Genomic DNA, 57,073 nt, shown 5'->3' with positions numbered 1-57,073 from the left:
CGATTTTTATGGAGATCATTGGAATGGCGGATTTCACGGGGACCGCGGGCGCCGATTTCTTTCCCGGTACGGCCGATGCCGACACGGTCAGCGGCCTGGGCGGCAACGATACGCTCAGCGGCGCCGGCGGCAATGACACGGTCAGCGGAGACGACGGGGACGACCAGCTGAGCGGAGACGCCGGGGACGATATCCTCAATGGCGGGGCGGACCAGGACACGCTTATCGGTGGGGACGGCAACGACACCCTCAACGGCGATGGCGGCGACGATATCCTCGCCGGCGGCACCGGGGCCGACGCGTTCAACGGCGATGCGGGCAGCGATTTCGTCGACTATTTCAGCTCGCCAGCTGCCGTGACCATTGATCTCGGATCGGGCGGTGCCGGGGTCGGCGGCGATGCCGAGGGCGACACCTATTCGGGTATCGAGAAGCTGAACGGCAGCAATTTCGGCGACCACCTCACGGGCGATGCCGGCAACAACCAGCTCTGGGGCTGGGACGGCGATGACGTCCTGTCGGCCGCCGGGGGCGACGACCTCGTCAATGCCGGCTCGGGCGCGGATCGGCTCGCGGGTGATGACGGCAACGACCAGCTGAACGGGGGGCTCGGCGATGACCGGCTCGACGGCGGCGCCGGGGCCGACCAGCTGGGCGGGCAGGATGGCATCGATACGGTCGACTACACGGCCTCGTCTGCGGGGGTCGCCCTCGACCTTGCTGCCGGCACCGGCAGCGGCGGCGACGCCCAGGGCGACACGCTGGCCGCCATCGAGAACGTGACCGGCTCCGCCCTCGCCGACCGCCTTTCGGGCGACGCCGGCACCAATGTGCTGGATGGCGGCGCAGGCGACGACACGCTTCACGGCGGCGCGGGCGGGGACCAGCTGACCGGCGGCGACGGCTCGGATTTCGCCAATTACCAGGGCTCGGTGACCGGGGTGAACATCAACCTGCTGCTGGGCACGGCCTCGGGTGGCGACGCGACCGGCGACGTGCTGACCAGCATCGAGAACCTGTACGGCTCCAGCTTCGACGACCAGCTGAGCGGCGACAACAGCCGCAACATCTTCGGCGGCGAGCTTGGCAACGACACGCTCCTGGGCTTTGGCGGAGATGACAGCCTCTCCGGCGAGGCAGGGGACGACACCCTCAATGGCGGCGACGGCAACGACCGGCTTGTCGGCGACGACGGCACCGACGTCATCCATGGCAACGCTGACAGCGACTCGATCGATGCCGGCACCGGGAACGACTTCGTCTTCGGCGATGACGGCAACGACACGATCGTCGGCGGCGCCGGCGACGACCAACTCGATGGCGGCGCGGGCAACGACCTGATCGAAGGCGGCGCGGGAGCCGACGCGATCACCGGCGGCGACGGCATCGACACCGCTTCCTACGCCGGTTCCTCCCAGGGCGTGACCATCAACCTGCAGGCCGGCACCGCCTTCGGCGGCGACGCCGAGGGCGACATCCTGGCCGGGGTGGAGCAGGTCTACGGATCGGCCTTCGCCGACAGCCTGACCGGCGATGCCGGCGCCAACACCCTCTGGGGCGGCGCCGGCAACGACACGCTCCAGGGCGGCAACGGCGCCGATGTGCTCAAGGGCGGGGCAGGCGACGACCGGTTCGTCTACACCAGCGTCGGCGAGAGCACCGTGGCCCCGTCCGGCAAGGACGTGATTGCGGATTTCGCGGCCGGCGATCACATCGACCTGTCGGCGATCGACGCGGACGGCAATGCCGAGAACGGCGACACCGCCTTCACCTTCGGCACCGGCGGTTTCACCGGGGCCGGGGCGGAGATCCGGGTGGTGGACTTCGGCGACGGCCGCCAGGGCGTCTATCTCGACGTCAATGGCGACAGGCAGCCGGACTCGATCATCACCGTCTACTCCGACCACGCCCTGACGGCGGCGGATTTCATGCTCTGAGGCCGTGGCCCGCGGCGGTCCCGCCGCCGCGGGCGCCTAGTGCGGCACCTGGCAGCCGTGCAGGAAGATCTCCACCACCTCGGCGATGCGGTGGTCGTTCTCCGCCGCCGTCGGCAGCGGGGCGACGCCGAGCGTGGCGGCACGCAGCGGCTCGGCGATCGCCATCGACACCAGCATCTGGGCCGTGGCCAGGTTGTCCTCGAAGCGCAGCACGCCGTGCCGGCGCTGCGTCTCCAGCCAGGCGGCCAGCGCCTGGGCGTTGCGCACCGGGCCGGCCTGGTAGAAGGCGTGCGCCATCCCCGGGAAGCGCAGTGACTCGGCATAGATCAGCCGGTTCAGCGCCACCGTCTCCTCCGACAGCACCAGCCGCGTCAGCTCCTGCAGGAACTGGCGCAGCGCCTGCTTCGCCGCCGCCGGGTCCGGGCCGGCATCACGGCCGATCGGTGAGCGCAACGCCTCCGACCGCGCGTCGATCACCGCCTCCAGCAGATGCTCCTTGGTGTCGACGAAGCGGTAGATCGTCTTCTTCGACACGCCGGCCGCCTGGGCCACCGCCTCCATGCTGGTGGCGCCGAAGCCCTGCGCCAGGAAGCTGCGGGTCGCCGCCTCCAGGATCAGCCGCCTGGTCTCATCGTCGCTGCGCAGCGGCGGCCGCCCCCGCGGCCGTTTCGGCGTTTCCTGCATGTCTGGCCCCTCGGTCGCGCAGTTGCGCATTTCCCCTCCATCTCCCATCTTTGGGTGGAAACCGTCAAGTTTCCTAAATCGCCACGACGATCCTGCCGCTCCTGGAGACGGCCGGTGCCCCGGGCGGTTTCGGCTTTGGAGGGCAATTGTCATGACCCATCAGGTTCAGCCGGCCCAGCTCCGCACGGCTCCGGCGCCGGAGGCCAGCGAGGCCCCGGCCGCGCCGGCACCGGCGCCGCGCCGCCGCCTCGGCAAGAAGCTTCTGCTGCTGCCGCTGGGCGCCGTCGTCCTGGCCGGCGCCGTGTGGTTCGGCTGGAACTGGTGGACCGTGGGCCGGTTCCAGGAATCGACCGACGACGCCTATGTGAAGGCCGATTCGACCACCATCGCACCGAAGGTCTCGGGCTATATCGGCGAGGTGCTGGTGCAGGACAACCAGGCGGTGACGGCCGGCCAGCCGCTGGCCCGGATCGACGACCGCGACTACGCCGTGGCACTGGACCAGGCCAAGGCCAATGTCCTGTCCGCCCAGGCCGACATCGCCGACGCCGATGCTGCGATCCAGCAGCAGGCCGCGGCGATCGAGCAGGCGCGCGCCACCGTCGGGGTCGACCAGGCGGCGCTGACCTATGCCCAGCAGCAGTTCGACCGCTACACCGCCCTGGCGCGCACCGGCAACGGCAGCGTGCAGAACGCGCAGCAGATGACCGCCAACGTCCAGTCGGCGACGGCGACGCTGCAGCGCGACCAGGCGGCGGTGACCGCGGCCGAGAAGCAGCTCGACGTGCTGCAGGCCCAGAAGGAGAAGGCGAAGGCCGCGCTGGCGGCCGACCAGGCGGCGCAGCGCCAGGCCGAGCTCAACCTCGGCTACACCACCATCACGGCGCCGATGGCCGGCACGGTCGGCAACCGCACCCTGCGGGTGGGCCAGTATGTCCAGGCCGGCACCCAGCTGATGGCCGTGGTGCCGCTGGCCGAGACCTACATCGTCGCCAACTTCAAGGAGACGCAGCTGACCGACGTGCATCCGGGCCAGCCGGTCGACATCGCGGTCGACATGTTCCCGGACGCCGACATCCACGGCCATGTCGACAGCCTGTCGCCGGCCAGCGGCCAGGAATTCGCCCTGCTGCCGCCGGACAACGCCACCGGCAACTTCACCAAGATCGTCCAGCGCATCCCGGTGAAGATCGTGCTGCAGCGCGACGATCCGCTGGCGGGCGAGCTGCGCCCCGGCATGTCGGTGATCGCGACGATCGACACCAAGCAGGATGCCACGAAGCAGGATGCGGCCGCGCATTGAGCGCGGCGGGCCCGGAGGGCCACAGCGATGTCTTCCGCCACCACCACCGCCGGCGCCCCGCCAGCCGAGCGCGCCAGCCTGACCACCTGGATTTCGGTGTTCTCCGGCCTGCTCGGCGCCTTCATGGCGGTGCTGAACATCCAGATCACCAACGCCTCGCTGCCGCAGATCGAAGGCGGCATCGGCACCGGCGTCGACAACGGCGCCTGGATCTCGACCTCCTACCTGATCGGCGAGATCATCGTCATCCCGCTGACCGCCTATCTCAGCCAGGTCTTCTCCTTCCGCCGCTTCCTGCTGGTCAACACCACGCTGTTCCTGGTGTTCTCGGTGGCCTGCGCCTTCGCCGCCAATCTCGGCGAGATGATCCTCTTGCGCGGCATCCAGGGCTTCACCGGCGGCGTGCTGATCCCGATGGCCTTCACCCTGGTGATGACCCGGCTGCCGCTGTCGCAGCGCCCGATGGGCATGGCGCTGTTCGCCATCACCGCCACCTTCGCGCCGGCGATCGGCCCGACCATCGGCGGCTGGCTGACCGACAATTACGGCTGGGAATACATCTTCTACATCAACCTGGTGCCGGGCGCCTTCATGCTGGCTGGGCTGGCCGCGACGCTGGAGCGCGAGCCGATGAAGCTGCACCTGCTGAAGGAGGGCGACTGGTTCGGCATCGCCGCCATGGCGATCGGCCTGGCCTCGCTGCAGACGGTGCTGGAGGAGGGCAACAAGGACGACTGGTTCGGGTCGCCCTTCATCGTCCGGCTGGCTGTGATCGCCGCGGTCTTCCTGACGCTGTTCATCTGGATCGAGCTCAAGGTGGCAAAGCCGGCCGTGGACCTGCGGCTGCTGCTGCGCCGCAACTTCGGCTTCGGCACGCTGGCCAATGTCTTCCTCGGCTTCGCCCTCTATGGCAGCGCCTATCTGCTGCCGCAGTACCTGGCGCAGGTGCAGGGCTATGATTCGCAGCAGATCGGCGAGGTGATGGCCTGGACCGGCCTGCCGCAGCTGCTGATCATCCCAATGGTGCCGATGCTGATGGGGCGGATGGATGCCCGCTGGCTGGTGGCCGGCGGCCTGCTGGTCTTCGCCGCCAGCTGCTTCATGAACATCAACATGTCGCTGGTCTATGGCAGCGATCAGCTGCTGGTGCCGAACATCGTCCGGGCCATGGGGCAGGCGGTGGTGATGGCGCCGCTGTCGGCGATCGCCATGGCCGGCATCGCCCGCCACGAATCCGCCGCCGCCTCGGGCCTGTTCAACATGCTGCGAAACCTCGGCGGCGCCTTCGGCACCGCGCTGCTCGGCACCATCGTGACCAAGCGCGAGCAGTACCACTCGAACATCATCGGCCAGTCGGTCTCGATGTTCCAGGAGGCGACGCGGACCCGCATCGACCAGCTGACCCAGTATTTCCTGTCGAGTGGCGTGTCCGACCCGGCGACGGCCAAGCACCAGGCGATCATCGCCATCGGCAAGACCGTGCGGGCGCAGTCACTGGTGATGGGTTTCAGCGACACCTTCGCCGTGCTGGGCGTGATCCTGCTGGCCTCCGCCGCCTGCGTCTTCATCATGAAGAAGGGTGCCGCTGGCGGCGGGGGCGGGGCGCACTGAGATCGCTTGATAGCGCTACTGGCGTGGCCGTCTGACGGCGGTTTCTGCGCTTCCGGTGCTCACGGGCCAACGCCCGCTGCGCTCCGGTTCTCGAAACCACCGCCAGCCGACTCACGCCAGCGCACTCTCAAGCGATCTCAGATCCCGCTCTTCGGCTTGAGCGGAGATCAGTTCACCATCCTGCGGTACAGGTGCCAGGTGGCGTGGCCGAGCACGGGCATCACCACGATCAGTCCGACGAAGAGCGGGATCGAGCCCAGCACCAGCCCGGCGACGACGATCAGGCCCCAGGCCGCCATCGGCACCGGGTTGGCGGCCACGGCGCGGACCGAGGTCCAGATCGCCGTGTCGGCGCCGACGTCGCGGTCCAGCAGCAGCGGGAAGGACACCACGCCGATCGCCATCGCCGCCACGGCGAAGACCAGGCCGACGCCGCAGCCGACCACGATCAGGGTCCAGCCGGCGGCGGTGCCGAACACCTGGCTGAGGAAGCTGCCGAGCGACGCCGGCGCGTCCGGGCCGAGGGTGTTGTTGTAGATGACGTTCGCCAGGAACATCCACAGCACGAAGATCGCCGCCAGGATGGCGCCGACCGTCAGGATGACGCCGAAGCGGGGCGTGCGCAGCACGCCGAAGGCGGCGCCCCAGCTGGAGGGCTGGCCCATCTCCCGCCGCCGGCTCATCTCATAGAGGCCAATCGCGGCGAAGGGCCCGATCAGGGCGAAGCCCGAGGCCAGCGGGAACAGGAGCGGGATCATGTCCTGCCCGACCATGGCCCGCGCCAGCACCAGCCCGACCACCGGATAGATCAGGCAGAGATACAGCACGTCGGTGCGATAGTGGCCGAAATCCTCGAAGCCCTTGGCCAGGGCCTCGCGCAGGTCGTGCAGGCCGATGCGGTGCACCGCCGGCGCCAGCGTGTTCGGATTTTCCTCGGCGTGGAACACGCTCTGGCCGCCGGTGCGCAGGGCGTGGCCGCCGAATCTGAGCTGGTCCGCTCCCCATTCCAGGGGGTTTCGGATGGTCATGTCCGTTCCTCCCGAACTTCTGTTCGAGGGGGCCCGCGTCGACCGTGGCAGTGCGGCCGGAATGGCCGCCGGTCACGCCGCCGCGACCCGCCATGGACCAAAGTATAACCCGGCTGCGGCATTCCGTCCCCTGTCTTTCTTGCAACGGAAGCGGCAGCCGCAGCGCCCCGAATCGCTCGGGCCTTGAAGGGGCGGGCGGAAAGCCGGAGTATCGGCGCATCGGCAACGCCCGATACAGCCAGCATGCAGCCAGCCAGGAGGAAGCGTGATGATGCGTTCGACCCTGATCGGTACACTCGCGGTGATGGCGCTGACAACCGCGGCCCGGGCCGACGGCGACCCGGCAGCCGGGGAGAAGGTGTTCCAGGTGTGCAAGGCCTGCCATCAGATCGGCGAGACGGCCAAGAACGCCGTGGGGCCGGAGCTGAACGGCCTGTTCGGCCGCCATTCCGGCTCGGCGCCGGGCTACAACTATTCGGACGCCAACAAGAATTCGGGCATCACCTGGGACGAGACGGTGTTCCGTGAATACATCAAGGCGCCGCGGGCCAAGATCCCGGGCACGAAGATGACCTTCATCGGCCTGAAGGACGACCAGAAGATCGACGACCTGATCGCCTTCCTCAAGCAGTTCGACGCCGACGGCAAGAAGAAGTGAGGCGCCGGGCCCGGTTGACCGAGGTCGTTGACAATCGAGCGGGCTGACCCGCATCATCAATTTACAGGCCAAGGCCGGACAAGTCTGTTGCTGCACGGGTCGCCCTCGCGTCGACCATGACGCGGGGACGGCCGGGCCAGACGGAGAAGCCGGCCGGCCTCGACGAGTGCGAAGGCCGCTGTCCATGACGATGTGGCCCAATTTTGGGGGAGACTGCCGCGCCGGGCCGACGGTCCGCGGCGCAGAAGGCTCCCGCGCTGTGCCGCCACATCCGCTTCCCGGCCCCGGACGACCGCTTCCCGGCCTTCGCGTCGATGTCATCGCGCAAGACGGGGGTGACCGCAGATGAAGACCGCGCTCGTCCTGGTGCTGATCGCCGTCGGCTCGGTGGTGTTCCACCTGTTGAGCCCGTGGTGGTGGACCCCGATCGCCTCGAACTGGCACTACATCGACGGCACGATCGAGATCACCTTCTGGATCACCGGCGTGGTGTTCACGGCGATCGTGCTGTTCACCGCCTATTGCGTCTGGCGCTTCCGCCACCGCGAGGGCAACACCGCCGACTACAAGCCGGAGAACAAGCGGCTGGAGGGCTGGCTGACCATCATCACCGGGGTGGGGGTGGCGGCGATGCTGGCGCCCGGCCTGGTCGTCTGGGCCCAGTTCGTCACCGTGCCGAAGGAGGCCACCGAGGTCGAGGTGCTGGGCCAGCAATGGCAATGGGCCTACCGGCTGCCGGGCAAGGACGGCAGGCTCGGGGCCGCCTCGACCCAGGCGGTGACGGCGGACAACCCGTTCGGCATCCACGCCGACGATCCGGCCGGCCTGGACGATGTGCTGATCCAGGGCGGCGAACTGCACCTGCCGATCGACAAGCCGGTGAAGATGCTGCTGCGCTCGGTCGACGTGCTGCACGATTTCTACGTGCCGCAGTTCCGGGCGAAGATGGACATGATCCCGGGCTCGGTCACCTATTACTGGTTCACGCCGACCCGCACCGGCACCTTCGAGGTGCTGTGTGCCGAGCTGTGCGGCACCGGCCATCCCTATATGCGCGGCACCGTCGTGGTCGACGCCCAAGCCGATTACGACGCCTGGCTGCAGCAGCAATCGACCTTCGGCAAGGTCTCGGCGCTGCCGGTGCCGGCCGCGCACGAGGTGGCCGCCGCGAACTGAGTCCGGCCCCGCGAAGGGGAGGGGCCGCGAGGAGGGATATCAGCCGGCCGGGACGATCCCCGTCGATCCCGGCCGCGGAGGAAGCAGGAGGACAGGCCCATGGTCGACGTCATCCGCGAACCCCTCGACCCGGTGCCGCCGGCCGAGGTGCCCGATGTCGAGCTGTACCATCCGAAAAGCTGGCTCACGACCTGGGTGTTCTCGCAGGACGCCAAGGTCATCGCCGTGCAGTATGCCGGCACCGCGCTGGCGATCGGCTTCGTGGCGCTGGTCCTGTCCTGGATGATGCGGCTGCAACTGGCCTTCCCGGACGATTTCTCCTTCATCGACGCCAACGGCTACTACCAGTTCATCACCATGCACGGGATGATCATGGTGATCTACCTGCTGACGGCGCTGTTCCTGGGCGGCTTCGGCAACTACCTGATCCCGCTGATGCTGGGCGCGCGGGACATGGTGTTCCCCTATGTCAACATGCTCAGCTACTGGATCTACCTGCTGGCGGTGCTGGTGCTGGTGGCGGGATTCTTCGCCCCCGGCGGGCCGACGGGGGCCGGCTGGACGCTGTATCCGCCGCAGGCGATCCTGTCCGGCACGCCCGGCGGGCGCGACTGGGGCATCCTGCTGATGCTCGGCTCGCTGATCCTGTTCATCATCGGCTTCACCATGGGCGGGCTGAACTACGTCGTCACCGTGCTGCAGGCGCGGGCACGGGGGATGACGCTGATGCGGATGCCGCTGACGGTGTGGGGCATCTTCACCGCCACGGTCATGGCGCTGCTGGCCTTCCCGGCGCTGTTCGTCGCCTGCGTGATGATGCTGCTCGACCGCCTGCTGGGCACCAGCTTCTTCATGCCGGCTTTGGTCGAGATGGGCGAGCAGCTGAAATACGCCAGCGGCAGCCCGATCCTGTTCCAGCACCTGTTCTGGTTCTTCGGCCACCCGGAAGTCTACATCGTCGCCCTGCCGGCCTTCGGCATCGTCTCCGACCTGATCAGCACCCACGCCCGCAAGAACATCTTCGGCTATCGCATGATGGTGTGGGCGATCGTCGGCATCGGCGCGCTGAGCTTCATCGTCTGGGCGCACCACATGTATGTCAGCGGCATGAATCCGTATTTCGGGTTCTTCTTCGCCACCACGACGCTGATCATCGCCATCCCGACGGCGATCAAGGTCTACAACTGGGTGCTGACGCTGTGGCGCGGCGACATCCACCTGACGCCGCCGATGCTGTTCGCCATCGCCTTCATCGTCACCTTCGTCAATGGCGGGCTGACCGGGCTGTTCCTGGGCAATGTCGTGGTCGACGTGCCGCTGTCCGACACCATGTTCGTGGTCGCCCATTTCCACATGGTGATGGGGGTGGCGCCGATCTTCGTGGTGTTCGGCGCGATCTACCACTGGTACCCGAAGATCACCGGCCGGATGCTCGGCGACACGATGGGCAAGATCCATTTCTGGGTCAGCTTCGTCGGCGCCTACGCGATCTTCTTCCCGATGCATTATCTCGGGCTGATCGGCGTGCCGCGGCGCTATTTCGAGCTCGGCGAGACCGCCTTCGTGCCGCCCTCGGCCCATGACCTCAACATCTTCATCACCGCCGCGGCGCTGACCGTCGGCGCGGCCCAGCTGCTGTTCCTGTTCAACCTGATCTGGAGCCTGCGGCACGGCCGCGACGCCGGCGGCAATCCGTGGCGGGCGACGACGCTGGAATGGCAGACGCCGACCACCCCGCCGCCACACGGCAATTGGGGGCGCGAGCTGCCGGTGGTCTATCGCTGGGCCTATGACTACAACGTGCCGGGCGCGGCGCAGGATTTCCTGCCGCAGAACATGCCCGGCGCCGTGCACCACGGCTGAGGGCGCCGGCGATGGTCATCGTCACCGTCTTCATGCTGGTGCTCGGCGGGCTGGCCCTGTGGTGGCTGGCCCGGCAGGGGCTGATGGAGAAGCCGTGGCTGCAGGAGAGCACGGTCGGCAACGTGCCGCCGACCGGCGCCTCGCGGCGGCCGACCGCGATGATCGGGCTGGGCGTGTTCCTGACCGTCGCCGGCGCGCTGTTCGCCCTGCTGGTCAGCGCCTATTCGATGCGCATGGCGATGCCGGACTGGCGGGCGCTGCCGGTGCCGACGCTGCTGTGGATCAACACCGCGGCCCTGGCCGCGGCCAGCGTCGGACTGCAATGCGCCCAGGCGGCGGCGCAGCGCGGCGACCCGGCCGACACCCGCACCGGCCTGCTGGCCGGCGGCGCCGCGTCTCTGGTGTTCGTCGTCGGGCAGCTCCTGGCCTGGCAGCAGCTGCATCTCTTGGGCTATTTCCTGGCCACCAACCCGGCCAATTCCTTCTTCTACCTGGTCACCGCGGTGCATGGCGCGCATGTGCTGGGCGGCCTGGTGGCCCTGGGCCGCACCGGCGCCCGGGCCTGGCGCGGCGACCCGTCCGATGTCGAATCGGGGCGGCTGCGCCTGAGCGTCCAGCTATGCGCGCTGTACTGGCATTTCCTGCTGCTGGTCTGGCTGATCCTGCTCGCCCTGCTGACCGGCTGGGCGGACCGCTTCGCCGAGATCTGCAGCCGGATGCTGAGCTAGGGGAGGCAAGCCGATGGCCGAAACCCATATCGCCGGATCCGTCGCCCGCGCCGAGGGCTGGCGCGGCATCTCGGAAGACTGGTCGTCCGACCAGCGCGCCTTCAAGAGCGCGTCCTGGGGCAAGGCGATGATGTGGATCTTCCTGCTCAGCGACACCTTCGTGTTCGGCTGCTTCCTCCTGTCCTACATGACGGTGCGGATGTCGACGACCCAGCCCTGGCCGAACCCGAGCGAGGTGTTCGGCCTGACCGTCGGCGGGGAGTCTGTCCCGCTGCTCCTGATCGCGATCATGACTTTCGTGCTGATCAGCAGCAGCGGCACCATGGCGATGGCGGTGAATTGCGGCTATCGCCGCGACCGGGTGAAGACGGCGGTGCTGATGCTGGTGACCGCGGCCCTCGGCGCCACCTTCGTCGGCATGCAGGCCTTCGAATGGACCAAGCTGATCCATGAGGGTGTGCGGCCCTGGGGCAACCCCTGGGGGGCGCCGCAATTCGGGTCGGCCTTCTTCATGATCACCGGCTTCCACGGCACCCACGTCACGATCGGGGTGATCTTCCTGATCATCATGGCCCGCAAGGTGCTGCGCGGCGATTTCGAGACCGGTCGGCGCGGCTTCTTCACCAGCCGTCGGGGCAACTACGAGATCGTCGAGATCACCGGCCTGTACTGGCATTTCGTCGATCTGGTCTGGGTGTTCATCTTCGCGCTGTTCTATCTGTGGTGAGGGACGGGGCCATGGCACACGCCACCGCACATATCGACGAAGGGCACGGGTCGTCGCAGCCCGTCGTCCATGCCCAGGGGCAGCAGCACCCGATCAGGCTGTACCTGGTGGTCTGGGGCTGGCTGTTCGTGCTCAGCGCCTGCTCCTACCTGGTCGACTACTTCGCCCTGCAGGGGCTGCTGCGCTGGGGGCTGATTCTGCTGTTCATGATGCTGAAGGCGGGGCTGATCGTCGCCGTGTTCATGCATATGAAGTGGGAGCGGCTGGCCCTGGTCTACGCCATCATCCTGCCGCCCGCGGCGCTGCTGGTCTTCGTCGCCATCATGGTGGCGGAGTCCGACTACACCCTGCTGACCCGGGTGCTGTTCCTGGGCGGGCAGTAGGGCGGGGGCTGCACCAAACACACTCCTTCGATCGGTGAGACCGGTCGTGGCTTTGCGAGAAAATTGCCTCTCCCGCTTGCGGGAGAGGTCGGAGACGCGAAGCGGCTCCGGGTGAGGGGATAGCGGCCTCGCCGTAAGCACAGCTTTGCCACGGGCAAGCGCATGGCCCGCCCGGTCCTGCAGGGGTGATCCCGGCGTTGCGGCCGAGCCGCCCTCACCCGGTCTCGCTACGCGAGCCCGACCTCTCCCGCAAGCGGGAGAGGCAATCGGACAGCACCCGACAGATGATTGAAGCCGATAGGGTTCAAATCACCCCCTGATCACCCCGTCGGCGATCTCGCGGATCAGCTCCGGCAGCACCTCGAAGGCATACGGCCGATAGATGCGCTCCAGCGGCGTGTGATAGTCGCGGCCCCAGGGACCGGCATTGACGATCGGGATCTGCGCCAGGGCCGGGCCGTCGGGCCAGGGCAGGCCGGCGCCCCAGGCCGGGGTGTCGGCGGCGATGGCGGCGACCGAGCCCTCGTCGCCGGTGCCGAGGAAGCTCATGTCGGAGATGCCGGGGAACCAGGGCTCGATCCCGATCGTGGTGCCGTGGCGCGCCGCCACCTTGGCCGCGGCCGCGCGCGTCGCCCGCTCCAGCCGCTGGCCCGCCTCGTCCGCGCCGAGCGACACCGGCAGGTAGGGCATCGAGGCCAGGCCCAGCACCACCGCCGGGCCGCTGCGGCCGCTCAGGCGCCACAGCGCCTCGGTGATCCGCCGGCACTGCTCGGGCAGGTCGAGGCCGGCCTCTGCTGCCTCGGCCGCCACCGCGGCCAGGGCTGCCTCGGCTTCGGGCGAGCGCGCCAGCACCTCGCGCCGCAGTTCGGCGAAGCGCAGCACCGGCACGTCCGGCACATCGGCCCCGCCGCGCTGCCGCAGCTGCGCCGCGACGCCGGCCACCGCGTCCTCGAGCAGGCGCGCCACCGGGCCCATCACATCCTCCGGCCCGCGCCGGTAGCGCGCGGTGTTCCAGAACATCCAGACGGTGCCGGGGGTGGTGACGTCGTAGCCGGCCTTGCCGTCCTTCATGCCCAGCAGCGTCGCCGGGGTGCCGGAGGCGTTGCCCAGGCTCTCGGTCAGCTCCGGCGCCCATTCCAGCGCGGCGGCGATGGCGCCGGCCAGGGCAGCGGCGCCGACCCCGCGGATGGTATCGGCGACATGGGTGGCGCGGCCGACCACCAGGGCGCTCGGCAGCAGCTTGCCGACGCTGCCCAGCGCCACCGACCGGCCGAAGCGGCCATCGCCGGTGTCGCCCAGGCAGTCGAGGTTGATCGCGGCGTCGAGGGTCAGGCCCAGCCGCTCGGCCAAGCCGGGCAGGGCGCGGCCGGCGCTGCGGGCGCCGGCGGAGTTCACCTCCTCATCCGGCACGGCGAGGAACAGCAGGTTGCCCTCGCGCTCCGGCTCCGCGGCCGTCGCCTCCAGCACCGCCAGGCCGGCGGCGAGGCCGCCCTTCATGTCGAGCAGGCCGCGCCCGGGCAGGAAGTCCGGCCCCGACAGGTCGGCCAGGGCCAGCTGCTCCGCCTCGCTGCGGGCGTCGCGCCGCAGCCGGGCCAGCAGCGCCTCCTTCAGCGGCTCCGGATCGGTCGCCAGCGGCTGCAGGTCGCCGTAATCGGCTGTGGTCACCGTGTCGAAATGGCCGGTCAGCACCACGGTGCGGCGGCCGCGGCCGCGCAGCAGGGCGGCGACGCTGGCGCGGCCCAGCCGATCGCCCGCCGGGATGGTCCAGACATCGTCCGGCCGGTCGCGGAAGGCCGGGCTGGCGCGCAGCAGGCCGCACAGCGTGTCGGCATAGGCCACCTCGTCCGGCGTGCCGGTGACGCTGGGGATGCGGGTGAGGACGATCGCCCAGTGCTCGGCGCGGGCGGCGAGGTCGGTCATGGTCGGGGCGGCCCGTCTCAGCTCTTGCCGGCGAAGGCGTTGAAGGTGATCAGGGTCATCGTGTCCCTGATATGCGGCAGGGCGTGGATGCGGCTGTTGACGAAGCGGCCGACATCCATGTCCTCCGGCAGGTAGCATTTGATCATCAGGTCGAACTGGCCGGAGATCGAGTAGATCTCCGACACCTCCTCGATCTCGTCCACCGCATGCTCGGCCGTGTCGTAGGCGCGGCCCAGCTCGCATTTCACCATGATGAAGATCGGACGCATCCGACGGCCTCCGTGACTCGGGTTCGCGCCGATCCTAGCCCGGCGGGCGCGGCAGGTCATGCGGGGGATGGTTGTCGGGCCTGGGGAAGCGATTGTCCTTGCAATGCAATCGTGACATAGTTTCGGTAAATATCGTGCATCTCGTGCTCATGTAGGACTGGACTGGTTTTACATGGCTTTCCCAGAAAATTGATGGATGCCCGATTAGGATGATAACAATTTGCCTCTATTGGGTCAGAAAAGCCCGCGCAAGATGCGATTCCGATTGTTCGAGTTTTGCATAATAGGTTATGGCTTTCTTCGAAATTGGCCAGCCGGTATAAGGGGAGCGCTGTCGTGGCGACTGTCAGTTATTCCTGGGACAATGTTGTTTCCACCTTCACCCTAAATGATTTCGAAGGCGGCAATCAGCAGGATGTCGCCATCACCGCCACTGCCGGCGGGCTCGGCTATATGGGAACCTGGAGCTACGGGGCCGACTATGTCGAGGGCCGTTATGTCGGCGCCGACGGCACGCCGACCGGCGGTTCGATCCTGGTCAACAAGACGACGGCAGGCGACCAGTATGATTCCAGCGCCGCCACATTGAGCAACGGCAACACGGTCGTCAGCTTCACCGACCAGAGCACCGGCGCCGACGCGGTCCGGTTCCGCATCATCGGCGACGGCATCGTGTACCGGGACTTCGCGTTGCCGGTCACCGACCAGCCCCAGCGCGAATCCGACGTGACCGCACTCGGCTCCGGCGGCTTCGCGGTCGCCTTCACCCGCGACTGGGGCGGCGGCAACACCGACGTCCAGATCCAGCGTTACACTGCGGACGGAACCCTGAATGGCGGGGGGATCCAGGTCGACACCTCGGCCACGCTGGCCACCGATCACGCATCGGTCGCCGGGCTCGCCTCCGGCGGCATGGTCGTGGCCTGGGAGCAATCGGCCGCCGCCGGCGGCGACCACTCGGTGTGGTTCCAGCTCTATGATTCCGCGGGCGCCGCGGTGGGCGGCCATCATTCGATCGACAGCACGGGCACGATCAACCAGGACATCCAGGTCGCCGCCCTGCAGGATGGCGGCTTCGTCGTCGCCTATACCGACAATGGCTGGGGGATCGACGGCACCGAGATCACGACGCGGGTCTACAACGCGGACGGGACGGCGCGCAGCGGCCTGATCCGGGTCAATTCCGGCACCGCGGGCGACCAAAGTCACGCGGCGATCACCGTCCTGTCCAACGGCTACTTCGTGGTCGGGTGGAGTGACGCGGATCACTTCTACTATCAGGCCTATGATTCGAACGGCACCGCCCTTGGCACCAATCACGACGCCAGCACCTTCATCGTTGAAGGTGAGATCGCCGGCATGGCCGATGGCCTCCTGGCCGTCGTCAGCGAGAGCACATTCGGCGACTCCAGCGGCACCGCGGTCCGCAGCTGGGTGGACGCGTTGGTCCGGACGACGGTCGGAACATCGGCGAACGAGACCCTGGACGGCGATTCCCTGCGCGACGTCATGAACGGTGCCGGCGGCAACGACGTGCTTCGCGGCGGCGGCGGGGCGGATGCGTTGGATGGCGGTGCCGGCATCGACTCCGCCAGCTACTACACCGGCTCGGTGGGGGTCACGGTCGATCTTGCAGCTGGGACCGGCAGCGGTGGCGATGCGGCCGGCGACACCCTGAGCAACATCGAGAATGTCAGCGGCAGCCAGGGCAACGATGTCCTCGCCGGCAATGCCGGCGCCAACGTGCTGCAGGGCTGGAGCGGCAGCGATGTGCTTCGGGGCGGCGCCGGAGCCGACACGCTCGATGGCGGCGCCGGGGCCGATACCGCCAGCTACTACGTCAGCTCGATCGGGGTCACGGTCGATCTCGCCGCCGGCACCGGCAGCGGCGGCGATGCCGCGGGCGACCGGCTCATCAGCATCGAGAACATCAGCGGCAGCCAGGGCAGTGACGTGCTTTCCGGCAATGCCGGCGCCAATGTGCTGCAGGGCTGGAGCGGCGACGACGTGCTGCGCGGTGGCGCCGGAGCCGACAGTCTCGACGGCGGCGCCGGCGTTGATACCGTGAGCTACTACACCAGCTCGACTGGGGTTGCCGTCAACCTGGTGAGCGGCGCCGGCAGCGGCGGCGATGCCCAGGGCGACACGCTGGTCTCCATCGAGAATGTGTCCGGCAGTCAAGGAAATGACAGCCTGGTCGGGAACAGCGGGGCCAATGTCCTGCAAGGCTGGAACGGCAACGATGTCCTCACTGGAGGCGGCGGCAAGGACACGCTCACCGGCGGGGCCGGCGCCGACCGTTTCGTCTACGGCTCGATACTGCAGAGCCCTGTCGGGGCGGGGGCGGATCGGATCACCGATTTCAGCCACGCCCAGGGCGACAGGATCGACCTCTCCGCCATTGACGCCAACACCGGAGTGGCCGGCGACCAGGGCTTCAGCTTCATCGGCACCGCGCTGTTCACCGGGAGCGCCGGTCAGCTGCGTTATGCGACAAGCGGTGGGGTCACCACCATCGCCGGGGATGTCGACGGCGATAAGGTCTCGGACTTCCACATCCAGCTGACCGGCACCATCGCGCTCGTCGCCGCCGATTTCGTGCTCTGAGGCCCGTTCAGCCGCCCGGCGTCGGGCCGCGCACGGTGCGGCGCCAGACCAGCGGCGCGGGGATGGTCAGCCGCAGTGGCGCGGCGCCCTCCGCCGCGTCCAGCGCGGCCATCACCGCGTCGCCCGTGGCCTCGACCGACTGGTCGAAGGTGGTCAGGTCATAGGCCGACCAGCCGGCCTGCTCGGTGTTGTCGAAGCCGATGACGCAGAGGTCCTCGGGCACGCGCAGCCCCAGGTCGTGGCGCGCGGCGTCGAGGAAGCCGAAGGCGACCAGGTCGTTGATGCAGAAGGCAGCGTCCGGCCGGTCCGGCCGCAGCAGCAGGTCATGCGCCGCGGCCCGGCCGGAGGCATAGACGGTGCGGCCGCCGCGCCAGACCGCCGGCTCGATCCCCTCCGCCCGGGCGGCGGCCAGGAAGCCGGCCTCGCGCGCCAGCAGGGCCGGCGTACCCTGGGCCGAGGTCACCAGGCATGGCCGCCGGCAGCTGGCGTGGCGGAACGCGGCCACCGCCACCTGGCCGGGCAGGGCGCCGTCGATGGCGATGTTGTCCGGGCCCTCGATCCGGTCGTCGCGGTTGATCAGCACCACCCGCTGCCCGGCGGCGATGCACAGCCGGGTGATCTCCTCCGACGGGGTGCCGGACAGCACGATGGTGGCGTCGGCGCGATAGTTCAGGATCTGCCGCAGCGCCGCCTGGGCGTCGGCGTCGCCGCGGCCGCTGGTGCCGATCAGCATGGCGACGCGGCCGCTGTGCTGCAGACGCTCGGTCAGCTCGCCGACCATCCGCGACCGCAGCGGCGTCTCCAGGTCCGAGGCGACGATGCAGACGATGTTGCTGGAGCGCCGGGTCAGCCCCCGGGCCAGGTGGTTGACGTGATAGCCCAGCGCCTGCGCCGCCTCCAGCACCCGCTGCCGGGTCTCGGGCGAGACGCTGGCGCCGGGGGTGAAGGTGCGCGAGACGGCGGAGCGGGAGACACCGGCCCGGTCGGCCACCTGCTGGGCGCTGGCGAAGCTGCGGCGACGCGTCACGAAGGATCCTGGATGGGGCGCCCGTCCGGGCGCGACAGAAGGCTGATTTTATGCACGGCCGTGCAGATGACAAGCACTAGGGCTGGGCCGGCAATGCTACCTGGGGCCTAGACGTGGTTGACAGTCCAGCCGTTTCGTGTCGAGCTTGCACAGCCGTGCAAATAGTCCGGCACGGGGCGCGGACGGTGGCAACCTGGTCGCGTCCTGAACAGCCCGGGACCACGGTGTGACGGAAGGAACATCCTGCTGCCGCGATTGCGGCGCAGGATCCCGCAAGGGCCGTTGGAGGCGGTTCCCGGAGGGAAGCGGAAGGGATCGATACGATGGGGCATCATCAGACCACGCTTGGCGGGGACCGGCTTCAGGCCCTGGCGGAAGAGCTGCGGGAGCGCCGGTCGCGCATGCAGTTCAGCCCGCGCACGGCCAAGCTGCTCGACAGCGGCGTGCCGAAGATGGCGCAGAAGCTGGTCGAGGAAGCGGCCGAGGTGGCGATCGACGCCGTCCAGGGCGAGCGGCAGGCCGTGATCGAGGAGGCCGCCGACCTGATGTTCAACCTGACCGTGCTGCTGACCGAGCTCGAGATCCGCCCCTGCGAGGTGTGGGAGGAGATGGACCGCCGCCAGAAGCTGTACGGCCTCGCCGAGAAGCTGCCGAAGGACAAGTGAGCCGGATCGGGCCTCGGGGTTCCCGCCGCCCCTTTCGCCAGCAACACAAAAGGGCTGCCCGGAGACCGGGCAGCCCTTCTGAGACGAGGACCATCAATTAGAGCGTGAAGTCGCTCGCGGTCAGGTGGATCGCGCCGAGGAGGCGGATCTGCGCGTCGGCCGTGCCGTCGCCATTGGCGTCGACGTAAACGGCGGTCTGGGTCACGCTCACCAGGATGCGAACCTCGCCGGCATGATGGGTGAAGTCACCCGTGCCGATGAAGGTGCCGCTGCCATGCGTGATGCCCGACAGGTCGATCTTGTCGCCCTGGCTCTGCGAGAAGTCGTTGATCCGGTCCGGCACCTTGGCGGTGGAATCCGCGACGGAAGCGAAGACGAAGGTGTCCGCGCCGAGCCCGCCGTTCAGGATGTCGGCGCCGCCTCCACCGTTCAGCACGTCGTCGCCATGCCAACCCTGGATGTAGTTGGAGCCCGCATCGCCGGTCAGGTTGTCGTCAAAGGCGCTGCCGACGAGATTCTCGATGCTGGTGAAGATGTCGCCGGCAGCGTCCCCCGTGTTCAGCATGTCGTTGCCGAGGTTCACGGTCACGCCGGCGAGCGCGTTGTCGTAGAGGGCGGTGTCGAAGCCGGCGCCGCCGAACAGGGCATCGGCCCCGCCGCCGCCGATCAGCTGATCGTTTCCGTCGCCGCCGTCGAGCAGATCGGCCCCACCCAGGCCGGACAGGCGGTTGGCGCTGCCGTCACCGGTCAGGCCGTCGTCGAACTCGCTGCCGCGCAGCCATTCGATATTGGACAGGGTGTCGCCCGCGGCATCACCGCCGCTGGCGGCATGGGTCGCCAGGTTCACCGTCACCCCGGCGCTGGAGAAAATATAGTCCGCCATGTCCTGCGTGCCGGCGCCGCCGTCCAGCACATCGGCGCCGCCATTGCCGGCGAGGTTGTCGTTGCCGGCGCCGCCGGTCAGGGTGTTGTTGTCGGAGTTGCCGCCCAGATAGTCGTCGAAGCTGGACCCCGAGAGGTTGGTGATGCCGATCAGCTGGTCGCCCTCGGCCTCCCCGCCGCGGCCGATGGTGACGCCGGTCAGCCCGATATTCACCCCCAGGATGCTGAGGGTCAGGTTGCTGGTGCTGCCCAGATTGACGAAGACGGCTGAGGTTGCGGTCGAATAATCCGCGGTGTCATCGCCGGAGAGGGCGATGCTGCCGATCCCGCCGGTGAGTGAAAGAACGCCGCCGATCAGGATATCGGCGCCGGCCCCGCCATTGAGGACGTCATTGCCGGTGTAGCCGATCAGCGTGTCGTCGCCGCCCAACCCTTCGAACGTGTCGTTGCCGAGCGCCTCGACCGGTCCCAGAAGGCCTGTCGGGAGGGCATCGTCGCCTGCAGTTCCGGTGAAATCCGCCATCTTCGCTCTCCATAATAAACTTGAAATTTATACAAATTTGAACTGCATGGCCGGAGTTTTTCAACAATTAAGTGTATGCGAGTTAAAATTCGATTTTATTTTATTCGTGATCTTAATAATAAATCTGTGAGTCAATGAATAATTTCTACTATCTGTTTTAATGTATCCAGCAATAGAAATTTTATGTGCCACAAAGGGTGATTTCCGACCTTCTGGTGGCGGAGCGTACCTCAGCCGGCTCCGGAGCCCCGGACCGGAGCTCGGTTCGTTGGCGCCGAAGGTTCCAGACAGCCATGCGGGGCGACGGGCGGGCGAATCGATGGGTCGCGGGAAACCGGTCGGTCTTGGGGCGAACGCCGGATGGCGATTCGGCAACCATCGCCGGAGAGCTTGCGGCGCTGCGTGCAATCGGGTTCGGGATTCCATCCCGCACGGTCCGGGAGGATGGGCCATGGGGATGAGCGCCGCGGATGGCCGGGACGCAGGGGAGCGCCGGTCGCCGATTCTCGGCGGTGCGTCTCCGTCGTGTCGGGATGGGGACCGCGGCGCGAGGCGCCGCCGCGGTCCCGTACCCCTTAGATCGTCTCGACCGCCGGCCCGCCGATCTTCGGGTCGGTCAGGCTGGGGCGCCCAGTCTCGACATGGCCGGCGAAGCGGCGCAGGAAGCCGTCCCCCGCCGTGACGCTGAGGTCGAACCAGCCGGAGCTGGCGCGCAGCGACCAGCGGTCGCGCACCAGGGCGCCCGGCCACAGCGTGTGCTGCCGCGGCGGCTCGGCGCTGTAGCCGTTGCCGACCGTCAGGGTGCAGGGCCGGAAGCCGAGATTGCTCAGCAGCAGTGTGACGTCGCCGGACAGGCCTTCCTGGATCAGCCGCACCTCGGGCCGGGCGGTGCCCGACAGGATCGGGGTCAGCCGGCCCTTGAACCGGTTCAGCATGCCGTTCGGCCCGTAGACCGACAGGTCGTAGCTGCCGGCGCGGTCCGGCGTCCAGCTGTCGGACAGCGTGTCGCCGGCCCCGACCGTGTACTGCCACGGCCCGCGCCGGTCGGCGGTGGCCGTCATCGGCCGGTCCGGGAACACCGTGTCGTCGGGCTCGTAGGGCTTGCCCGTCTCGTTGAAGGTCGCGCCGCCGCTGCCATAGACGATGAAGCAGGCGCCGGCCGACCCGGCATTGGCGAAGTCGATCCAGAAGCGCTGCCCGCCCGGGTCGACCCGGCCATGGGCGCTGAGGCGGTAGGGCAGGGGCCGGGCCCGGCGCTGGCCGCGCTGCTGCACCGGCCGCGACGGCGTGGCCGGCGGCACCGGCTTGGGCCGCCCGGCCGCGGCATCGGCCCCGGCCTTGTAATGGCTGGTGTCCGGCAGCGGCGGCAGCGCCGCGTCGGGGGTGCGGAAGTCGAAGGCGGAGGTCAGGTCGCCGCAGACCGAACGGCGCCAGGGCGAGATGAAGCGGCAGGGCACGCCGAAGCGCCGCTCGATCAGCTGCAGCACCGAGGTGTGGTCGAACAGCTCGGAGCAGACCCAGCCGCCCTTGCTCCAGGGCGAGATCACCATCATCGGCACGCGGGGGCCGAGGCCGATCGGCACGCCGTTGTAGTTCTCGTCCCCGACCGGCACCGTGCTGCGGCCCTGATAGCCGTAGAAGCGAGTGTTCACCGGCGGCACCGGCGCCGGCACATGGTCGAAGAAACCGTCATTCTCGTCGTAGTTCACGATCAGGGCGGTCTTGGCCCAGACCTTGGGGTTGCTGGTCAGCGCCTCCAGGATCTTGTCGACGAAGGCCTGGCCGGCGGCCGGCGAGGCGCTGGGATGCTCGCAATAGGCATCGGGGCAGATCACCCAGGACACCTGCGGCAGCCGGTCGGCCTTCACGTCCTCGGCGATCGCCCGCGCCAGCACGGCGTCGTAGGGATCCTCGTTCGAGGCCAGCTTCGGCCCGACATAGGCGCGGCCGCGCTTGTACAGGTCCGAGCTCTTGCTGATCTTGCGGAAGTCGCGGTGATAGGCCAGCGAGTTGCAGCCGTAGTTGGAATAGGCCTGGTACACCCGCCAGTCGATGCCGTGCTTCTCCAGCGTCTCGGCATAGGCCTCCCAGGCCAGCCCTTCCCAGGGCTCGTCCAGGTCCATGTCGCCGGTCCAGTTGTTGTCCAGCTCCTGGCCGTGCAGGCGGCGCTTCGGGTTCGTCGGGTCGCGGCCGGTCAGGGTGTAGACGCTGGCGCCGCCGGTGAAGTACTGCCGGTTCGGCTCGGTGTTGGCGAAGATCGAGCAGTGGTTGGCGTCGCAGACGGTGAACGCGTTCGCCAGGTGCTGGTAGAAGGGCAGGTCGGACGCGGTGTCGTAATAGCCCATCGACATCCGGCTCTTCAGCGGCACCCAGGTGTCCCAGGTCTTCCACAGCGACTGGTCCAGCTTCCAGCTGTGGTCGGTGCCGCCCAGGTGCTGGGCGCTGGTGCTGCCGGTGTCGAGGCGGAACGGCAGGACGTAGTCCAGCCTGGCCTGGGCCGCGGGGTCGGCCTCGTACCACTTCGCCCGCTCATGCCAATGGTCCCAGCCGACATTCTGGTAGCCGGTGCGGCTGGCGCCGTTGCGGCCGACGCTCTGGTACCAGACCGGCCGGCCGCTCGGCAGCGGCGCGGGGCGCGGGTCGCCGAAGCCGCGGACGCCGTTCAGCGTGCCGAAATAATGGTCGAAGGACCGGTTCTCCTGCATCAGCACGACGATGTGCTCGACATCGCGCAGGGTGCCGGTGGCGTTGTGGGCGGGAATCGCCATGGCCTGGCGGATGCTGGCCGGCACGGCCATCGCGGCGGCGGTGGCGAGGCCGGTCTTCAGGAATTGGCGGCGGCTGTCGGAGGTCACGATCGGTGTCTCATGGCAACGGAAGAATCGGACGCCGCTCCTAATAGCAGCGCAGCGTGACGGACCGGTGACGGCGGCCGGACTAAATGCCGGGAGGGGCGATCCCGGGTTGCGCCAGCCCCGGTCGCGGCGCAGTCTGGCGCCGAACGCCGCGGACCCGCCGGACAGACCGAACCATGACCGATCCTCACGATCACCATCACGAGACTCCCGACTGGCGCCTGAACGGGGTGCGCGTGATCCGCGGCAGCGATCTCGACCCCAACACGGCGCAGACGCCGGGCATGGACCGCCGCGCGGCGATCAACGCCGCCCGGGTCGGGGCGCAGAAGATCTGGGCCGGCACGGTCACCATCCACCCGGACGCGAAGACCGGCGCGCATCACCACGGCCCGCTGGAGAGCGTGATCTACGTCGTCCGCGGCAAGGCCCGGATGCGCTGGGGCGAGAAGCTGGAATACGTCGCCGAGGCCGAGGCGGGCGACTTCATCTTCGTGCCGCCCTATGTGCCGCACCAGGAGATCAACGCCTCGACCGACGAGCCGCTGGAATGCGTGCTGGTGCGCAGCGACAACGAGGCGGTGGTGGTCAATCTCGACATCGAGCCGGTGGAGAAGCCGGAGGCCGTCTACTGGGTCGACCCGATCCACAAGCATCCGTGAATCGGCCCAAGGCGGCAGCCATTTTCTACTGTCATGCCCGGGCTTGACCCGGGCATCCAGAGAATGTCGATGCCGCTCCGGGTGGCCCCTGGATCGCCGGGTCAAGCCCGGCGATGACAATAGAAATTAAGCCTTTCCGCTCTTCCGCACCCCGAAAGTCCCTCAACAGGACACCGTGTCACTGCCCCGGCTTGCCCCGGCTGTAGACGCCGGTGAAGCTGACATTCATGCCGCCGCACATCAGGTTGTCGGCCGCCAGCAGATAGGGTCCGACCCGCCACAGCCGGACGCGGCACACGGTGTCGTCGCCCGGATTGGCGTCATAGGCCGCGCCCTTGCCGTCATCGCTGGCCGAGAAGGCGGCCCTGTCGCCTTCCGGCGTCAGCGTGGCGCCGATCTGGCCGGCATTGATCGCGCCACTCGCCACCCGCTGTGGATCGTCGCCGCCATAGGTGGCGTTGCCCTCGATCGCGATGGCGCCGCCGGCCGCCTTCTTGATGTCGATCTCCTGCTCGTCGCCGCTGCGCCAGGCGCCGGTCCAGTCGCCCTCGGCCGCCTGCGGCGTGTCGGCCAGCGCGCTCAGCGGCAGCAGGCCGGTGGTGGTGGCGAAGTTCGGGGCGCCGCCGGTGAAGGTGGCGCAGGCATAGGCGCCCTGGATGGCGGTGACGACGACGCGGTCATTCGCCACCAGATACTCCTTCATCCGGCAGGCGGCGGTGTCCTTCGGGCAGCCCTGTCCGCCGGCCGCCCCCTTGAGGAAATGCACCCGCTTCTGGCCCGGGGCGACGGCCTTCAGCTGCGGCACGCTGTCCGCCGCGCTGAGGGTCGGGACCACGTAGCAGGTCTCCTCCGCCGCGGCGAGCGAGGGCAGCAGGGCGGCGGCGATCAGGATGGCCGGAAGGGCGATGGGGCGCATGCGAATCTCCATGAGATGGCCATCCTAGGCCGGGCCAGCGGGGGCGTCATCCCGGGCTCTCGCGGCTCGACCCTCCGGCCCGGCTGTGCGATGACGGTACCGTGACGGACCGGAGGGGAGTGGGGCGCATGAGGATCGCGGTCGGCGGGTTCCAGCACGAGACCAACAGCTTCGCCTCGGTGAAGGCCGGCTTCGCGCAGTTCGAGACGGCCGATGGCTGGCCCGGTCTGTCGCGCGGTGCCGCCCTGGCGCCGGCCCTGGCCGGGATCAACCTGCCGGCCGCCGGATTCCTCGAGGCCGCCACCGCGGCGGGGCACGAGATCGCGCCGCTCCTGTGGTGCTCGGCCTCGCCCTCGGCGCCGGTCACCGACGATGCCTTCGAGCGGATCACGGCGATGCTGGCCGAAGACCTGCGCGCCGCCGGTCCGGTCGACGCCGTCTATCTCGACCTGCACGGCGCCATGGTGACCGAAAGCGTGCCGGACGGGGAGGGCGAGATCCTGGCCCGCATCCGCGCCGTGGCCGGCCCGGACATCCCGGTGGTGGCCAGCCTGGACCTGCATGCCAATGTCACGCCGCGGATGGCCGACCTGTCCGACCTGCTGGTGCCCTACCGCACCTACCCGCATGTCGACATGGCCGAGACCGGGGCCCGGGCGGCGGCGCTGCTGGACCGGATGCTGGCCGGCTGGCGGCCGGGCAAGGCATTCCGGCAGGCGGAGTTCCTGGTGTCGCTGGTGGCGCAGTGCACGCTGGCCGACCCGGCGCGGCGCCTCTATGCGCTGCTGGCGGAGCTGGAGCGCCGGCACGGCGTCTCGCTCGGCCTCTCCATGGGATTCCCGGCGGCGGATTTCGCCGATTGCGGGCCCAGCCTGGTCGGCTACGGCGCCGATCCCGCGGCGCTGGCCGCGGCGGTGGACGAGATGATGGCGGCGATCGCGGCGGCGGAGCCGGACTTCGTGCCGGTGCTGCTGCAGCCCGACGCGGCGGTGGCCGAGGCGCGGCGCCGGGCGGCCGGGGCGGCGCGGCCGGTGGTGCTGGCCGACACCCAGGACAATCCCGGCGGCGGCGCCGAATCCGACGGGGTGGTGCTGTTGGAGGCGCTGATCCGCGGCGGGGCCGAGGGCGCGGTGCTGGGCCTGCTGGCCGACGCCGCGACGGCCGAGGCGGCGCATGCGGCCGGCGTGGGCGCGGTGCTGGATCGCGGCATCGGCGCCGGCACCGCCTATCGCGGGCAGGAGCCGCTGCGGGCGGAATGGACGGTGGAGGCGCTGGGCGACGGCCGCTTCATCGGCACCGGGCCGTTCTATGGCGGCAACCGCATGCAGCTCGGCCCGATGGCGCTGCTGCGTCACCCGGGCGGAGTGCGCGTCGCCGTGTCCAGCCGCAAGCAGCAGGCGGCCGACCAGGCGATGTTCCGCCATCTCGGGGTCGAGCCGGCAGCGCAGAAGATCCTGGCGCTGAAGAGCTCGGTGCATTTCCGCGCCGATTTCGAGCCGATCGCCGAGGCGGTGCTGGTGGTCGAGGCGCCGGGCCCGAACCTGGCCGACCCCGCGGCTCAGCCCTTCACCCGGCTGCGCGACGGCGTCCGCCTGCGGCCGCTGGGGCCCAAGTTCTTCCGGCGGCCGTAGGAGCGGGGCAGAGCGACGTGCTCCTCGACAATGCCGATGCCGCCCGTTGTCGGAGAGCGCACCAACCCCGACTTCACCCGCAGGCAGCTGGGGAAGAACGGCATCGGCATCAGCTTTTCGCTGGTCTCGATTTCGATACCGACATCTCGGTGATCCGCGGAAGGGCCGGCGCGGCAAGGCCAAGTTCGAAGCGGGCGTCGCCGCCTCCGGGCGCCCTCTAGCAGGCCCGGCTGATCGGGAAGGGCAGATTGTCGCCGTCTAGCCAGTCTGCAATCCTCGCACTGCGCCATCCTGCTCTAATTTTATCTTTATCAATCATATATTTGATGAGTTTCTTCTATTTTTGGTGTTTGCGTTTCTATTTATTCGCGACCATAGTGAACTTATCGCATATGCCGCTCCCCGAGTGAGGTGTCCTTATGCGCCAATACCTCAAATTATTCGCGGCTCTCGCGATATTGAGCGCCATCACGGAGCCCTCTTACGGTCAACAACAACAGACCGTGGCAATCGGTGAGCATTGTCTCAAATACCGGTATACCACGTTAGGTGAGGCAAAGAATAACGTCCTATCTGACTGTCAGGCTGCTATAGCCGACAACGATTGTGGTATAGAAGACATAAAAGTTCCCCCGGGCTCTCAATTCCAACTCACCGGGACCAGTGTCACTCAAGATCCCCACTATGTGGAGCAATATTTGGATGTGTGTGGCGGTGTTATTGAAGCACAAAAACTTCCAAATTGTGTTACCAGCCATCCCGTTCCGGTCGGCAGCGCAAGTGATTGCCCAGGAAAATGCACGTCATGCGGTGGGTATTATTGCGGGTGGACGGTTGGCGGTTATTGTTCTGACGGCACTGAGCAGGCTTGCCAAGATCTGGATGGGGGCGCAAAAATCTACTGCGACTGTGGTAATGATCTGGTATGTTTTTCATCCGGTCCTCCCAATACTGGACCTTCTTCGCCCAAGAAATAAGAAATCCTTTTTCTATTGGACGTCAGTCCACCTGATCAAGAATGCGACACAGCGGCGTTTGTCGCATTGGCGGCAGCGCATTCGACGCTCTGACGTCGCGACGAACTCGTGAGGCTTAACGCCGGCGGTGCGGAACATGATGGTTGTTCGATGGGCGCCCCGGCCGTCTGTCCGACGCCGCGCAGCGTCAGCGGATGGCGCAGTTCTTCGATCGGCTGACCGGCACTCGCGGCAGATGGTTCGCCGAGCCGGGCGTCGAGCGTCCTCATCGCTCTGGCACGGCGTCCATGAAAAGGAACCGTCATGGCGAGCCCCGCAGGGGCGTGGCCATCCAGCACTGCCGGACCCCGACGTTGCGCCCGACGATTGATCGGAACGGTTTCGCTTGACTATGTGTTCGTGTTTTGTTCTAATTTGGGCATGGTCGATGATGCGATCAAAGCCGAGATTCCGCCCGCCGCTTCGCCGGCCACGGATGAGGCCGCGGTGCTGTCCGAGCTGACGGAGCTCGCCCTCGGGCTGGCCCGCGGCTTCCAGGCCCAGGGCGTCGCCGCCCTCGAGGCCGGCGATCTCGATCGCGCCGGGGAGGCGGAGACCCGCTTCAGCAGCCTCTTCCTCGGCATCCGCCGCGCCATCGCCCTCAAGCTGAAGCTGCGGGAGCAGCGCGAGGAGGCCCAGCGCGAGGCCGCGGCCGACAAGGACCGGCGGCAGGACGAGAAGGACCGCCGGCGCCGTGCCGTCGGCGAACGCATGTCCCGCGCCATCGCCGCTGAAAGGCCCGAGGCCAGGGAGCGGCTGACCGCCGATCTCTGGGAACGGCTGGCCGAGGACGAGCGCATCGATGCCGACCTCGCCGACACCGCCCTGCCGATCGACGTCCTGATCGCCCGGCTCCGCCGCGACCTCGGCCTGCCGCCGCACCGGCCCGGCGGCGCCGGGCCGGCCGGGACCGGCAAGGCCAGCCCGGCCGCCGGGGAGGCCCGCGGGACCTCCGGCCCGCCCAGGGATGGGTACGGCGCCTCCGGCCCGCCCGCAGGCGCCGTGGCGCCGCCCCGATCGGTTCCGTTGCCTCCTGCAGGAGGAGGGCAGGGAGGGTCCGGCCCCCCTGCGACGGCGCCGCCCGGCGCGGATCCGGCCGAGCGCCAGGGCCGGGAGCACGACCGCCGACGACTGGATGCATGACTGGGCGGAAAGACACCGGCACGGATGACCCGTGCCGGGCGCCGCCGGCTGCCCGCGCCTGGCATCACGCCCGCACGCTGGGCCTGCATTCTTCCGACGGCATTGAGAAGCCTGCCGGGCCGCTCTCCCCCTCACCCGAAATCGCTGCGCGATGTCGACCTCTCCCCAAGGAGAGGTGAGAGGGCCGCGGCTGTGTCTCCCCTCTCCTTGGGGAGAGCTACGGCGTCTACACATCGAGTGTCGGTAGCGAACGGCGGGTCTACGAACAGATTGCCTCTCCCGCTTGCGGGAGAGGTCGGACATCCGAAGGATGTCCGGGTGAGGGCCAGCGGTCTCGCCAAGCACACGGACCTCGCCATGAGCAAGCGCAGGATCCATCCTGTCCTGAAGCGATGATCCTGGTATCGCCGCCGCAAAGCCCTCACCCGGAGCCGCTTCGCGTCTCCGGCCTCTCCCGCAAGCGGGAGAGGCAACGCGCACTGCACTCGATAGATGTGTGAATACCTTAGTTGGGGAGAGGGAGGGGCCCGCCGCGCCGCGTTGGCGGCGGGAGGGTGAGGGGCCGGCTCCGGCGACGCCTACTCCGCCGGGGCGTGAGCGGCACCCTTGGCCGGCGCGCCCTTGCCGCCGCGGCGGATCCAGCGGCCGAAGGACAGGGCGCCGTGGGTCAGGTCCTCGACATAGAGGTACAAGACCGGGGTGATGTAGAGCGTCAGCATCTGTGACACCACGAGCCCACCGACCACGGCCAGGCCCAGCGGCTGGCGCAGCTCGGCGCTCGCCCCCTGACCGACGGCGATCGGCAGCGCGCCCATCAGCGCCGCCATGGTGGTCATCATGATCGGCCGGAAGCGCAGGGTACAGGCGCGGTAGATCGCGTCGCGCGCCGTCAGCTTCTCGCTGCGCTGCGCGTTCAGCGCGAAGTCGATCATCATGATCGCGTTCTTCTTGACGATGCCGATCAGCATCAGGACGCCGATGATCGCGATCACCGACAGGTCGGTGCGGAACAGCATCAGCGTGCCCAGCGCGCCGATGGCCGCCGAAGGCAGGCCGGAGAGGATCACCAGCGGGTGGGTGAAGCTCTCATAGAGGATGCCGAGCACGATGTAGATCGTCAGCACCGCGCCGAGCAGCAGCAGCCCCTGGTTCTGCAGCGACTGCTGGAACACCTGGGCGTTGCCGGCATAGGCGGTGGTGATGGTCACCGGCAGGTTGATCTCGGCCTTGATCCGGTCGATCTCCGCCGTCGCGTCGCTCAGCGACTTGCCGCCGGCGACGTTGAAGGAGATGGTGACGGCCGGCAGCTGGCCCTGCTGGTTGACCGACAGCGGACCGGCGGTGCGCTCGACCGTGGCGAAGGCGCCGAGCGGCACCAGGTCGCCGTTGGAGGAGCGGACATAGATCTTGTCGAGCGAATCCGCCGTCCATGGGAAGGCGGGGTCGAGCTCGAGGATCACCTCATAGCTGTCGACCGAGGTGAAGATGGTCGAGATCTGCTCGGTGCCGAAGCCGCCATAGAGGGTCGAGCGCAGCGCGTCGCTGGTGACGCCGAGCTGGGCCGCCTTGTCGCGGTCGACCTTCAGCGTCGCCTGCAGGGCGCTGAGCTGCAGGTCGCTGACCACGTCCTGCAGCACCGACGATTTCCGCATCTCGGTCGTCATCCTGCCGGCCCAGCTGTACAGCTCCTGCTGGTTCAGCCCCTGCATCACGAACTGGTACTGGGCGGAGGAGGTGCGGCCGCCGACGCGCAGGTTCTGCACCGGCACCATGTAGCTGTCGATGCCGGAGACCTGGCCGAGCTGCCGCCGCAGGTCGGAGATCACGGCGTCGAGCGGCGGCCGCTGCTCCTTCGGCTTCAGCTGCACGAACAGGCGGCCGGAGTTCAGCGTCCCGCCATAGCCGTTGGTGCCGATGCTGGACACCACGTGATCGACATAGGGCGACTTCCGGAACACGTCGCGGACCTGGCTCTGCAGCCCGGCCATGGCGTCGAAGGACACGTCCTGCCGCGCCTGGGTGGTGACCAGGATCTGGCTCAGATCCTCGGTCGGGAAGAAGCCCTTCGGGATCGCCTGGAACAGCAGCATGGTGCCGGCGATGGTGCCGAAGAACACCAGCAGCATCACCGGGCGGTGCGCCAGGCACCAGCGCAGCGTGCGGGAATAGAAGCCGAGGATGGCGTCGAAGCCGCGCTCCAGCGTCCGGCCCAGCGCGCCCTCCGGCTTCTCCTCGTCATGGCTGTGCAGGAAGCGCGAGCACATCATCGGCGTCAGCGTCAGCGACACGAAGGCCGACGCCGCGATCGACATGGTCACCACGACCGCGAACTCGTTGAAGATGCGGCCGACCACGCCGCCCATCAGCAGCACCGGGATGAACACCGCGACCAGCGACAGGGTGATCGACAGGATGGTGAAGCCGATCTCCCGGCTGCCCTTCAGCGCCGCCTCGAAGGGCTTCATCCCTTCCTCGATGTAGCGGACGATGTTCTCCAGCATCACGATCGCGTCGTCGACGACGAGGCCGACCGAGAGCGTCAGGCCCAAGAGCGAGATGTTGTCGATCGAGAAGCCGCAGAGATACATGCCCGCGACGGTCGCGATCAGCGAGATCGGCACCGTCACGGTCGGGATGATGGTGGCGGACAGCCGGCGCAGGAACAGGAAGATCACCATCACCACCAGGGCGATGGTCAGCCCCAGGGTGAACTGCACGTCGGTCACCGCCTGGCGGATCGAGGTCGACCGGTCGTTCAGCACGCTGATCTTCACCGAGGGCGGCATGTCGGCGCTGAACTTCGGCAGCAGCTCCTTCACCGAGTCGACGATGGCGACGGTGTTGGCGTCCGGCTGGCGCTGCACGGCCAGCACGATCGACCGGTTCTGGTCGAACCAGCTGGCGGTCTGGTCGTTCTCGACCGAATCGATCACCTTCGCCACGTCGCCGAGGCGCACCGGCATGCCGTTGGGGGAGGCGACGATGAGGTCGGCGAAGGCCTTGGCGTCGTACATCTGCGTGTCGGCCTGCAGGATCAGTTGCTGCTGCGGGCCCTGCAGGGTGCCGACCGGGGTGTTGACGTTGGCGGCGGCGACCGCCTTCTGGATGTCGTCGACGCTGATGCCGCGATGGTTCAGCGCGTCGGGGTCGACCTGGATGCGGACGGCGTATTTCTGGCTGCCATAGATCGACACCTGGGCCACGCCGCTCAGCGTCGACAGGCTGGGCGAGATCACCTGCTCGGCATAGTTGTCGAGCGTCGCCAGCGGCAGGGTGTCACTGCTGACCGACAGCAGCAGGATCGGCGCGTCGGCCGGGTTGACCTTGCGGTAGCTCGGCGGCGACGTCATCTCCGGCGGCAGCTTGCGCTGCACCGCGGTGATGGCCGACTGCACGTCGGCGGCGGCCGCGTCGATGTCGCGGTTCAGGTCGAATTCCAGGGTGATGGTGGTCGCGCCCTGGACCGAGGTCGCGGACATCGACTGGATGCCGGCGATGGTCTCGAACTGCTTCTCCAGCGGCGTGGCCACCGAACTCGCCATCGTGTCCGGGCTGGCGCCGGGCAGGCTGGCCGAGACGTTGATCACCGGGAAATCGGTGTTGGGCAGTGCCGCGATCGGCAGCTGGCCGAAGGCGAACAGGCCCGCCAGCACCATGGCGCCCGTCAGCAGGGTCGTCATCACCGGGCGGCGGATGCAGAGCTCGGAGAGGTTCATGGCCGTGGCCTCCGCGCCCGGATCAGGTCGGGCTGACGGCGGAGGCGACGCCGTCGGCGCGCGGCGGCGTCGCGGTCGGCGTGCCGGCCGTCTTCTCGCTGATGCGGCTGCCCTGCATCAGCCGCAGCTGGCCCTCGGTCACCACCCTCTCGCCCGGCTTCAGCCCCTCGGCGACCACCGCGGTGTCACCCACCGTCCGCGCCACCGTGACCTGCCGGACCTCGGCCGTGCCGTCGGGCCTGGCGACGAAGACGAAGGCGCCGTCCTGGCCGGCCTGCAGGGCCACCGTCGGCACGGTGATGGCGTTGTCCTGGGTGCCGAGCTGCAGCGAGGCGCGCACGAACTGCCCCGGCCACAGGGCGAAGGCGGCGTTGTCGAAGGTCGCCTTCAGCGGGATCGTTCCCGACCGGGTGTCGACCGTGCTGTCGATGAAGCTCAGCTGCCCGCTGGCGATGCGGCGCCGGCCGTCGCTGTCGAAGGCCTCGACCTTCGGCGGGGTCGGGCCGGTCATCGCCGCGCGGATCGCGTCCAGGTTCCGCTCCGGCACCGTGAAGGCGATGCGGATCGGGTTCACCTCGGTGATGGTGACCAGGCTGGTCACGGCGCCGCTGTTGGAGTTGCTGCTGGTGGTGTTGGCCTTGACCAGGTTGCCGGCGGTGACCGAGACGACGCCGAGGCGGCCGGTGATCGGCGCCCGGATCTGGGTGTAGGACAGGGTCAGCTGCGCCTGGTCGAGATTGGCCTGGTCGGCGGCGACGCTGGCCTCCGCCCGCTTGGCGGCGGCGACCGCCAGGTCATAGGCCTGCTGCGAGACCGCGCCGGTCTTGACCAGCGGCTTGTCGCGCTCGACATCCCCCGCGGTCTGGTCGCGGTCGGCCTGGTCCTTGGCCAGGTTGGCCTGGGCCAGGGCGATCGCGGCCTTGGCCGGCTTGTCGTCGAGGGTGAACAGCAGGTCGCCGGCCTGGACGGTCTGGCCGTCGGCGACATGGACCTGCATGACCTGGCTGTCGATGCGCGAGCTGACCAGGACGGTGGAGATCGGCTCGACCGTGCCGATGGCGGAGATGGCGGTGGCGACGGATTTCTGCTCGACCGAGGCGGTGACGACCGGAATCGACCGTCCGCCGGCAGTCTTCGAGGATCCGGACTGGCCGCCGGCCTCGGCGGCCTTGCCGCTGCGCTCGATCGCGTCCGCATTGCCGAAGCGCTGCCAGGCGATGGCCGCAATGGCGATGCCGAGGACCGCGACGACCCCCATAACCGAGCGCTTCATGGCCAGAATCCCGAAACCGGAACGCACCGGCAAAGGCCCACCCGCCCCCGGCGCCTGACCAACTTGTAAGACTTATGTGCAGTGCGATGGGGTTAATAATTTTCAATGCGTCACGTGCGACGGAATGCAAAATGCCGCACGAGTAGAGGGCATCCGGCGCAGCCGTAGCCGGGGAGAAAGAGGCGAAGGGGAGGGCCTCGATGGCCCGAGAGATCGCCTTCTTCGATCCCCTTCTCCGTCATGGCGAGGAGCGCAGCGACGTGGCCATCCAGGGGCCACCGCGAGCGGCCCTGGATGGCCACGCCCCTTCGGGGCTCGCCATGACGGATCAATATTTCGGCTGCTGAGCAACCCCTGCATCGCCGGGCCAAGCCCGGCGATGACAACACCGGGAGCGAAGGCCTTACAGTCGCCCGTTCACCGCGTCGACGAACACCGCGCGCAGATCGTCGGCCTTGACCGGCTTGGCGTTGCTGCCGGTGGAGGGATCCGCTTCCGCCATCCGGCCGATCTCCTCGGCCCGGTTGTCGCCGATGCCGATCTCCTTCAGCGTGTGCGGGATGCCGATCTCGCGGCGCAGGTCCAGCACCCAGACCAGGACGGTGTCGAAGCTGGGCTTCGACAGGCCGATGGTGCGGCCCAGCCGCTCCATCCGTCCCTCGATCGCGTCCCTGTTGTGGACCATGCAGTAGGGCATCAGGATGCCGTTCAGCAGGCCGTGATGCGCGTCATAAAGGGCGCCCAGCGGGTGGGCGAGGGAGTGGATCGACCCCAGCCCCTTCTGGAAGGCGGTGGCGCCCATGCTGGCGGCCACCAGCATGTTGCCGCGCGCCTCGAGGTTTCTGCCGTCGCTGACCGCGACCGGCAGCCATTCGCGGATCAGCCGGGTGCCTTCCAGCGCGATGCCGTCGGCCATCGGGTGGAAGCCGGGGGCGCAGAACGCCTCCAGGCAATGCGCCAGCGCATCCATGCCGGTGGCGGCGGTGACCTTCGGCGGCAGTCCGACCGTCAGCTCCGGATCGGCGATGACCACGACGGGCAGCATCTTCGGGTGGAAGATGATGCGCTTCACATGCGCATCCTCGTCGGTGATGACGCCGGCACGCCCGACCTCCGACCCCGTGCCGGCCGTGGTCGGGATGGCGATCACCGGAGCGATCTTGGAGGCATCGGCGCGGGTCCACCAGTCGCCGATATCCTCGAAATCCCACAGCGGCCGCGACTGGCCGGCGTGGAAGGCGATGGCCTTGCCGGCATCCAGGGGGCTGCCGCCGCCGAAGGCGATGACGCCGTCATGGCCGCCGGCCCTGTACACGGCGACGCCGTCGGCGACGTTCTTGCCGGTCGGGTTCGGCTTGACGTCGCTGAACACCGCGGTCGGGATACCGGCGGCCTCGTTGGCGGCGACGGCATCGGCGATCATCGCCAGCTTGGCCAGGCCGGGGTCGGTCACCAGCAACGGCCGCGTCAGGCCATGGGCCTTGCACAGGTCCGGCAGCTCCTTGATCCGGCCGGGGCCGAACTTCACCGCGGTCGGGTAGTTCCAGTTGCCTTTGAGCATCGTCGCCTTCATCCGCCCTGTCGTTGACGGCTTTTCCCAGTGTCATGCCCGGGCTTGACCCGGGCATCCAGGGCCGCAAGAGCCGGCCCCGCGGCCCCTGGATTGCCGGGTCAAGCCCGGCAATGACAAGACTAAAATACAGAAGCCAGTCGGGCTTTTCTCACCCCGGCAGCCGCAGATGGAACGACTTCGGCCGGGTCAGATAATCGTAGCCGAGGGCCGAGAGGGTGCAGCCGCGGCCGGAATCCTTGACGCCGGTCCAGGCCAGGGCCGGGTCCAGATAGTCGCAGCGGTTCAGGAACCAGGTGCCGGTCGCCACCTGGTCGCCGAGGACGATGGCGGCGTCGACGTCGCGGGTGAAGACCGACGCGGTCAGCCCGTAGGGGCTGTCATTCATCAGCCGCACCGCCTCCTCGTCCGACGCCACCTTCATGATGCCGACGACGGGGCCGAAGCTCTCCTCGGTCATCACCCGCATCGAATGGTCGACGCCGGTCAGGATCTGCGGCGCCAGATAGGGCGTGCCGGGCCGGTCGGCGGCGAAGCCCTTGGCGTCGATCAGGGCGCGGGCGCCCTGGCGCACCGCCTCCGCCGTCTGGCCGCGCACGAAATCGGCGGCCGAGGCCCGGACCATGGGTCCCAGCGTCGTCGCCTCCTCGGTCGGGTCGCCCAGCACGTACTGCTTGGTCAGCTCGACCGCGCCCTCGACGAAGGAATCGTAGACCGAGGCGTGGACATAGATCCGCTCGATGCCGCAGCAGGACTGGCCGGAGTTGAAGAAGGCGCCGTCGACCAGCGTGTCGATGGCGTGCTTCAGGTCGGCATCGGCGCGGACATAGCCGGGGTCCTTGCCGCCGAGCTCCAGCCCGACGCCGACGAAACGGCCGGCCGCCGCGGCCTCGACTGCCTTGCCGCCGGGGACCGAGCCGGTGAAGGCGACGAAGTCGACCGCGCCGCTGCCGATCATCTTCGCCGTGGTGTCGTGGTCGGCGTGGAGGTGCTGGAACACGCCCGGCGGCAGGTTCTTGAGCGCTTCGGCGAAGCGCTCAGCGCAGAGCGGCGTCTGGTGCGAATGCTTCAGGATCACCGCATTGCCGGCCATCAGCGCCGGGACCACGGCGTTGACCGCGGTCAGGTACGGGTAGTTCCAGGGGGCGACGACGAAGACCGTGCCCAGCGGGTCGCGCCGGATGAAGCGGCGGAAGCCTTCCTTCGGCCCGACATCGACATCGGCCAGGGCGCCTTCGGCCACCGAGATCATGTAGCGCGCCCGCTCCTCGAAGCCGCGCACCTCGCCGGGGGTGTAGCGCACCGGCCGGCCCATCTGCCAAGTGATCTCGCGCGCGATCTCCGGCCCGGCGGCGACGAAGGCGTCGACCGCGGCGGACAGCAGGCGCGCCCGCTCCGACACCGGCACCCGCCGCCACTCGGCCTGGGCCACCCGGGCGCGGGCCAACGCCGCCTCGGCCTCGGCCGGGGTGGCCAGCGGCCGCTCGACATAGATGCCGCCGTTCACCGGCGTGATGGTCTTCAGGATCTGGGTCATTCGGGGTCTCGAAAAGCCTCTCTGCGGCGCGCATCTTGGGGCCATCGGCCGGGATTTCCCAAGAGGGATCGCCGCCCGGCCCGGGCCGCGTCCGGCGCATGGCGCATGGCGCTAGCGCAGCGAGTCCAGCTCGTCCGCGGGCGGGCCGGCCTGATCGAGCATCCGGTCGGCCAGGGCCTGGAAGGCGCCGCCGGCGCTGCGGCCCTCGGCCTCGTCCATGAAGCCGGAGGCGTTGCCGGGGCCGAGGTGCAGCGCCGCCTGGGTGATCTGCTCGTCCTCGTCGCCCCAGAGGTAGTTGTGGATCACGGCGATGCCGTGCCCGTCCGGCGCCAGGAAGGCGGCCGCGCCCCGGATGATCGCCAGGAACACGATGAAATCGTTCAGGTTCTCGGAATAGGTCAGGGTGCCGGCGACGAAATCCTGCGTGCCGGGATCATAGGCCGCGTGCCGGAGCTGGGGGGCCTCGGCGGCGTCGAGGATGCCGCGCAGCGCCTGCCGGTTGGTGGCGATGCCGGCCACGGCGGCGTCGCATTCCGCGATGGTGCGCAGCAGCTGCGCCATGGAGACGGTGCGGATGTCCTCAGGGCCACCACCGAAATACCACTGGCCGCCGATATCCCGCCAGTCGAGCCAGCTCGACGCCCGAGCGGGCGGCGCGTCCAGCCAGCGGACGAGGTCGGACCGGGCGATCCGCAGCTTGAGAAAGGCGCCATCCGGCTCCGACATCATCCATGCTCCTTGGGTTGCCGCCACTCTTGCCGCAGCCGCGCCACGATCCGGCGGCTGTCATCGTCGACCGGAATATAGGCGACCAGCCGCAACTCCGCTGCCTCCTCGACCCGCAGCACGCTCTGCTCCAGCGTCATCGGGCCATGCCGACCGGCTGGACGCCTCGATCGTGCTCGGGCTGGTCAGGTCGCCGGCTTGATCGGCACCGGCCGGGTCATCAGGTCGACATACAGGTCGAAGAAGCGGCGGTTGTCGAACTGCTTCACCACCTTGATCTTCTGCAGCAGCCTGGTCGGCTGCTCCTGCCAATAGCCGTAGGTGCGGCCATAGCCGGGGCCGAAGGCGATGTCGACATCGACGAACAGGTCCTCGACCTTGGTCGCGTAGCCCGGATCGAGCAGATAGGCGAGGGCGAGGGTGTCGAAGACGTTGACGGTCGCCTTCGCGTCCTTGGCGAAGGCCTTGGCCATCCAGCTGTCCTTGAACAGCGCCGGGATCGGGCCGCCGGCGGCCATGATGCGGTCGAAATCCGCCTTGCCGAGCTGGGTGATGTCGGTGACGTCGAGCGGGATGATCGCCTGGTCGATCGGCTCGCGCATGACGATGCGCGCGGCCTCGGGGTCGATCCAGACATTCATCTCGGCGGCCGGGGTGGTGTTGCCGCGGACGTCGAAGGCGCCGGCCATGTAGACGATCTTCTTGATCAGCGGCACGATCTCCGGGTTCTTGCGCACCGCCAGCGCGATGTTGGTCGCCGGGCCGATCACCAGCAACGACACCTCGTGCGGGTTGGCCTTCACTGTGTCGACGATGAAGTCGACCGCGTGCGCGTCGCGCGGCTTCGTGGTCTTGGCGAAGCCGTCCGGCGGGGCGACGAGATCGGCATCGGCCGGCTGCGGCCGGTGGAATGCGGTCTTGTAGCTCTCGCCGAAGCCGAACAGGGTGCGCTCGCTCTCGAAGCTCCTGGGGTCGTGCACCAGCGGCAGGCTGGCGCCGGCATAGATTCCAACCTTGTCGGCGATGCCCAGGCGCTCGACCGCCCGCAGCGCGTCCGCCACCTCCTGCTTCAGCCAGTTGTTGCCGGTCACCACGGTGACGCCCTTGAGGTCGATCACGCCCTGGCGGTCCAGTTGCGCGGCCATGATCAGGACCTGGCCGTCATCCCCCGCGGTGCTGAAATCCGTGTCGATGATGACCTTCTCGGCGGCCATGGCCGGCGTCGCGGCCAGCACCCCTGCCGTCACGGCGGCGGCGATCCATCGCTGCATTGCTGTGCCTCCTCCTGCGCGGACCCGCGTCCTTCGTTCCGAGTCGCCGGCGGTCCGTCATCCTACGATCGCATGCCGGGCGACGGCGGCGCGACCGGTGTGTAGGGTGCACGCCGTCATTTGGAGGAAGCCGCCATGGCGATCGAGCTGCGCGAACTGCGCCCGGAGGATCATGCCCGGATCGCCGCGGTTGAAGGCGGCGCGGCCTGGAACGCCGCCGTGGCGCTGTGGGACGTCTACCTCGCCGATCAGTCCGCCGGCCGGCGCGCCGTACGCCTGGCATGGGACGGCGGCCGTCCGGTCGGCTACGGCACCCTGGCCTGGGACTCGGATTACGCGCCGTTCCGGGCTGCTTCGGTGCCGGAGATCAACAACCTGGTGGTGGCCGCGCCGGCGCGGGGCAGAGGTATCGGTACGGCACTGATCCGCGCCTTCGAGGATCTGGCGCGGGCGGCCGGGCGCGCCCATATCGGCCTCGGCGTCGGCCTCTATGCCGATTGCGGCCCGGCCCAGCGGCTCTATGCCGGGCTGGGCTACCGTCCCGACGGCCGCGGCATCACCTGGCGGGAGCAGCCGGTGGTGCCCGGCGACTCGGTGCCGGTCGACGACGACCTGGTGCTGTGGCTGATCCGGAGGCTCTGAGCGCCCATTCGGCCGGCATCTATGCCGGAAGAGGGCAAATTTTGGGCAGAATCCAGCGTGACCAATTTTTAATCTGATTTCCCTTGCACGGCCCTTCGGAAGCTGCCAATGTTGCAGTGCGATATGCAGTGATGAGCTGCTGTCGTAACGCACTTCTTGGGCGTTTCCTCCCTAAACTCGGGCCGCAGCGATGCGGCCTGTTTTCTTTTGGGGACAGGCCCGGCGGAAGCGCGCCCTTCCGGCCGGCTTCATTACCGAATCGTACAGTCCCGGACAGGATCGGATAACCGGCGCTGCCGCGAAGTGGGGGCGTCGGGAGCGGACGTCGTCGCAAGACTCCCGGCGATCCACCGGAGTCGATCGGATGAAGACCCATCTCACCGCCACCCTGCTCTGTGCCGTCGCCTTCGCCGCCGTGCCGGCCCGTGCCGCCACGGTTCCCTGCGAGGACATGCTGAAGCAACTGCGCGCGGCGGAGGCGGCGGCGACGCCGAGCGACGCCGACAAGGCGACCGTCGCCGACCTCGAGGCCAAGGGCATCGAACGCTGCAACGCCGATGACGACAAGCGTGCCGACGATTTCTTCGCCCAGGCGCTGAAGATCCTCGGCAAGTGACGTCCCCACCGGCAGGAGCGCAGACCATGCCCATCCCGGCGAACCGGGCGCCCGGCCTCAACCGGGTGCCCCGCGTCACGGTCGATTTCTGGCTGATCAAGTTGATGGCGGTGACGATGGGCGAGACCGCGGCGGACTATCTCGCCGTCAATCTCGGTTTCGGCCTGACCGCCACCTCCGCGATCATGGCGGCGGTGCTGGCGGTCGCCCTGGCCCTGCAATTCGCGCAGAAGCGCTACGTGCCCTGGGCCTACTGGCTGGCGGTGGTGCTGATCAGCGTCGTCGGCACGCTGGTCAGCGACAACCTGGTCGACAATCTCGGCGTGGCGCTGGAGACGACGACCATCGCCTTCAGCCTCATCCTGGCGGTGACCTTCGCCGCCTGGTTCGCCAGCGAGCGGACGCTGTCGATCCACAGCATCGTCACCACCCGGCGCGAGGTGTTCTACTGGCTGGCGATCCTGTTCACCTTCGCGCTCGGCACCTCGGCCGGCGACCTGGTGTCGGAGGTGTTCGATGTCGGCTATCTGGCCACCGGCATCCTGTTCGGGCTGGTCATCGCCGCCATCGGCTTCGCCTACTACGTGTTCGAGCTGAACGGCATCCTGGCCTTCTGGCTGGCCTATATCTTCACCCGTCCGCTGGGCGCCTCCTTCGGTGACCTGCTGGCCCAGCCGGCGGAATATGGCGGCCTCGGCTTCGGCACGGTGGTTACCAGCCTGATCTTCCTGGGCTGCATCGCCGCCATCGTCGTCTATATGACCGCGGTGCAGGAGCGGGGCAGGGGGATCCCGAGCGAAGGGCGGGCGTGATCTACGCCTGCTCCTGCGGCACCAGGATCCGCACCCCGGCGGCATCGCAGCGGCGGGCGACATCGGGTGGGGGCGGTCGGTCGGTGGCGACCAGGTCGACATCGGCCAGGCTGCACACCTTCACCGGCGCCTCGCGGCCGAACTTGCTGTGGTCGGCGATCACCCAGGTCTCCGCCGCCTGGGCCATCGCCGCATGCGAGAACTCGGCCTCGAACAGGTGGAAATCCACCAACTCGCCCCGGCTGCTGATGCCGCCGACCGACAGCACGGCGCAGCGCACCTGGAACTGGCGCAGGAAGGCGATGGCCGAGGGGCCGAAAGCCGCCACGTCGTCGCCATTGACCTCGCCGCCGCACAGGAAGACGCGGTTGTCGTTGCGCGGCGCCAGGCGGCAGGCGATCTCGGCCGAGTTGGTCACCACCACCAGCCGGGAATGATGCGCCAGCGCCTGGGCGACATAGGCCGAGGTGGTGCCGTTGTCGAGGATCAGCGGGTCGCCGTCGGCGATGCGGGCGGCGACCAGCGCCGCCACCGCCTGCTTGGCCTCGCGGTTGCGCTGCATCCGGCGCTGGAACGGCGGCTCCTCCAGCCCGTCCGGCAGCATCACGCCGCCATGGAAGCGGAGCACGGCGCCGGTCTCGATCAGCGGCTTGACGCTGCGCCGGATCGTCTCGGTCGAGACCTCGAAGCGGCGCGCCAGCTCGGCGATGCTGCAGCTGCCGGACTCGCGCACGGCCTGCAGGATCTCGCCCTGCCAACGGTTGGACAACATCGGCCCTGCGGCGTTCCCTCACCCCGGAGAATTGCCTTATCCTATCGGCGGCATGGCGCGCCCTGTCCAGCTTCGATCGTAATCGGCCGCGATTTCGCGGCCGATTGTCACGCGGAAGTCATCAATTTCCACATGAAACCACGAACTTGATTGGTATCGCGTGGATTCATGATGCTTCGAGATTGACGGGACGAGGCCCCGCGGCTTATCCGTCGATCAGGGAGGCGGGGAATGCCGGAGGCGTCGGACATCATCGCCGGGCTGGGCTGCTGGAGCGGGCGCATCGCCGTCGCCCCCCTGGCCGGCGGGCTGACCAACCGCAACTACCGGGTCGAGGATGCCGCCGGGGTTCATGTCGTGCGGCTGGGCGCCGACATCCCGCATCACCACATCCTGCGCTTCAACGAGCTGGCGGCCAGCCGCGCCGCCGCATCCGCCGGCATCTCCCCCGCGGTCGAGCATGCCGAGCCGGGTATCCTGGTGACCCGCTTCGTCGAAGGCGAGACTCTGACGCCGGAGCGGGTGCGGCGGGAGGCGCCGCGGGTGCTGGAGCTGGTGCGGCGCGTGCATTACGAGATGCCGGCCCATTTGCGCGGCCCGGTGCTGGCCTTCTGGGTGTTCCATGTGCTGCGCGACTACGCCCACGCCCTGGCGGGGCGGCGGCCGGCGGCGGAGCTGGCCGGGCTGCTCGGCCGCGCGGCGCAGCTGGAGGCGGCGGTGGGGCCGGTCGAGCTGGTGCTGGGCCACAACGACCTGCTGGCCGCGAACTTCATTGATGACGGGCAGCGGCTGTGGCTGGTCGACTGGGATTATGCCGGCTTCAACAGCCCGCTCTTCGATCTCGGCGGCCTGGCCTCGAACAACGGCTTCTCGGCGGCGGAGGAGGCGGCGATGCTGAACGCCTATTTCGGCACCCCGCCTTCGCCGGATCTGCGCCGGCGCTACGCCGCGATGAAGGCGGCGTCGCTGCTGCGCGAGGCGATGTGGAGCATGGTGTCGGAGATCCATTCGACGCTGGACTTCGACTACGCCGCCTATACCGACGAGAATCTGCGGCGCTTCGAGGGCGCCTGGGACGAGTTCCGGAGGATGTGATGCCGAATGTCGAGAGGAACATCCCGCACCCACCCCCGGAATCGTCATGGCGAGCCCTGAAGGGGCGTGGCCATCCAGGGGCAGCTCGCACCGGCCCCTGGATGGCCACGTCGCTGCGCTCCTCGCCATGACGTGGCGGGGCATGAGATCTGAGACAGAGGGCCAATCCAGATGACCGCCTTTCCCACCCAGGCCCGCGCCGTGGTCATCGGCGGCGGCATCGTCGGGGTCTCGACCGCCTATCACCTGGCCCGGCTGGGCTGGGCCGACACGGTGGTGGTCGAGCGGCACAAGCTGACCTCCGGCTCCACCTTCCACGCCGCCGGGCTGGTCGGGCAGCTGCGCTCCAGCGCCAACATCACCCAGCTGCTGGGCCATTCGGTGCGGCTGTACACCGAGCTGGAGCGCGAGACCGGCCTGGCCACCGGCTGGAAGATGAATGGCGGCCTGCGCCTGGCCTGCACCGAGGCGCGCTGGACCGAGCTGAAGCGCCAGGCCACCACCGCCCGCAGCTTCGGGCTGGAGATGCATCTGCTGTCGCCGCAGGAGGCGCAGGGCCTGTGGCCGCTGATGCGGGTCGACGACCTGGTCGGCGCCGCCTTCCTGCCGACCGACGGCCAGGCCAACCCGTCCGACATCACCCAGTCCCTGGCCAAGGGCGCGCGCATGGCCGGCGCCGCGGTCTGGGAGGACACCGAGGTCACCGGCATCGAGACGAAGGACGGGCGGGTGACAGCCGTCCTCACCAGCCGCGGGCGCATCGCCTGCGAGGCGGTGGTGAACTGCGCCGGGCAATGGGCGCGCGAACTCGGCGGGATGGTCGGGGTCAACGTGCCGCTGGTCTCGGTCGAGCACCAGTACATGGTGACCGAGCCGATCGAGGGCGTGACCCGCACCTTGCCGACGCTGCGCGACCCCGACCGGCTGACCTACTGGAAGGAGGAGGTCGGCGGGCTGGTGATGGGCGGCTACGAGCCCAACCCGATCGCCTGGGCGGTCGACGGCATCCCGGAGGGCTTCAACTTCCAGCTCTTGCAGCCGGACTGGGACCATTTCCAGCCGATCATGGAGCTGGCGCTGGGCCGGGTGCCGGCGCTGGAGACGGCGGGGGTGAAGGAGCTGATCGCCGGGCCGGAGAGCTTCACCCCGGACGGCAACTTCATCCTCGGTGAGGCGCCGGAGCTGCGCGGCTTCTATGTCGGCGCCGGCTTCAACGCCTTCGGCATCGCCTCGGGCGGCGGCGCCGGCAAGGCGCTGGCGGAATGGATCGCCGGCGGCGAGCCGCCCTACGATCTGTGGCCGGTCGACATCCGCCGCTTCGGCCGGGCCCAGGCCGATGTCGACTGGGTGCGCAGGCGGACGCTGGAGCTGTACGGCAAGCACTACACCATCGCCTGGCCGAATGAGGAGCATGCCAGCGCCCGGCCGCTGCGCCGGTCGCCGCTCTATGACCGCCTCAAGGCCCAGGGTGTCTGCTTCGGCGAGAAGCTGGGCTGGGAGCGGCCGAACTGGTTCGCGGCGCCGGGCGAGGCGGTGGAGGAGATCCCGAGCTTCGGCCGGCCGAGCTGGTTCGACGCGGTGGCGCGCGAGCACCGGGCGACGCGCGAGGCGGTGACCGTCTTCGATCAGTCCTCCTTCGCCAAGTTCCAGCTGGTCGGAAGGGATGCGGAGGCGGCCTTGTCCTGGATCTGCGCCAACGACGTGGCGCGGCCGCCGGGCACGCTGACCTACACCCAGATGCTGAACGCCAGGGGCGGCATCGAATGCGACCTGACCGTCGCCCGGCTGGCGGCGGACCGCTTCCACATCACCACCGGCACCGGCTTCGCCACCCATGATTTCGACTGGATCGCGCGCAGCATCCCGGCGGGGGCCGACGCGCATCTGGTCGACGTCACCTCGGCCTGGTCGGTGCTCAGCCTGATGGGGCCGAAATCCCGCGCAGTGCTGCAGGCGCTGACCCGCGACGACGTTTCCAACACCGGCTTCCCCTTTGGCCGGGTCCGGCAGATCGCCGTGGCCGGCGCGCCGGTGCTGGCGCTGCGCATCACCTATGTCGGCGAGTTGGGGTGGGAGCTGCACATCCCGACCGAATTCGCCGTCGGGGTGTATGAGGCGGTGATGGCGGCGGGGGCGGCGCATGGCATCGCCAATGCCGGCTACCGCGCGATCGAAACGCTGCGGCTGGAGAAGGGCTACCGCGCCTGGGGCAGCGACATCGGGCCCGACCACACGCCGCTGGAGGCCGGGCTCGGCTGGGCGGTGAAGCTGAAATCCCCCATGCCGTTCCAGGGGCGGGAGGCGCTGGAGGCGCAGCGCGGCCAGGCGCTCCGGAAGATCCTGGCCACCTTCACCGTCGACGATCCGGCGGTGGTGCTGCTGGGGCGCGAGACCATCCTGCGCGACGGCATGCCGGCCGGCTGGCTCTCCAGCGGCGGCTTCGGCCACACGGTGGGCAAGCCGATCGGCCTCGGCTATGTCCGCGACCCGGCCGGGCTGGACCGCGACGCGCTGCTGGCCGGCACCTATGAGCTGGAGGTCGCGACCGAGCGGGTGCCGTGCCGCGTGCATCTCGACCCGCTCTACGACCCGCGGATGGAGCGGGTGAAGGGGTAGGGGCTATATCGCCTCGGCTCTCAGCGCCGCCTGCCAGTGCTCCAGCCGCTGCTTCAGGCGCTTGTCGCGGAAATGGGTGGTGTCCTCCTCCGACAGGGTCTCGACCGCCGCGAAGCTGAAGGCGGCCTCGCCATGGACGCGCCAGGCCCGCAGCAGGCCCGGATGGGTGTGGCTGCCGGTGCGCAGCATGAACCAGACGCGGTTCTGCGCCGTGGCCAGGTTGGGGCTGCGCCCGACCCAGGCCTCGCCCGTGGCGGCGCAACGCACCGCGTAGATCCCGGCGGACACCTTCAACTCCTTGTAGGCGGCGATGGCCGTCTTCCTGTCGTCACCCTTCATCGCTCGATCCCGTTCCGTGGCGGCGATAAATTATTACCCGGGTGATATTGACGCAAGAGATTTTGCCCGGGTATAAATCGGCCGCCACTCGCCTGGGGATGATTGCCGTGACCGCGACCGCCGCCACGCCCTGCACTGCCTTCGAAGGCCAGTCGCTGCTGCGCGCCGGCCCGCTGATCGAGCTCGCGCTGGCGGTGAAGGCCGCGTCAGGCCCCGTCCTCGTCTTCGACGACGCAACCGGCAGGGTGGTGGATCTCGACCTGCGCGGCAGCGACGCCGAGATCGTCGCCCGGCTGGCGCCGGCGGAGAGCGGCGAGCCGGCCGAGCCGCGGGGGCGGGGACGGCCGAAGCTCGGCGTGGTCGGGCGCGAGGTCACGCTGCTGCCGCGGCACTGGGAGTGGCTGGCGGCGCAGCCGGGCGGGGCGTCGGTGGCGCTGCGCCGGCTGGTCGACGAGGCCCGGCGCGCCGGCGGCGCGGCGCAGCGGCGGCGCGCGGCGCGGGAGGCCGGCTATCGCGTGATGTCGGCGATGGCCGGCGACCTGCCCGGCTTCGAGGAGGCGTCTCGCGCGCTGTTCGCCGGCGACCGCGCCCGTTTCGAGCAGGAGACCGCGGCCTGGCCGGCCGATCTGCGCGCCTACGTCACCCGGCTGGCCTTCGCCGCCACCGACCTCGAGGATTGAGCCATGCCGCAGCTCCGGGCCAACGGCCTCACCCTCGAATATGACAGCGTCGGGGAGGGGCCGGCGATCCTGCTGATCTCCGGCCTCGGCGTGCCGATGACCCGCTGGGCCGAGCCGTTCCGCGAGATCCTGGCGGCGCAGGGCTTCCGCGTGATCCGCTTCGACAACCGCGATGTCGGGCTGTCGACGCATCTGCACGGCGCTCCCGTGCCCGATTTCGCCGCCTTGGCCGCCGCCGTCGCGCGCGGAGAACGGCCGGCCGTGCCCTACACGCTGGACGACATGGCCGCGGACACGATCGGGCTGCTCGACGCGCTGGGGATCGAGCGGGCGCATCTCGCCGGCCGGTCGATGGGCGGGATGATCGTGCAGCTGGTCGCCGCCGGCCATCCGCGGCGGGTGCTGTCGCTGGCGGCGATCATGTCCAGCACCGGCAACCCTGCCCTGCCGCGGGCGGCGCCGCAGGTGATGGCGGCCATGGCCCGGCCGGCGCCGGACCCGGCCGTGGACGAGGCGGGCTTCCTGGCCCACAGCGTGGCCTTCGCCCGGCTGATCGCCGGCCCCGGCTTTCCGTTCGACGAGACGACGCATCGCGCCCAGGCTCTGGCCGAGGCCCGGCGGAGCCGCGACCCGGCCGGCTTCGCCCGGCAGATCGCCGCCATCGCCGTCACCGGCGATCTGCGGCCGCGGCTGGCGGCGATCACCGCCCCGACCCTGGTGGTGCACGGCGCCGACGATCCGCTGGTGCCGGCCGCCGCCGGCCGGGACATCGCCGCCGGCATAGCGGATGCCGAGCTGATGATCGTCGAGGGCATGGGCCACGACCTGCCGCCGGCGCTGCACAGCCCGGTGGCCGACGCGATCCTGCGCAACATCCGGCGGACCAAGATCCTCTAGACTTGAAGCCAACTTGAACTTGTAGCGTGCCCCCGACTCATGCGGAATCGAGGGGCACGCATATGGATTCTCTGCGCATCGGCCTGATCTACGGCAGCGTCCGGGACGGCCGGTTCTGCGACACCGTTGCCGGCTGGGCGGCCGGCGAGATCGAGCGGGCCGGCGGCTTCACGCTCGATACCATCGACCCGCGCGGCCTCGGCCTGCCGGACTGGACCGCCCGGCGGGACGGGGAGAGCGTGACCGCCTTCCGCGAGCGCATCGACCGGGCCGATGCCTTCGTCGTGGTGACGCCGGAATACAACCATGCCTATCCGGCGGTGCTGAAATTCATGATCGACTGCGCCTATGCCGAATGGCAGGCCAAGCCGGTGGCCTTCGTCTGCTATGGCGGCATCTCCGGCGGCCTGCGGGCGGTGGAGCAGCTGCGTCTGGTCTTCGCCGAGCTGCACGCGGTGACGCTGCGCGACACGGTCAGCCTGTCCTGGGCCTCGCGCCGCTTCGATGCCGACGGCCGGCTGGTCGAACCGAACGAAACCGCCGCCGCCATGGCGGTGATGCTGAAGGCGCTGCGCTGGTGGGGCACGACGCTGCGCCAGGCCCGCACCGTCGCGCCCTATGCCGAGGCGCTGGCGTGACCGAAACCGGAAGGAAGCCGAAATTGGGAATCGTCCCGATCCAGTCCCTGTATGAGACCCATCTGACCGTCAGCGACCTCGACCGCTCCATCGCCTTCTACCGCGACGTGCTGGGGCTCGAGCTGGCGCACCGGATCCCGCAGCGCCATGTCGCCTTCTTCTGGGTCGGCGCGCGGGAGCACAGCATGCTCGGGCTCTGGTCCTACCATTCGAGCCCGCTGCAGCTGCGTCTGCACATCTCGTTCAAGGTCGCGCTCGCGGATGTCAGCCGCTCGATCGGGGCGCTCCGCCAGGCGGGGATCGGGCCGAAGCCGGCGCACGGCCTGTCGGGGGAGGAGCCGATCGTGTTCTCCTGGATGCCGGCGGCCAGCGTCTTCTTCGACGACCCGGACGGCCATTCGCTGGAGTTCATCGCCAACCTGCCCGGCCCGGCGCGCCCGGAGCTGGGCATCGTCCCGCTCAGCCGCTGGCAGGCGCTCGGCGCCGAGCCGGAGACGGTCCTGTAGGATCGCCGCCCCGGCCGGTCGCTCCGGATCCGGCCCCGCAAAAAAAGAACCCCGCCGGAGGGGAGGCGGGGCTGAGGGGTCCAGTGGTGGTAGGGAGCTTTCGCACCCCCCAACAGAGAGACGCCGCCGGGGCGCATCCTCTTCCGAGATTTTTGTGCAGGCCCCGCAGCGCCGCCTCCCGCGGCTTCGGAATCGTCGGCCGCGGCAGGACTTCCTGCATCAGTGCGACGGCGTCACGGCGGCCTCTTCCTTGTCGTGCACGGCGAAGCGCTCGACCATGGTGGCGCTGGCGGCGTTCAGACCCACGACCTCGACCGCGCGGCCGTGGCGGCGGGCCTTCAGCACCACGCGGTCGAGCGCGCCGACGGCCGAGATGTCCCAGAAATGGGCGGCGCCGACATCGATGACGATCCGCACAACCGGCTCGGTCACGTCGATCGACTCGGCGAAGGTGCCGGCGGAGGCGAAGAACACCTGGCCCTCGACGCGGTAGGTCCGCACCGCCCCGTCCGGCGACAGCGTCGAGGTGACGCGGCTGAGCCGCGACACCTTGCCGGCGAAGAACACGCCGGACAACAGCACCCCGACCAGAACGCCGATCGCGAGATCCGAGGTGGCGACGACCGTGACCACGGTCGCCAGCATCACCACCGAGGACGGCACCGGGTTGCTGCGCAGCCGGGCCAGCGAGCGCCAGGAGAAGGTGTTGATCGACACCATGATCATCACCGCGGTCAGCGCCGCCACCGGGACGACGGCCAGCAGGTCCTGCAGCGCGACCAGCAGCACCAGCAGGAAGACGCCCGCGACCAGCGTGGACAGCCGGCCCCGGCCGCCGGAGGAGACGTTGATCCCCGACTGGCCGATCATGGCGCAGCCGCCCATGCCGCCGAACAGCGCCGAGGCGATGTTGGCGATGCCCTGGCCGGCGCATTCCCGGTTCTTGTCGCTGGTCGTGTCGGTCAGGTCGTCGACGATCTGCGCGGTCAGCAGCGATTCCAGCAGGCCGACCGCCGCCAGGGTCAAGGCGACCGGCGCCAGGATGCGCAGCGTCTCGAGCGTGAACGGCACCGAGGGCAGGGCGAAGGCGGGCAGGGCGGACGGCAGCTCGCCGAGATGCGCCACCGTGCGGACGTCGAGTTTGAACACCACCGAGACCGCAGTCAGCACCGCGATCGCCACCAGCGGCGACGGCACGGCGCGGGTGACCCGCGGGAACAGGTAGATGATGGCCAGGCCCAGCGCGATCAGCCCGTAGGTCGCTGGCGGCACACCCACCAGCTCCGGCAGCTGCGCCAGGAAGATCAGGATGGCCAGCGCGTTGACGAAGCCGGTCATCACCGACTGGGAGACGAAGCGCATCAGCCGCCCGAGCTTGAGGAAGCCGGCGATGATCTGGAACACGCCCATCAGGATGGTGGCGGCGAACAGGTACTGGACGCCGTGGTCGCGCACCAGCTCGGTCATCACCACGGCGGTGGCGGCCGTGGCGGCGGAGATCATCGCCGGCCGGCCGCCGGTGAAGGCGATGACGATGGCGATGACGACCGAGGCGAAGAGCCCGATCTTGGGATCGACCCCGGCGATCACCGAGAAGCCGATGGCCTCCGGGATCAGCGCCAGGGCCACGACGATGCCGGACAGGACGTCGCCGCGGATGTTGGACAGCCAGTCGCGGCGGAAGGTGGAATTCATGTTCATGGAAGGGGAGTACCCGCAATAGACGTGCAGGACCGTCCACCCGGTTGGCGGACGGTCGGTGTGGTCATTTGCGTTGTCCGGCGGATCGGCGGCCGGAAGAGCCACCCGGGATTTCACCGGGTCCAGTCGAATGGCCTTACATAACGGGGCGGGGGCCGCGTTGCAACCTGGCGGGAGCTGACGCGACGCTGCCGGGCTATCCGGCCCGGGGCGCCTGACCCGGCCTCAGCGGGCGAAGGTGGCCAGGGCGACGCCGCCGAGGGTCAGGGCCAGGGCGCCGATCTCACGCAGGCCGAAGGGGTCGCCCAGCATCGCCACCGAGGCCAGCACGCCGATCACCGGCGCCAGCAGCGACCCGATGGTGGCGACCGAGGCCGGCAGCCGGCGCAGCGCGGCGAACCAGGCGACATAGGCCAGGCCGAAGGCGAGGGCGCCACCATAGGCCAGCGCCGCCCAGTCGAGCGCGCCCAGCGCCGCGAAATCCGGCTGCTCCAGCAGCTGCCAGAGCAGCAGCGGCGGCAGCAGGCGGAGGCCGGTCTGCCAAGCCACCAGCGCGGTCGGCGGCATCGCCACCGGCGCCCGCTTGGCCAGCACCGTGCCCAGCGCGAACAGCATCGACCCGGCCAGGGCGAAGGCGACGCCGGGCAGCTTGGCGGCGAGATCGTCCTCGCCCGGCCCGCTGTGCGCCACCAGCAGCACGATGCCGGACAGGCCGAGCACCAGGCCGATGCCGCGGCGCAGCGTCGGCCGCTCGCCCAGCAGCGGCCAGGCCAGGATGGCGGCCCAGATCGGCAGGGTGTAGGCCAGGATCGTCGTCTCCGACGCCCGCAGCCACAGCAGCGACAGGGTGGTCAGCGCCATCCAGGCGGTGACGTTCAGCGCGGCGGCCAGGCACAGCCGGCCCCACTGGCCGCGCGGCGGCCTCAGGGATTCGCGCCGTGCCAGGGCGATGGCCAGCACGAGGGCGGTGCCGATCAGGCCGCTGGCCGCCCGCACCGAGAAGGGCGGCAGCACCCCGACCAGATGCTTCACCAGCGGCCAGTTGAAGCCCCACATCAGGCTGGTGGCGACCAGGAAGCCCAGCCCCTGGATCGAGACGCCGGGCGCCCGGGATGCGGCGTTCGTCACCATGGCTTGGACCCGCAACCCCGTCCCGTCATGGCGAGGAGCGAAGCGACGTGGCCATCCAGGGGCCGGTGCGAGCCGCCCTGGATGGCCACGCCCCTGCGGGGCTCGCCATGACGAGGAGGTAAGGACCTCACACCACGACCGGGCTTTGCAGCCCGTCCATGGTGATGTTGACGCCGGTGATGTAGCTGGCCTTGGCCGAGGCCAGGAACAGCACGGCGTCGGCGATCTCCTCCGGCTGCGCCCCGCGGCCGAGCGGGATGCGCGCCACCGCCCGCTGCCGGGCCTCCTCCAGGGTGATGCCGTGCAGCCGGGTCTCGGCCTGCAGCCCTTCGGCCACGCGCTCGGTCTCGGTCAGGCCGGGGTTGAGGCCGACGATGCGGACGCCCTTGCCGGCATAGGCGGTGGCCAGGCCGGCGGTGGCCAGCATCAGCGCGGCATTGGCGGCGCCGCCGGCGATATGGACCGTCGCCGGCACCTTGCCGCCATTGCCGATGACATTGACCACCACGCCGGTGCCGCGCGCGGCCATGCGCTTCACCACCGGGTCGATGACGTTGATGTAGGAGAAGAACTTGGCATCCATCGCCGCCCGGTAGGCGGCCGGCGTCAGCTCCTCCACCGGGGTGCGGCGGGCGGCGCCGGCGGAGTTGACCAGCACGTCGATCGGGCCCAGCGCCCGCTCCGCCGCCTCGACCGCCGCCTGCGCCGCCGCGGCGTCGGTCAGGTCGGCGGCGAGGGCGACGACGCCCGGCAGCCCGGCCGCGGCGCGGTCGAGATTGGCCTGGGCGCGCGAGACGATGGCGACGCGCGCGCCCTCCGCCTGGAAGGCCTGGGCGCAGGCCAGGCCGATGCCCTTCGATCCGCCGGTCACCAACACGGTCTTTCCGGTCAGGCCGAGATCCATGGAACGCTCCTTTGCGACAGCGTCGCCGGCCCCGGTCCGTCATTGCGAGGAGGCGCAGCCGACGAAGCAATCCAGGAGCCGGAGTGAGCGGCCCTGGATTGCTTCGCTGCGCTCGCAATGACGGGTGACAGTCGTAGTCCGGCGCGGCGACTCAGATGATCTCGAAGTACCGTGCCAGCTCCCAATCGGTGATGTGCTTGCGGAATTCGCGCTCCTCCCATTCACGGGTCGCGGCGAAATGTTCCACCCAGTCGTCGCCGAACAGGCCGCGCGCCGGCTTCGAGGCGCGCAGCCGCTGCGCCGCGTCCCACAGGGTGCGCGGCAGCTCCGACTTGCGCGGGAAGGTCTTGGCGTAGGCGTTGCCCTTCACCGGCTCACCCAGCTCGAGCTGGCGCTCGATGCCCCACAGCCCGGCGCCCAGCGCCGCGGCCAGGACGATGTAGGGGTTGGCGTCGGCGGCGGCGATGCGGAACTCCGCCCGCTGGCTCTTCGGCCCGCCCTGGATCACGCGCAGCGCCGTGGTCCGGTTCTCCACCCCCCAGGTGGCCGAGGTCGGCGCCCAGAAGCCGGGCACCAGCCGGGAATAGGCGTTCACCGTCTGCGCGATCATGGCCAGGAACTCCGGCATCAGCGCCTGCTGGCCGGCCACGAAATGGCGCATCACGGCGCTCATCCCATGCGGGTCCTTCGGGTCGTGGAACACCGGCTTGCCCTTGCCGTCGACCAGCGACATGTGGATGTGGCCGCTCTGCCCCGGCACCTCGTTCGACCACTTCGACATGAAGGTGGCCATCAGGTTGTTGCGCTGGGCGATCACCTTGGTGAAGGTGCGGAACAGCGTCGCCTTGTCGGCGGCGGACAGGCCCTCATCGACCGCGATCGCCGCCTCCAGCACGCCCGGGCCGGTCTCGGTGTGCAGCCCCTCGATCTCGCAGTCCAGCGCCTGCATGGTGGACAGGATCTCGTGGTACAGGTCCGACCACACCGTGTTGCGCAGCGTCGAATAGCCGAAGAAGCCGGGCGTCAGGTTGGTCAGGTTGCGGTAGTGCTTCTCGCGCACCGAATGCGGCGTCTCGTCGAACAGGAAGAACTCGTATTCGAACGCCGCCTTCAGGCCGAAGCCCATGCCGGCGGCCTTGTCCAGCATCCGGCGCAGCAAAGCGCGCGGGCACACCGCCTCGGCCTGGTCGGCCAGCTCGCACAGGAAGAAGGGCAGGTCGTTCTCGAAGGGCAGGCGGCGCATCGTCTCCGGCAGGATGCGCACCGGCGCGTCCGGATAGGCGGTGTGCCAGCCGGTGTAGCGGGCGTTGTCGTAGAGCGCGTCATGGCTGTCCCAGCCGACGATCACGTCGCAGAAGCCGAAGCCCTTCTCCAGCGCCGACAGGAACTTGTCGCGCGAGATGTACTTGCCGCGCAGGATGCCGTCGACATCGGTCAGCGCCACCTTGACGTGGTTGTAGCCCCCGTCCTGCACCAGCTTGCGCGCATCGTCGGCGGTGAAGCGGGGGGCGGCTGCGGCCGCGCGGGGGGCCGCGGCCCGGGATGAGGGTTGCGCCATTCGCTCGAAGTCTCCCGTTTCCTGTCGCCCGCCGCCTGGTCCGGAGGAAGCCGGCGCGGGTCGAGTTGAAGCGCTATTCTGAGCATGCCGAGCGAAGCGGCGGCAAGACGGGCTGCGACGCCGCATGCTCCGGGGCCGCCATTCCAGCAACACTCTTGCCGGCGCTGTGGTTCGGTGAGACAGTTTCTGCCGGATCCGGGCCGATCCGTGTGGGATCTTGCCCGTTCTTGTGAGGGAGCGATCCGAGAAGCAACCCAACGACAAACAGGGAGCGCGCATCGATGTCCCAGGACACTCGCGGTCCGGGAAGCCCGCACGACATCTCCGACGATGTGAAGGTCCTGCACAGCATGGGCTATGCCCAGGAGCTGCTGCGGCGGATGTCCGGCTTCTCCAACTTCGCCATCTCCTTCTCGATCATCTGCATCCTGGCGGGCGGCATCACCTCCTTCCAGCTCGCCTTCAGCAGCGTCGGCGGCGCCGGCATCGGCATCGGCTGGCCGGTGGGCTGCCTGTTCGCGCTGATCGTCGCCGCGGCGATGGCCCAGATCGCCTCCGCCTATCCGACCGCGGGCGGCCTGTACCATTGGGGGTCGATCCTGGGCGGCCGGTTCTGGGGCTGGGCCACGGCGTGGTTCAACCTGCTGGGCCTGCTGTTCGTGGTCGCCTCGGTCAATGTCGGCACCTATGTGCTGTTCGTGAACGGGCTCGGGCCGCTCTTCGGCATCGATCCGGCATCGCTGACCATCACCCACCAGGTCATCGGCATCTCGCTGATCACCCTGACCCAGGCGCTGTTCAACCATCTCGGCATCCGGGCGACGACGCTGCTGACCGATTTCAGCGGCTACCTGATCTTCGCCGTCGCCATCATCCTGACCATCGCCATGGTCGCCTTCGCCGCCGGGCCGATCGACCTCGGCCGGCTGTTCACCTTCGTCAACAACACCGGCGACCCGGGCGGCGGGGTGATCCCCGAGGCGCGCGGCAGCATCTTCGTCGCCTTCCTGCTGGGCCTGCTGTTGCCGGTCTACACCGTGACCGGCTTCGACGCCTCGGCCCACACCTCGGAGGAGACGGTGAACGCCGCCCGCAACGTGCCGCGCGGCATGCTGCAGTCGGTGATCTGGTCGGGCATCTTCGGCTATGTGATGATCTGCTCCTTCGTCCTGGCGATGCCGGACCCGACCGCCGGCGCGGCGCAGGGCGGCAATGTCTTCTACTGGCTGATGGACGGAGTGATGCCGGGCTGGCTGAAGACGCTGCTGTTCATCGGCATCGTCCTGGCCAACTATCTCTGCGCCCTGGCCGGCCTGACCTCGACCTCGCGCATGACCTTCGCCTTCGCCCGCGACGGCGGCCTGCCGTTCTCGGACGCGCTGCGCTCGGTCAGCCCGAAATACCGCACCCCGGCGGTCGCGATCTGGACCACCGCGGTGCTGTCGGTGCTGGTGACGCTGTACACGCCGGCCTTCGCCACGCTGGCGACGGCCTGCGCGGTGTTCCTCTACATCTCCTACGCCATGCCGATCGGGGCCGGCATCCTGGCCCATGGCAAGACCTGGACCAGCTTCGGCCCGTTCAGCCTGGGTGGGGCGTTCAAGCCGGTCGCCGCCCTGGCCGTGATCGGCACCGTCATCCTGTTCTGGATCGGCATCCAGCCGCCCAACGACAAGGTGCTGATCATCACCGTGGCGATGGTCGTGGTGCTGGGCTTCTTCTGGTTCGTGCTGGAGAACCGGCGCTTCCAGGGGCCGCCGATCGGCGAGGCGATCCGCCGGCGCCAGGCCGAGATCGCCGCGGCCGAGCAGGCGGTGGGCGAGGAGGCCGGCGCGGCGCCGGTCGGGGAGGTCGGCAAGGCCTGACCCGCCGCGGCCTCATCCGACAGGGGCGCCCGGCCGGGCGCCCCTTTTTCTTGCCGTGGGGCCGGGGCCGATCTAAACCATATAAGTCGTACAATAGAAGCCGCCGGTGACCGGCGGCGGGTTCAGGGGAAACGCAGGATGAAGGTCGTCATCACCGGTGGTCTCGGTTTCGTCGGGCTGAACCTGGCCCGGGCGCTGCTGAAGCGCGGCACGCTGACCGGCATCTCCGGCCAGCAGGAGCCGATCGACGCGATCACCCTGTTCGACATGGCGGCGCCGGATGAGCGGCCGGACGGCCTCGACGACCGGGTGTCGATCGTCACCGGCGACATCTCCGACCGCGCCACCGTCTTCGGCCTGGTCGACCGCGACGACATCTCGGTGTTCCACCTCGCCTCGATCCTGTCGGGCGGCGGCGAGAAGGATTTCGACCTGGCGCTGAAGGTCAACCTCGACGGCGGGCTGAACGTGTTCGAGGCGGTCAGGGCTCGCAAGGGCGGGGCGCAGCGCCTGGTCGCCGCCAGCTCGATCGCCGTGTTCGGCGGCGCGGTGATGCCGAAGACGGTGACCGACGCCACCAAGCAGACCAGCCAGACCACCTACGGCGTGACCAAGACGATCTGCGAGCTGCTGGTCAACGACTACAGCCGCAAGGGCTTCTTCGACGGCCGCTCGGCCCGGCTGCCGACCATCTTCGTGCGGCCCGGCAAGGCCAACTCCGCCGCCTCCAGCTTCTGCTCCGGCGTGTTCCGCGAGCCGCTGAACGGCGTCGAATGCGTGCTGCCGGTGACCCGGGCGCAGCTGCCGATGCTGGGCTATCGCAGCTGCGTCGCCAGCTTCATCGGCCTGCACGAGGCCCCGGCCGCGGCCCTGGGCGACGACCGCGCCGTCAACCTGCCGAGCCGCGCCTACACGGTCGAGGACATGGTGGCGTCGGTGAAGCGGGTGGCCGAGAAGTACCAGATCAAGCTGGGGCCGATCACGACGAAGCCGGACCCGGTGATCCAGGCGATCGTCGACGGCTGGGCCACCGATGCCTCCTGGGACCGGGCCAAGGCCCTGGGCCTGCCGATCGACGAGAGCATCGACCGGGTGGTCGAGGACTATATCGAGGACTTCCTGCCGGCCCGTCACTAGTCACGGCCCATCCCCCGCTGTCATTGCTTGACCCGGCGATCCAGGAGTCACCGAGAACGGCTCTCGAAAGCCCCTGGATCCTCGGGTCAAGCCCGAGGATGACAGGTGAAGGGAGCGTACTCACGCCACCCCGGCGGCCTCGAGGATCAGGGCGGCGATCTCCTGCGGGTGCGAGACGATGCCGAGATGGCTCGACGGCAGCTCGATCGTCTTCGCGCCCATCCGCTTGGCCATGAAGCGCTGCAGGTCCGGGTTGATCGTCCGGTCCTGGGCCGAGACCTGGTAGAAGACGGGCTTCGACCGCCACGCCGCCTGCGTCACCTTGGCGTTGAACAGCGTGTCGGAGACGCGGCCCTGGACGGCGTAGAGCACCCGGGCCTTGGCCGGGTCGACATCGCCGGCGAAATCATGCAGGAACGCCTCCTCGCCCAGCCAGGCCATGCCGCCGCCATGCACCAGCCCGGCGCTGGCCGGCGGCGTCGGGTAGGACTTCGCCAGGGCGGTGTAGTCCTCGTCGGCGTCCGGCGCGCGGGCCGAGCAGTACACCAGCGCCGAGACCTTCGGATGCACGCCGGTCTGGGTGATCACCATCCCGGCATAGGAGTGGCCGACCAGCACGGTCGGGCCGTCCTGCAGGTCGAGGATGCGCCGGGTGAAGGCGCAGTCCTCGTCCAGCGATTGCAGCGGATTCTGCACCGCCGCCGCGTTGAGGCCGGCCTGCTGCAGCCGCGGGATGATCTCCTGCCAGCAGGAGCCGTCGGCATAGGCACCGTGCACCAGCACGACGTTGCGGGCGCGGGACGCGGCGACCGGCGCGGCCGGGGTGGCGGCTGCGGCCGGGGTCGCGGCCCGGGCCG

General features: G+C 69.1%; 49 protein-coding genes and 1 other annotated feature. Of the genes, 27 read left to right on the top strand and 22 right to left on the bottom strand.

Going from position 1 to position 57,073, the window contains the following annotated elements:
• Window positions 1–23: 23 nt before the first annotated feature.
• Entirely contained in the window at window positions 24–1,937 is a 1,914-nt protein-coding gene (locus BWR60_RS15815; protein WP_179221789.1) for a calcium-binding protein, read from the top strand.
• 36 nt (window positions 1,938–1,973) lie between these two features.
• On the opposite strand, the gene BWR60_RS15810 is transcribed toward BWR60_RS15815, so the two are convergent.
• A complete protein-coding gene (locus tag BWR60_RS15810; RefSeq protein ID WP_179221788.1) occupies window positions 1,974–2,621 on the bottom strand; it encodes a TetR/AcrR family transcriptional regulator in 648 nt (215 codons plus the stop codon).
• 151 nt (window positions 2,622–2,772) lie between these two features.
• Here BWR60_RS15810 and BWR60_RS15805 point away from each other — a divergent pair, with 151 nt between their 5' ends.
• Window positions 2,773–3,924, top strand: a complete 1,152-nt coding sequence (locus BWR60_RS15805) for an HlyD family secretion protein (protein WP_088151982.1) — start codon at window positions 2,773–2,775, stop codon at window positions 3,922–3,924.
• Window positions 3,925–3,951: 27 nt separating this feature from the next.
• Window positions 3,952–5,535 (top strand): DHA2 family efflux MFS transporter permease subunit, encoded by a 1,584-nt coding sequence (locus BWR60_RS15800; protein WP_088151981.1) that lies wholly within the window; start codon window positions 3,952–3,954, stop codon window positions 5,533–5,535.
• 167 nt (window positions 5,536–5,702) lie between these two features.
• Here BWR60_RS15800 and BWR60_RS15795 read toward each other — a convergent pair whose 3' ends face one another.
• Window positions 5,703–6,563, bottom strand: coding sequence for a DUF2189 domain-containing protein (locus BWR60_RS15795; protein WP_088151980.1), 861 nt, complete (start codon window positions 6,561–6,563; stop codon window positions 5,703–5,705).
• A gap of 268 nt (window positions 6,564–6,831) precedes the next feature.
• On the opposite strand from BWR60_RS15795, the gene BWR60_RS15790 reads away from it, so the two are divergent.
• From BWR60_RS15790 to BWR60_RS15765, 6 genes are all read left to right on the top strand, one after another.
• Window positions 6,832–7,221, top strand: a complete 390-nt coding sequence (locus tag BWR60_RS15790) for a c-type cytochrome (protein ID WP_088151979.1) — start codon at window positions 6,832–6,834, stop codon at window positions 7,219–7,221.
• Between the two features lie 345 nt (window positions 7,222–7,566).
• Window positions 7,567–8,397, top strand: a complete 831-nt coding sequence (locus BWR60_RS15785) for a cytochrome c oxidase subunit II (protein WP_088151978.1) — start codon at window positions 7,567–7,569, stop codon at window positions 8,395–8,397.
• Between the two features lie 99 nt (window positions 8,398–8,496).
• A complete protein-coding gene (locus tag BWR60_RS15780) occupies window positions 8,497–10,260 on the top strand; it encodes a cytochrome c oxidase subunit I (RefSeq protein WP_088151977.1) in 1,764 nt (587 codons plus the stop codon).
• Window positions 10,261–10,271: 11 nt separating this feature from the next.
• Window positions 10,272–10,988: a cytochrome c oxidase subunit 3 gene (locus BWR60_RS15775; protein WP_088151976.1), complete on the top strand. Its 717-nt coding sequence runs from the start codon at window positions 10,272–10,274 to the stop codon at window positions 10,986–10,988.
• A 13-nt stretch (window positions 10,989–11,001) separates the two neighbouring features.
• Window positions 11,002–11,715, top strand: a complete 714-nt coding sequence (locus BWR60_RS15770) for a heme-copper oxidase subunit III family protein (protein ID WP_088151975.1) — start codon at window positions 11,002–11,004, stop codon at window positions 11,713–11,715.
• 11 nt (window positions 11,716–11,726) lie between these two features.
• On the top strand, window positions 11,727–12,098 hold the full coding sequence (locus tag BWR60_RS15765; RefSeq protein ID WP_088151974.1) for a cytochrome C oxidase subunit IV family protein: 372 nt from the start codon (window positions 11,727–11,729) through the stop codon (window positions 12,096–12,098).
• A gap of 309 nt (window positions 12,099–12,407) precedes the next feature.
• On the opposite strand, the gene BWR60_RS15760 is transcribed toward BWR60_RS15765, so the two are convergent.
• Both BWR60_RS15760 and BWR60_RS15755 read right to left on the bottom strand, forming a co-directional pair.
• Window positions 12,408–14,018 carry a M20/M25/M40 family metallo-hydrolase gene (locus tag BWR60_RS15760; RefSeq protein ID WP_088151973.1) on the bottom strand — a complete coding sequence of 537 codons (1,611 nt, stop codon included), beginning with the start codon at window positions 14,016–14,018 and terminating at the stop codon, window positions 12,408–12,410.
• A gap of 17 nt (window positions 14,019–14,035) precedes the next feature.
• Window positions 14,036–14,287: an Lrp/AsnC ligand binding domain-containing protein gene (locus BWR60_RS15755; protein ID WP_034844747.1), complete on the bottom strand. Its 252-nt coding sequence runs from the start codon at window positions 14,285–14,287 to the stop codon at window positions 14,036–14,038.
• Between the two features lie 336 nt (window positions 14,288–14,623).
• Here BWR60_RS15755 and BWR60_RS38685 point away from each other — a divergent pair, with 336 nt between their 5' ends.
• Complete coding sequence (locus BWR60_RS38685) at window positions 14,624–16,894, top strand: calcium-binding protein (protein WP_088151972.1); 2,271 nt, start codon at window positions 14,624–14,626, stop codon at window positions 16,892–16,894.
• A gap of 7 nt (window positions 16,895–16,901) precedes the next feature.
• On the opposite strand, the gene BWR60_RS15745 is transcribed toward BWR60_RS38685, so the two are convergent.
• Window positions 16,902–17,921 (bottom strand): LacI family DNA-binding transcriptional regulator, encoded by a 1,020-nt coding sequence (locus BWR60_RS15745; RefSeq protein ID WP_088151971.1) that lies wholly within the window; start codon window positions 17,919–17,921, stop codon window positions 16,902–16,904.
• Window positions 17,922–18,244: 323 nt separating this feature from the next.
• Here BWR60_RS15745 and hisE point away from each other — a divergent pair, with 323 nt between their 5' ends.
• On the top strand, window positions 18,245–18,586 hold the full coding sequence (hisE, locus tag BWR60_RS15740; protein ID WP_088151970.1) for a phosphoribosyl-ATP diphosphatase: 342 nt from the start codon (window positions 18,245–18,247) through the stop codon (window positions 18,584–18,586).
• Between the two features lie 97 nt (window positions 18,587–18,683).
• Here the strand turns inward: hisE and BWR60_RS15735 are convergent, their stop codons facing one another.
• Window positions 18,684–19,991, bottom strand: a complete 1,308-nt coding sequence (locus tag BWR60_RS15735; RefSeq protein ID WP_088151969.1) for a calcium-binding protein — start codon at window positions 19,989–19,991, stop codon at window positions 18,684–18,686.
• 575 nt (window positions 19,992–20,566) lie between these two features.
• Window positions 20,567–22,846: a phosphocholine-specific phospholipase C gene (locus BWR60_RS15730; RefSeq protein ID WP_218823518.1), complete on the bottom strand. Its 2,280-nt coding sequence runs from the start codon at window positions 22,844–22,846 to the stop codon at window positions 20,567–20,569.
• Between the two features lie 176 nt (window positions 22,847–23,022).
• Here BWR60_RS15730 and BWR60_RS15725 point away from each other — a divergent pair, with 176 nt between their 5' ends.
• Window positions 23,023–23,508 carry a cupin domain-containing protein gene (locus tag BWR60_RS15725; protein ID WP_088151967.1) on the top strand — a complete coding sequence of 162 codons (486 nt, stop codon included), beginning with the start codon at window positions 23,023–23,025 and terminating at the stop codon, window positions 23,506–23,508.
• 178 nt (window positions 23,509–23,686) lie between these two features.
• On the opposite strand, the gene BWR60_RS15720 is transcribed toward BWR60_RS15725, so the two are convergent.
• Window positions 23,687–24,424: a hypothetical protein gene (locus BWR60_RS15720; protein ID WP_144445632.1), complete on the bottom strand. Its 738-nt coding sequence runs from the start codon at window positions 24,422–24,424 to the stop codon at window positions 23,687–23,689.
• A 128-nt stretch (window positions 24,425–24,552) separates the two neighbouring features.
• Between BWR60_RS15720 and BWR60_RS15715 the strand changes: the two genes are divergently transcribed.
• The 3 genes from BWR60_RS15715 (at window position 24,553) to BWR60_RS38680 (ending at window position 28,214) form a co-directional block, all read left to right on the top strand.
• A complete protein-coding gene (locus BWR60_RS15715; protein ID WP_088151965.1) occupies window positions 24,553–26,055 on the top strand; it encodes a M81 family metallopeptidase in 1,503 nt (500 codons plus the stop codon).
• A 684-nt stretch (window positions 26,056–26,739) separates the two neighbouring features.
• Window positions 26,740–27,144, top strand: a complete 405-nt coding sequence (locus BWR60_RS36370) for a hypothetical protein (protein WP_179221787.1) — start codon at window positions 26,740–26,742, stop codon at window positions 27,142–27,144.
• Window positions 27,145–27,452: 308 nt separating this feature from the next.
• Window positions 27,453–28,214 carry a hypothetical protein gene (locus BWR60_RS38680; protein WP_088151964.1) on the top strand — a complete coding sequence of 254 codons (762 nt, stop codon included), beginning with the start codon at window positions 27,453–27,455 and terminating at the stop codon, window positions 28,212–28,214.
• 578 nt (window positions 28,215–28,792) lie between these two features.
• Here BWR60_RS38680 and BWR60_RS15705 read toward each other — a convergent pair.
• Together BWR60_RS15705 and BWR60_RS15700 are read right to left on the bottom strand one after the other, a co-directional pair.
• The gene (locus BWR60_RS15705) at window positions 28,793–31,930 is read right to left on the bottom strand and encodes an efflux RND transporter permease subunit (RefSeq protein ID WP_088151963.1); all 3,138 of its coding nucleotides are present in this window, start codon (window positions 31,928–31,930) and stop codon (window positions 28,793–28,795) included.
• 22 nt (window positions 31,931–31,952) lie between these two features.
• Window positions 31,953–33,203, bottom strand: coding sequence for an efflux RND transporter periplasmic adaptor subunit (locus BWR60_RS15700; RefSeq protein ID WP_088151962.1), 1,251 nt, complete (start codon window positions 33,201–33,203; stop codon window positions 31,953–31,955).
• A 200-nt stretch (window positions 33,204–33,403) separates the two neighbouring features.
• Here BWR60_RS15700 and BWR60_RS37080 point away from each other — a divergent pair, with 200 nt between their 5' ends.
• Window positions 33,404–33,550, top strand: coding sequence for a hypothetical protein (locus BWR60_RS37080; protein ID WP_179221786.1), 147 nt, complete (start codon window positions 33,404–33,406; stop codon window positions 33,548–33,550).
• Window positions 33,551–33,606: 56 nt separating this feature from the next.
• Here the strand turns inward: BWR60_RS37080 and BWR60_RS15695 are convergent, their stop codons facing one another.
• The 5 genes from BWR60_RS15695 to BWR60_RS15680 form a co-directional block, all read right to left on the bottom strand.
• Entirely contained in the window at window positions 33,607–34,776 is a 1,170-nt protein-coding gene (locus BWR60_RS15695; RefSeq protein ID WP_218823517.1) for an iron-containing alcohol dehydrogenase, read from the bottom strand.
• Window positions 34,777–34,924: 148 nt separating this feature from the next.
• Window positions 34,925–36,310, bottom strand: a complete 1,386-nt coding sequence (locus BWR60_RS15690; protein ID WP_088151961.1) for an aldehyde dehydrogenase family protein — start codon at window positions 36,308–36,310, stop codon at window positions 34,925–34,927.
• A 111-nt stretch (window positions 36,311–36,421) separates the two neighbouring features.
• Entirely contained in the window at window positions 36,422–37,036 is a 615-nt protein-coding gene (locus BWR60_RS15685; protein ID WP_144445630.1) for a hypothetical protein, read from the bottom strand.
• On the bottom strand, window positions 37,036–37,176 hold the full coding sequence (locus tag BWR60_RS37075; protein WP_179221785.1) for a hypothetical protein: 141 nt from the start codon (window positions 37,174–37,176) through the stop codon (window positions 37,036–37,038). The genes BWR60_RS15685 and BWR60_RS37075 overlap by 1 nt, the downstream gene beginning before the upstream one ends.
• A gap of 45 nt (window positions 37,177–37,221) precedes the next feature.
• Window positions 37,222–38,307, bottom strand: a complete 1,086-nt coding sequence (locus BWR60_RS15680; protein ID WP_088151959.1) for a nucleoside hydrolase — start codon at window positions 38,305–38,307, stop codon at window positions 37,222–37,224.
• A gap of 135 nt (window positions 38,308–38,442) precedes the next feature.
• On the opposite strand from BWR60_RS15680, the gene BWR60_RS15675 reads away from it, so the two are divergent.
• The 3 genes from BWR60_RS15675 to BWR60_RS15665 all read left to right on the top strand — a co-directional run bounded on the left by BWR60_RS15675 (window position 38,443) and on the right by BWR60_RS15665 (window position 40,377).
• On the top strand, window positions 38,443–38,949 hold the full coding sequence (locus BWR60_RS15675; protein ID WP_088151958.1) for a GNAT family N-acetyltransferase: 507 nt from the start codon (window positions 38,443–38,445) through the stop codon (window positions 38,947–38,949).
• A 364-nt stretch (window positions 38,950–39,313) separates the two neighbouring features.
• Complete coding sequence (locus BWR60_RS15670; RefSeq protein WP_088151957.1) at window positions 39,314–39,565, top strand: hypothetical protein; 252 nt, start codon at window positions 39,314–39,316, stop codon at window positions 39,563–39,565.
• Window positions 39,566–39,591: 26 nt separating this feature from the next.
• A complete protein-coding gene (locus BWR60_RS15665) occupies window positions 39,592–40,377 on the top strand; it encodes a COG4705 family protein (RefSeq protein ID WP_088151956.1) in 786 nt (261 codons plus the stop codon).
• Window position 40,378: 1 nt separating this feature from the next.
• Here BWR60_RS15665 and BWR60_RS15660 read toward each other — a convergent pair whose 3' ends face one another.
• Window positions 40,379–41,149, bottom strand: coding sequence for a DeoR/GlpR family DNA-binding transcription regulator (locus BWR60_RS15660; protein ID WP_088151955.1), 771 nt, complete (start codon window positions 41,147–41,149; stop codon window positions 40,379–40,381).
• A gap of 231 nt (window positions 41,150–41,380) precedes the next feature.
• On the opposite strand from BWR60_RS15660, the gene BWR60_RS15655 reads away from it, so the two are divergent.
• Both BWR60_RS15655 and BWR60_RS15650 read left to right on the top strand, forming a co-directional pair.
• Complete coding sequence (locus BWR60_RS15655; RefSeq protein WP_088151954.1) at window positions 41,381–42,244, top strand: choline kinase family protein; 864 nt, start codon at window positions 41,381–41,383, stop codon at window positions 42,242–42,244.
• Between the two features lie 171 nt (window positions 42,245–42,415).
• Window positions 42,416–44,860: a GcvT family protein gene (locus BWR60_RS15650; protein ID WP_088151953.1), complete on the top strand. Its 2,445-nt coding sequence runs from the start codon at window positions 42,416–42,418 to the stop codon at window positions 44,858–44,860.
• A 3-nt stretch (window positions 44,861–44,863) separates the two neighbouring features.
• Here the strand turns inward: BWR60_RS15650 and BWR60_RS15645 are convergent, their stop codons facing one another.
• Window positions 44,864–45,199, bottom strand: a complete 336-nt coding sequence (locus tag BWR60_RS15645; RefSeq protein ID WP_088151952.1) for a GIY-YIG nuclease family protein — start codon at window positions 45,197–45,199, stop codon at window positions 44,864–44,866.
• Window positions 45,200–45,306: 107 nt separating this feature from the next.
• Here BWR60_RS15645 and BWR60_RS15640 point away from each other — a divergent pair, with 107 nt between their 5' ends.
• The 4 genes from BWR60_RS15640 to BWR60_RS15625 all read left to right on the top strand — a co-directional run bounded on the left by BWR60_RS15640 (window position 45,307) and on the right by BWR60_RS15625 (window position 47,920).
• The gene (locus BWR60_RS15640) at window positions 45,307–45,879 is read left to right on the top strand and encodes a DUF2239 family protein (RefSeq protein ID WP_218823516.1); all 573 of its coding nucleotides are present in this window, start codon (window positions 45,307–45,309) and stop codon (window positions 45,877–45,879) included.
• Between the two features lie 3 nt (window positions 45,880–45,882).
• A complete protein-coding gene (locus BWR60_RS15635; RefSeq protein ID WP_088151950.1) occupies window positions 45,883–46,776 on the top strand; it encodes an alpha/beta fold hydrolase in 894 nt (297 codons plus the stop codon).
• Between the two features lie 62 nt (window positions 46,777–46,838).
• Window positions 46,839–47,414: an NADPH-dependent FMN reductase gene (locus BWR60_RS15630; protein ID WP_088151949.1), complete on the top strand. Its 576-nt coding sequence runs from the start codon at window positions 46,839–46,841 to the stop codon at window positions 47,412–47,414.
• Window positions 47,415–47,437: 23 nt separating this feature from the next.
• On the top strand, window positions 47,438–47,920 hold the full coding sequence (locus BWR60_RS15625; protein WP_218823515.1) for a VOC family protein: 483 nt from the start codon (window positions 47,438–47,440) through the stop codon (window positions 47,918–47,920).
• A gap of 219 nt (window positions 47,921–48,139) precedes the next feature.
• Here the strand turns inward: BWR60_RS15625 and BWR60_RS15620 are convergent, their stop codons facing one another.
• The 4 genes from BWR60_RS15620 to BWR60_RS15605 all read right to left on the bottom strand — a co-directional run bounded on the left by BWR60_RS15620 (window position 48,140) and on the right by BWR60_RS15605 (window position 53,214).
• Complete coding sequence (locus BWR60_RS15620) at window positions 48,140–49,615, bottom strand: SulP family inorganic anion transporter (protein WP_218823520.1); 1,476 nt, start codon at window positions 49,613–49,615, stop codon at window positions 48,140–48,142.
• 77 nt (window positions 49,616–49,692) lie between these two features.
• Window positions 49,693–49,748: a sequence feature (sul1 is cis-regulatory element that is thought to sense ions involved in sulfur or methionine metabolism; They are found in Alphaproteobacteria), on the bottom strand.
• A gap of 98 nt (window positions 49,749–49,846) precedes the next feature.
• Complete coding sequence (locus BWR60_RS15615) at window positions 49,847–50,752, bottom strand: DMT family transporter (RefSeq protein ID WP_088151947.1); 906 nt, start codon at window positions 50,750–50,752, stop codon at window positions 49,847–49,849.
• Between the two features lie 127 nt (window positions 50,753–50,879).
• A complete protein-coding gene (locus tag BWR60_RS15610) occupies window positions 50,880–51,656 on the bottom strand; it encodes an SDR family oxidoreductase (RefSeq protein WP_088151946.1) in 777 nt (258 codons plus the stop codon).
• A gap of 151 nt (window positions 51,657–51,807) precedes the next feature.
• Window positions 51,808–53,214, bottom strand: a complete 1,407-nt coding sequence (locus BWR60_RS15605; RefSeq protein ID WP_088151945.1) for a glutamine synthetase family protein — start codon at window positions 53,212–53,214, stop codon at window positions 51,808–51,810.
• Between the two features lie 281 nt (window positions 53,215–53,495).
• Here BWR60_RS15605 and BWR60_RS15600 point away from each other — a divergent pair, with 281 nt between their 5' ends.
• Window positions 53,496–55,079, top strand: a complete 1,584-nt coding sequence (locus BWR60_RS15600) for an amino acid permease (protein ID WP_088151944.1) — start codon at window positions 53,496–53,498, stop codon at window positions 55,077–55,079.
• Window positions 55,080–55,217: 138 nt separating this feature from the next.
• Window positions 55,218–56,216 carry a D-erythronate dehydrogenase gene (gene denD, locus BWR60_RS15595; RefSeq protein ID WP_088151943.1) on the top strand — a complete coding sequence of 333 codons (999 nt, stop codon included), beginning with the start codon at window positions 55,218–55,220 and terminating at the stop codon, window positions 56,214–56,216.
• A 120-nt stretch (window positions 56,217–56,336) separates the two neighbouring features.
• Here denD and BWR60_RS15590 read toward each other — a convergent pair.
• Window positions 56,337–57,073: alpha/beta hydrolase (locus tag BWR60_RS15590; RefSeq protein ID WP_144445629.1), on the bottom strand; the 737-nt coding region annotated here is incomplete at its 5' end.

Origin of the sequence: Inquilinus limosus (genome assembly GCF_002195995.1) — a bacterium.
In the GTDB taxonomy this organism is placed as follows: domain Bacteria; phylum Pseudomonadota; class Alphaproteobacteria; order DSM-16000; family Inquilinaceae; genus Inquilinus; species Inquilinus limosus_C.
The sequence above is the reverse complement of the archived record's forward strand: the minus strand, read 5'-3'. Positions and strand labels throughout refer to the sequence as shown.

Coding starts and splice junctions, on each gene's coding strand:
- BWR60_RS15815 (WP_179221789.1), top strand. CDS start 24: ATGGCGGATTTCACGGGGACCGCGGGCGCCGATTTCTTTCCCGGTACG.
- BWR60_RS15810 (WP_179221788.1), bottom strand. CDS start 2,621: ATGCAGGAAACGCCGAAACGGCCGCGGGGGCGGCCGCCGCTGCGCAGC.
- BWR60_RS15805 (WP_088151982.1), top strand. CDS start 2,773: ATGACCCATCAGGTTCAGCCGGCCCAGCTCCGCACGGCTCCGGCGCCG.
- BWR60_RS15800 (WP_088151981.1), top strand. CDS start 3,952: ATGTCTTCCGCCACCACCACCGCCGGCGCCCCGCCAGCCGAGCGCGCC.
- BWR60_RS15795 (WP_088151980.1), bottom strand. CDS start 6,563: ATGACCATCCGAAACCCCCTGGAATGGGGAGCGGACCAGCTCAGATTC.
- BWR60_RS15790 (WP_088151979.1), top strand. CDS start 6,832: ATGATGCGTTCGACCCTGATCGGTACACTCGCGGTGATGGCGCTGACA.
- BWR60_RS15785 (WP_088151978.1), top strand. CDS start 7,567: ATGAAGACCGCGCTCGTCCTGGTGCTGATCGCCGTCGGCTCGGTGGTG.
- BWR60_RS15780 (WP_088151977.1), top strand. CDS start 8,497: ATGGTCGACGTCATCCGCGAACCCCTCGACCCGGTGCCGCCGGCCGAG.
- BWR60_RS15775 (WP_088151976.1), top strand. CDS start 10,272: ATGGTCATCGTCACCGTCTTCATGCTGGTGCTCGGCGGGCTGGCCCTG.
- BWR60_RS15770 (WP_088151975.1), top strand. CDS start 11,002: ATGGCCGAAACCCATATCGCCGGATCCGTCGCCCGCGCCGAGGGCTGG.
- BWR60_RS15765 (WP_088151974.1), top strand. CDS start 11,727: ATGGCACACGCCACCGCACATATCGACGAAGGGCACGGGTCGTCGCAG.
- BWR60_RS15760 (WP_088151973.1), bottom strand. CDS start 14,018: ATGACCGACCTCGCCGCCCGCGCCGAGCACTGGGCGATCGTCCTCACC.
- BWR60_RS15755 (WP_034844747.1), bottom strand. CDS start 14,287: ATGCGTCCGATCTTCATCATGGTGAAATGCGAGCTGGGCCGCGCCTAC.
- hisE (WP_088151970.1), top strand. CDS start 18,245: ATGGGGCATCATCAGACCACGCTTGGCGGGGACCGGCTTCAGGCCCTG.
- BWR60_RS15735 (WP_088151969.1), bottom strand. CDS start 19,991: ATGGCGGATTTCACCGGAACTGCAGGCGACGATGCCCTCCCGACAGGC.
- BWR60_RS15725 (WP_088151967.1), top strand. CDS start 23,023: ATGACCGATCCTCACGATCACCATCACGAGACTCCCGACTGGCGCCTG.
- BWR60_RS15720 (WP_144445632.1), bottom strand. CDS start 24,424: ATGCGCCCCATCGCCCTTCCGGCCATCCTGATCGCCGCCGCCCTGCTG.
- BWR60_RS15715 (WP_088151965.1), top strand. CDS start 24,553: ATGAGGATCGCGGTCGGCGGGTTCCAGCACGAGACCAACAGCTTCGCC.
- BWR60_RS36370 (WP_179221787.1), top strand. CDS start 26,740: ATGTGGAGCAATATTTGGATGTGTGTGGCGGTGTTATTGAAGCACAAA.
- BWR60_RS38680 (WP_088151964.1), top strand. CDS start 27,453: ATGGTCGATGATGCGATCAAAGCCGAGATTCCGCCCGCCGCTTCGCCG.
- BWR60_RS15705 (WP_088151963.1), bottom strand. CDS start 31,930: ATGAACCTCTCCGAGCTCTGCATCCGCCGCCCGGTGATGACGACCCTG.
- BWR60_RS15700 (WP_088151962.1), bottom strand. CDS start 33,203: ATGAAGCGCTCGGTTATGGGGGTCGTCGCGGTCCTCGGCATCGCCATT.
- BWR60_RS37080 (WP_179221786.1), top strand. CDS start 33,404: ATGGCCCGAGAGATCGCCTTCTTCGATCCCCTTCTCCGTCATGGCGAG.
- BWR60_RS15695 (WP_218823517.1), bottom strand. CDS start 34,776: ATGAAGGCGACGATGCTCAAAGGCAACTGGAACTACCCGACCGCGGTG.
- BWR60_RS15690 (WP_088151961.1), bottom strand. CDS start 36,310: ATGACCCAGATCCTGAAGACCATCACGCCGGTGAACGGCGGCATCTAT.
- BWR60_RS15685 (WP_144445630.1), bottom strand. CDS start 37,036: ATGTCGGAGCCGGATGGCGCCTTTCTCAAGCTGCGGATCGCCCGGTCC.
- BWR60_RS37075 (WP_179221785.1), bottom strand. CDS start 37,176: ATGACGCTGGAGCAGAGCGTGCTGCGGGTCGAGGAGGCAGCGGAGTTG.
- BWR60_RS15680 (WP_088151959.1), bottom strand. CDS start 38,307: ATGCAGCGATGGATCGCCGCCGCCGTGACGGCAGGGGTGCTGGCCGCG.
- BWR60_RS15675 (WP_088151958.1), top strand. CDS start 38,443: ATGGCGATCGAGCTGCGCGAACTGCGCCCGGAGGATCATGCCCGGATC.
- BWR60_RS15670 (WP_088151957.1), top strand. CDS start 39,314: ATGAAGACCCATCTCACCGCCACCCTGCTCTGTGCCGTCGCCTTCGCC.
- BWR60_RS15665 (WP_088151956.1), top strand. CDS start 39,592: ATGCCCATCCCGGCGAACCGGGCGCCCGGCCTCAACCGGGTGCCCCGC.
- BWR60_RS15660 (WP_088151955.1), bottom strand. CDS start 41,149: ATGTTGTCCAACCGTTGGCAGGGCGAGATCCTGCAGGCCGTGCGCGAG.
- BWR60_RS15655 (WP_088151954.1), top strand. CDS start 41,381: ATGCCGGAGGCGTCGGACATCATCGCCGGGCTGGGCTGCTGGAGCGGG.
- BWR60_RS15650 (WP_088151953.1), top strand. CDS start 42,416: ATGACCGCCTTTCCCACCCAGGCCCGCGCCGTGGTCATCGGCGGCGGC.
- BWR60_RS15645 (WP_088151952.1), bottom strand. CDS start 45,199: ATGAAGGGTGACGACAGGAAGACGGCCATCGCCGCCTACAAGGAGTTG.
- BWR60_RS15635 (WP_088151950.1), top strand. CDS start 45,883: ATGCCGCAGCTCCGGGCCAACGGCCTCACCCTCGAATATGACAGCGTC.
- BWR60_RS15630 (WP_088151949.1), top strand. CDS start 46,839: ATGGATTCTCTGCGCATCGGCCTGATCTACGGCAGCGTCCGGGACGGC.
- BWR60_RS15620 (WP_218823520.1), bottom strand. CDS start 49,615: ATGAATTCCACCTTCCGCCGCGACTGGCTGTCCAACATCCGCGGCGAC.
- BWR60_RS15615 (WP_088151947.1), bottom strand. CDS start 50,752: ATGGTGACGAACGCCGCATCCCGGGCGCCCGGCGTCTCGATCCAGGGG.
- BWR60_RS15610 (WP_088151946.1), bottom strand. CDS start 51,656: ATGGATCTCGGCCTGACCGGAAAGACCGTGTTGGTGACCGGCGGATCG.
- BWR60_RS15605 (WP_088151945.1), bottom strand. CDS start 53,214: ATGGCGCAACCCTCATCCCGGGCCGCGGCCCCCCGCGCGGCCGCAGCC.
- BWR60_RS15600 (WP_088151944.1), top strand. CDS start 53,496: ATGTCCCAGGACACTCGCGGTCCGGGAAGCCCGCACGACATCTCCGAC.
- denD (WP_088151943.1), top strand. CDS start 55,218: ATGAAGGTCGTCATCACCGGTGGTCTCGGTTTCGTCGGGCTGAACCTG.